The organism is Thermoanaerobacterium thermosulfurigenes (assembly GCF_051201035.1).
In the GTDB taxonomy this organism is placed as follows: Bacteria; Bacillota; Thermoanaerobacteria; order Thermoanaerobacterales; family Thermoanaerobacteraceae; genus Thermoanaerobacterium; species Thermoanaerobacterium thermosulfurigenes.
This window is the reverse complement of the sequence record NZ_JBPODR010000006.1, coordinates 57672-114199: the sequence shown is the minus strand read 5'-3', so window position 1 is coordinate 114199 and position 56528 is coordinate 57672. Positions and strand designations below refer to the sequence as shown.

The 56528-nt window shown below is 33.0% G+C and carries 63 protein-coding genes (1 of these 63 only partly in view); 57 read left to right on the top strand and 6 right to left on the bottom strand.

The genetic code is table 11. The features are described from left to right. The first annotated feature begins 161 nt into the window (after positions 1-161). Both HNR52_RS03715 and thpR read left to right on the top strand, forming a co-directional pair. Positions 162-725 carry a GNAT family N-acetyltransferase gene (locus tag HNR52_RS03715; protein ID WP_013788176.1) on the top strand — a complete coding sequence of 188 codons (564 nt, stop codon included), beginning with the start codon at positions 162-164 and terminating at the stop codon, positions 723-725. A gap of 10 nt (positions 726-735) precedes the next feature. After that, entirely contained in the window at positions 736-1290 is a 555-nt protein-coding gene (gene thpR, locus HNR52_RS03710; RefSeq protein WP_435619722.1) for an RNA 2',3'-cyclic phosphodiesterase, read from the top strand. 8 nt (positions 1291-1298) lie between these two features. Here the strand turns inward: thpR and HNR52_RS03705 are convergent, their stop codons facing one another. Next, a complete protein-coding gene (locus tag HNR52_RS03705) occupies positions 1299-3017 on the bottom strand; it encodes an Rqc2 family fibronectin-binding protein (RefSeq protein WP_435619725.1) in 1719 nt (572 codons plus the stop codon). A gap of 165 nt (positions 3018-3182) precedes the next feature. Between HNR52_RS03705 and dapF the strand changes: the two genes are divergently transcribed. From dapF to HNR52_RS03615, 18 genes are all read left to right on the top strand, one after another. Continuing rightward, positions 3183-4016 carry a diaminopimelate epimerase gene (gene dapF / locus HNR52_RS03700; protein ID WP_435619721.1) on the top strand — a complete coding sequence of 278 codons (834 nt, stop codon included), beginning with the start codon at positions 3183-3185 and terminating at the stop codon, positions 4014-4016. Between the two features lie 9 nt (positions 4017-4025). Next, positions 4026-4931, top strand: coding sequence for a YicC/YloC family endoribonuclease (locus tag HNR52_RS03695; protein ID WP_435619720.1), 906 nt, complete (start codon positions 4026-4028; stop codon positions 4929-4931). Positions 4932-4944: 13 nt separating this feature from the next. Beyond that, complete coding sequence (gene remA, locus HNR52_RS03690; protein ID WP_013788171.1) at positions 4945-5229, top strand: extracellular matrix/biofilm regulator RemA; 285 nt, start codon at positions 4945-4947, stop codon at positions 5227-5229. An 8-nt stretch (positions 5230-5237) separates the two neighbouring features. After that, complete coding sequence (gene gmk, locus HNR52_RS03685; protein ID WP_013788170.1) at positions 5238-5855, top strand: guanylate kinase; 618 nt, start codon at positions 5238-5240, stop codon at positions 5853-5855. After that, positions 5856-6065, top strand: coding sequence for a DNA-directed RNA polymerase subunit omega (gene rpoZ / locus HNR52_RS03680; protein ID WP_013788169.1), 210 nt, complete (start codon positions 5856-5858; stop codon positions 6063-6065). It begins immediately after the preceding gene. Positions 6066-6076: 11 nt separating this feature from the next. Next, the gene (gene coaBC / locus HNR52_RS03675; protein WP_435619719.1) at positions 6077-7276 is read left to right on the top strand and encodes a bifunctional phosphopantothenoylcysteine decarboxylase/phosphopantothenate--cysteine ligase CoaBC; all 1200 of its coding nucleotides are present in this window, start codon (positions 6077-6079) and stop codon (positions 7274-7276) included. Positions 7277-7308: 32 nt separating this feature from the next. Next, complete coding sequence (gene priA, locus HNR52_RS03670; RefSeq protein WP_435619718.1) at positions 7309-9504, top strand: primosomal protein N'; 2196 nt, start codon at positions 7309-7311, stop codon at positions 9502-9504. Between the two features lie 16 nt (positions 9505-9520). After that, positions 9521-9997 carry a peptide deformylase gene (gene def, locus HNR52_RS03665; RefSeq protein WP_013788166.1) on the top strand — a complete coding sequence of 159 codons (477 nt, stop codon included), beginning with the start codon at positions 9521-9523 and terminating at the stop codon, positions 9995-9997. Position 9998: 1 nt separating this feature from the next. Continuing rightward, entirely contained in the window at positions 9999-10940 is a 942-nt protein-coding gene (gene fmt, locus HNR52_RS03660) for a methionyl-tRNA formyltransferase (protein ID WP_435619717.1), read from the top strand. Between the two features lie 83 nt (positions 10941-11023). Beyond that, on the top strand, positions 11024-11689 hold the full coding sequence (locus HNR52_RS03655) for a DUF116 domain-containing protein (RefSeq protein WP_435619716.1): 666 nt from the start codon (positions 11024-11026) through the stop codon (positions 11687-11689). A 5-nt stretch (positions 11690-11694) separates the two neighbouring features. Then, on the top strand, positions 11695-12378 hold the full coding sequence (locus tag HNR52_RS03650) for a zinc metallopeptidase (protein WP_013788163.1): 684 nt from the start codon (positions 11695-11697) through the stop codon (positions 12376-12378). 39 nt (positions 12379-12417) lie between these two features. After that, a complete protein-coding gene (gene rsmB / locus HNR52_RS03645) occupies positions 12418-13761 on the top strand; it encodes a 16S rRNA (cytosine(967)-C(5))-methyltransferase RsmB (RefSeq protein WP_435619715.1) in 1344 nt (447 codons plus the stop codon). 43 nt (positions 13762-13804) lie between these two features. Further along, positions 13805-14836, top strand: a complete 1032-nt coding sequence (gene rlmN, locus HNR52_RS03640) for a dual-specificity RNA methyltransferase RlmN (RefSeq protein WP_435619714.1) — start codon at positions 13805-13807, stop codon at positions 14834-14836. A 5-nt stretch (positions 14837-14841) separates the two neighbouring features. After that, the gene (locus HNR52_RS03635) at positions 14842-15576 is read left to right on the top strand and encodes a Stp1/IreP family PP2C-type Ser/Thr phosphatase (protein ID WP_013788160.1); all 735 of its coding nucleotides are present in this window, start codon (positions 14842-14844) and stop codon (positions 15574-15576) included. 4 nt (positions 15577-15580) lie between these two features. Then, positions 15581-17488, top strand: a complete 1908-nt coding sequence (gene pknB / locus HNR52_RS03630) for a Stk1 family PASTA domain-containing Ser/Thr kinase (RefSeq protein WP_013788159.1) — start codon at positions 15581-15583, stop codon at positions 17486-17488. Beyond that, positions 17488-18363 (top strand): ribosome small subunit-dependent GTPase A, encoded by an 876-nt coding sequence (rsgA, locus tag HNR52_RS03625; RefSeq protein WP_435619713.1) that lies wholly within the window; start codon positions 17488-17490, stop codon positions 18361-18363. The genes pknB and rsgA overlap by 1 nt, the downstream gene beginning before the upstream one ends. 2 nt (positions 18364-18365) lie before the next feature. Continuing rightward, positions 18366-19019, top strand: coding sequence for a ribulose-phosphate 3-epimerase (gene rpe, locus HNR52_RS03620; protein ID WP_013788157.1), 654 nt, complete (start codon positions 18366-18368; stop codon positions 19017-19019). Further along, on the top strand, positions 19016-19651 hold the full coding sequence (locus HNR52_RS03615; protein ID WP_013788156.1) for a thiamine diphosphokinase: 636 nt from the start codon (positions 19016-19018) through the stop codon (positions 19649-19651). Before rpe ends, HNR52_RS03615 begins: the two co-directional genes overlap by 4 nt. A 400-nt stretch (positions 19652-20051) precedes the next feature. Here HNR52_RS03615 and rpmB read toward each other — a convergent pair whose 3' ends face one another. Then, positions 20052-20240 carry a 50S ribosomal protein L28 gene (rpmB, locus tag HNR52_RS03610; protein ID WP_083815331.1) on the bottom strand — a complete coding sequence of 63 codons (189 nt, stop codon included), beginning with the start codon at positions 20238-20240 and terminating at the stop codon, positions 20052-20054. A gap of 240 nt (positions 20241-20480) precedes the next feature. On the opposite strand from rpmB, the gene HNR52_RS03605 reads away from it, so the two are divergent. From HNR52_RS03605 to HNR52_RS03565, 9 genes are all read left to right on the top strand, one after another. Further along, the gene (locus HNR52_RS03605) at positions 20481-20831 is read left to right on the top strand and encodes an Asp23/Gls24 family envelope stress response protein (RefSeq protein ID WP_013788152.1); all 351 of its coding nucleotides are present in this window, start codon (positions 20481-20483) and stop codon (positions 20829-20831) included. Between the two features lie 46 nt (positions 20832-20877). Then, positions 20878-22428, top strand: a complete 1551-nt coding sequence (locus HNR52_RS03600; RefSeq protein WP_435619724.1) for a DAK2 domain-containing protein — start codon at positions 20878-20880, stop codon at positions 22426-22428. An 8-nt stretch (positions 22429-22436) separates the two neighbouring features. Then, positions 22437-24485, top strand: coding sequence for an ATP-dependent DNA helicase RecG (gene recG / locus HNR52_RS03595; RefSeq protein WP_435619712.1), 2049 nt, complete (start codon positions 22437-22439; stop codon positions 24483-24485). A gap of 19 nt (positions 24486-24504) precedes the next feature. Further along, the gene (locus HNR52_RS03590; protein ID WP_435619711.1) at positions 24505-25347 is read left to right on the top strand and encodes a DegV family protein; all 843 of its coding nucleotides are present in this window, start codon (positions 24505-24507) and stop codon (positions 25345-25347) included. Positions 25348-25474: 127 nt separating this feature from the next. After that, positions 25475-25702, top strand: coding sequence for an alpha/beta-type small acid-soluble spore protein (locus tag HNR52_RS03585; RefSeq protein WP_274892838.1), 228 nt, complete (start codon positions 25475-25477; stop codon positions 25700-25702). A 139-nt stretch (positions 25703-25841) separates the two neighbouring features. After that, entirely contained in the window at positions 25842-26069 is a 228-nt protein-coding gene (locus tag HNR52_RS03580) for an alpha/beta-type small acid-soluble spore protein (protein WP_013788148.1), read from the top strand. A 209-nt stretch (positions 26070-26278) separates the two neighbouring features. Then, positions 26279-26863 (top strand): 16S rRNA (guanine(966)-N(2))-methyltransferase RsmD, encoded by a 585-nt coding sequence (gene rsmD / locus HNR52_RS03575; protein ID WP_230197562.1) that lies wholly within the window; start codon positions 26279-26281, stop codon positions 26861-26863. Then, positions 26838-27317, top strand: a complete 480-nt coding sequence (gene coaD, locus HNR52_RS03570; RefSeq protein WP_435619710.1) for a pantetheine-phosphate adenylyltransferase — start codon at positions 26838-26840, stop codon at positions 27315-27317. The genes rsmD and coaD overlap by 26 nt, the downstream gene beginning before the upstream one ends. Positions 27318-27329: 12 nt before the next feature. Beyond that, positions 27330-27794 carry a hypothetical protein gene (locus HNR52_RS03565; protein ID WP_013788145.1) on the top strand — a complete coding sequence of 155 codons (465 nt, stop codon included), beginning with the start codon at positions 27330-27332 and terminating at the stop codon, positions 27792-27794. Here HNR52_RS03565 and ylbJ read toward each other — a convergent pair whose 3' ends face one another. Together ylbJ and HNR52_RS03555 are read right to left on the bottom strand one after the other, a co-directional pair. Continuing rightward, a complete protein-coding gene (ylbJ, locus tag HNR52_RS03560) occupies positions 27795-28985 on the bottom strand; it encodes a sporulation integral membrane protein YlbJ (RefSeq protein ID WP_049781453.1) in 1191 nt (396 codons plus the stop codon). A 35-nt stretch (positions 28986-29020) separates the two neighbouring features. Beyond that, positions 29021-30223 carry a nucleotidyltransferase gene (locus HNR52_RS03555; protein WP_013788143.1) on the bottom strand — a complete coding sequence of 401 codons (1203 nt, stop codon included), beginning with the start codon at positions 30221-30223 and terminating at the stop codon, positions 29021-29023. A 144-nt stretch (positions 30224-30367) separates the two neighbouring features. On the opposite strand from HNR52_RS03555, the gene pta reads away from it, so the two are divergent. From pta to trpS, 27 genes are all read left to right on the top strand, one after another. After that, on the top strand, positions 30368-31354 hold the full coding sequence (gene pta / locus HNR52_RS03550; protein ID WP_013788142.1) for a phosphate acetyltransferase: 987 nt from the start codon (positions 30368-30370) through the stop codon (positions 31352-31354). A gap of 26 nt (positions 31355-31380) precedes the next feature. Then, a complete protein-coding gene (locus HNR52_RS03545; protein WP_013788141.1) occupies positions 31381-32583 on the top strand; it encodes an acetate/propionate family kinase in 1203 nt (400 codons plus the stop codon). Positions 32584-32647: 64 nt separating this feature from the next. Beyond that, positions 32648-33139, top strand: a complete 492-nt coding sequence (locus HNR52_RS03540; protein ID WP_013788140.1) for a YceD family protein — start codon at positions 32648-32650, stop codon at positions 33137-33139. Between the two features lie 12 nt (positions 33140-33151). Further along, positions 33152-33334 (top strand): 50S ribosomal protein L32, encoded by a 183-nt coding sequence (gene rpmF, locus HNR52_RS03535; RefSeq protein ID WP_013788139.1) that lies wholly within the window; start codon positions 33152-33154, stop codon positions 33332-33334. 108 nt (positions 33335-33442) lie between these two features. After that, positions 33443-34033 carry a transcription factor FapR gene (gene fapR, locus HNR52_RS03530; RefSeq protein WP_013788138.1) on the top strand — a complete coding sequence of 197 codons (591 nt, stop codon included), beginning with the start codon at positions 33443-33445 and terminating at the stop codon, positions 34031-34033. Next, complete coding sequence (gene plsX / locus HNR52_RS03525) at positions 34030-35031, top strand: phosphate acyltransferase PlsX (RefSeq protein ID WP_435619709.1); 1002 nt, start codon at positions 34030-34032, stop codon at positions 35029-35031. The genes fapR and plsX overlap by 4 nt, the downstream gene beginning before the upstream one ends. Continuing rightward, positions 35018-36019, top strand: coding sequence for a beta-ketoacyl-ACP synthase III (locus HNR52_RS03520; protein WP_435619708.1), 1002 nt, complete (start codon positions 35018-35020; stop codon positions 36017-36019). Before plsX ends, HNR52_RS03520 begins: the two co-directional genes overlap by 14 nt. A 10-nt stretch (positions 36020-36029) precedes the next feature. After that, on the top strand, positions 36030-36977 hold the full coding sequence (fabK, locus tag HNR52_RS03515) for an enoyl-[acyl-carrier-protein] reductase FabK (protein ID WP_085112011.1): 948 nt from the start codon (positions 36030-36032) through the stop codon (positions 36975-36977). Continuing rightward, positions 36974-37906, top strand: a complete 933-nt coding sequence (fabD, locus tag HNR52_RS03510) for an ACP S-malonyltransferase (RefSeq protein WP_013788134.1) — start codon at positions 36974-36976, stop codon at positions 37904-37906. Before fabK ends, fabD begins: the two co-directional genes overlap by 4 nt. Then, positions 37907-38650, top strand: a complete 744-nt coding sequence (gene fabG / locus HNR52_RS03505) for a 3-oxoacyl-[acyl-carrier-protein] reductase (protein WP_435619707.1) — start codon at positions 37907-37909, stop codon at positions 38648-38650. 40 nt (positions 38651-38690) lie between these two features. Next, entirely contained in the window at positions 38691-38921 is a 231-nt protein-coding gene (acpP, locus tag HNR52_RS03500; RefSeq protein WP_013297969.1) for an acyl carrier protein, read from the top strand. 57 nt (positions 38922-38978) lie between these two features. Further along, positions 38979-40208: a beta-ketoacyl-ACP synthase II gene (gene fabF / locus HNR52_RS03495; protein WP_435619706.1), complete on the top strand. Its 1230-nt coding sequence runs from the start codon at positions 38979-38981 to the stop codon at positions 40206-40208. Between the two features lie 13 nt (positions 40209-40221). Continuing rightward, on the top strand, positions 40222-40920 hold the full coding sequence (rnc, locus tag HNR52_RS03490; protein ID WP_013788131.1) for a ribonuclease III: 699 nt from the start codon (positions 40222-40224) through the stop codon (positions 40918-40920). Beyond that, positions 40917-41981, top strand: coding sequence for an elongator complex protein 3 (locus HNR52_RS03485; protein ID WP_013788130.1), 1065 nt, complete (start codon positions 40917-40919; stop codon positions 41979-41981). The genes rnc and HNR52_RS03485 overlap by 4 nt, the downstream gene beginning before the upstream one ends. 95 nt (positions 41982-42076) lie before the next feature. Beyond that, a complete protein-coding gene (locus HNR52_RS03480) occupies positions 42077-42337 on the top strand; it encodes a stage V sporulation protein S (protein ID WP_013788129.1) in 261 nt (86 codons plus the stop codon). A gap of 70 nt (positions 42338-42407) precedes the next feature. Further along, a complete protein-coding gene (gene smc / locus HNR52_RS03475) occupies positions 42408-45956 on the top strand; it encodes a chromosome segregation protein SMC (RefSeq protein WP_435619705.1) in 3549 nt (1182 codons plus the stop codon). Between the two features lie 15 nt (positions 45957-45971). After that, positions 45972-46937, top strand: a complete 966-nt coding sequence (gene ftsY / locus HNR52_RS03470; protein WP_013788127.1) for a signal recognition particle-docking protein FtsY — start codon at positions 45972-45974, stop codon at positions 46935-46937. Between the two features lie 72 nt (positions 46938-47009). After that, positions 47010-47363, top strand: a complete 354-nt coding sequence (gene ylxM, locus HNR52_RS03465; RefSeq protein WP_013788126.1) for a YlxM family DNA-binding protein — start codon at positions 47010-47012, stop codon at positions 47361-47363. A gap of 25 nt (positions 47364-47388) precedes the next feature. Beyond that, positions 47389-48729: a signal recognition particle protein gene (ffh, locus tag HNR52_RS03460; protein ID WP_013788125.1), complete on the top strand. Its 1341-nt coding sequence runs from the start codon at positions 47389-47391 to the stop codon at positions 48727-48729. 28 nt (positions 48730-48757) lie between these two features. Beyond that, positions 48758-49015, top strand: coding sequence for a 30S ribosomal protein S16 (rpsP, locus tag HNR52_RS03455; RefSeq protein ID WP_013788124.1), 258 nt, complete (start codon positions 48758-48760; stop codon positions 49013-49015). 25 nt (positions 49016-49040) lie between these two features. After that, positions 49041-49268 (top strand): KH domain-containing protein, encoded by a 228-nt coding sequence (locus tag HNR52_RS03450; protein ID WP_013788123.1) that lies wholly within the window; start codon positions 49041-49043, stop codon positions 49266-49268. Between the two features lie 8 nt (positions 49269-49276). Then, complete coding sequence (rimM, locus tag HNR52_RS03445; RefSeq protein WP_435619704.1) at positions 49277-49777, top strand: ribosome maturation factor RimM; 501 nt, start codon at positions 49277-49279, stop codon at positions 49775-49777. Next, positions 49777-50505: a tRNA (guanosine(37)-N1)-methyltransferase TrmD gene (trmD, locus tag HNR52_RS03440; protein WP_435619703.1), complete on the top strand. Its 729-nt coding sequence runs from the start codon at positions 49777-49779 to the stop codon at positions 50503-50505. Before rimM ends, trmD begins: the two co-directional genes overlap by 1 nt. A 14-nt stretch (positions 50506-50519) precedes the next feature. Then, positions 50520-50858 carry a 50S ribosomal protein L19 gene (gene rplS, locus HNR52_RS03435; RefSeq protein ID WP_013788120.1) on the top strand — a complete coding sequence of 113 codons (339 nt, stop codon included), beginning with the start codon at positions 50520-50522 and terminating at the stop codon, positions 50856-50858. Between the two features lie 42 nt (positions 50859-50900). Then, positions 50901-51737 carry a ribosome biogenesis GTPase YlqF gene (ylqF, locus tag HNR52_RS03430; RefSeq protein ID WP_435619702.1) on the top strand — a complete coding sequence of 279 codons (837 nt, stop codon included), beginning with the start codon at positions 50901-50903 and terminating at the stop codon, positions 51735-51737. 11 nt (positions 51738-51748) lie between these two features. Next, positions 51749-53281, top strand: coding sequence for a YifB family Mg chelatase-like AAA ATPase (locus HNR52_RS03425; protein ID WP_435619701.1), 1533 nt, complete (start codon positions 51749-51751; stop codon positions 53279-53281). 14 nt (positions 53282-53295) lie between these two features. Then, positions 53296-54279 carry a tryptophan--tRNA ligase gene (trpS, locus tag HNR52_RS03420; protein WP_435619700.1) on the top strand — a complete coding sequence of 328 codons (984 nt, stop codon included), beginning with the start codon at positions 53296-53298 and terminating at the stop codon, positions 54277-54279. Here trpS and HNR52_RS03415 read toward each other — a convergent pair. Together HNR52_RS03415 and rnhB are read right to left on the bottom strand one after the other, a co-directional pair. Further along, on the bottom strand, positions 54269-54637 hold the full coding sequence (locus tag HNR52_RS03415; protein WP_435619699.1) for a YraN family protein: 369 nt from the start codon (positions 54635-54637) through the stop codon (positions 54269-54271). The two genes, trpS and HNR52_RS03415, sit on opposite strands and share 11 nt — an antisense overlap. Before the next feature lie 4 nt (positions 54638-54641). Further along, entirely contained in the window at positions 54642-55370 is a 729-nt protein-coding gene (gene rnhB, locus HNR52_RS03410) for a ribonuclease HII (protein WP_435619723.1), read from the bottom strand. Between the two features lie 111 nt (positions 55371-55481). On the opposite strand from rnhB, the gene dprA reads away from it, so the two are divergent. Further along, on the top strand, positions 55482-56528 hold the 5' portion of the coding sequence (gene dprA / locus HNR52_RS03405; RefSeq protein ID WP_435619698.1) for a DNA-processing protein DprA. 42 nt of this gene lie beyond the right edge of the window; only the first 1047 of its 1089 coding nucleotides appear in the window; the start codon lies at positions 55482-55484; the stop codon falls past the right edge of the window.

Below are 56528 nucleotides of genomic sequence, written 5' to 3'. Positions count from 1 at the left end.
CGGAAGTGAAGCCCTCCAGCGCCGATGGTACTGATTACTCGGGAGAGTAGGTCGCTGCCGGTAAAAATTTATAAAAGAGGTAGTCTGTTTTAAATAGACTATCTCTTTTTTGTTTTTTATGGTATAATAAGCGTTAAAATTATAAGAAAGGAAGTGAAAGAATGTTAAAAAGTAAAAATGTTGAACTTGTACCATTTGAGCCTAAATATATTAAGAAATTTGTAGAATTTCGCAATAGTGAAGACAGTAGAAATTTTTTGATGCCTGGTATACCATATCCTGTGACAGAAGGTTCAGTTTCAGAATGGCTTAGTAAAAAGGCTAATCATCATGAATCGGGTGAATTTGCAATTATTTATAATGAAACTAAAGAATATATAGGTAATATTTCATATGGCAATGTGGATTGGAAAAATAGGCATTGTGAAATTGCGATAATGATAGGTGAGGAGAAGTATAGAAACAGAGGTCTAGGTACAGAGGCATTAGTGACATTATTAGATTTTATATTTAATGAATTAAATTTGCATAGAGTGGAATTAAAAGTGTATGATTTTAATGAGAGAGCAATAAAATGTTATGAAAAATGTGGTTTTAAAAAAGAAGGATTGCTGCGAGAAGTTGTATATAAACATGGTCGATATATAAACGAATGGATAATGGGGATTATAAAAAGCGAATTTTTAGAGCATAATTTCCAGGGAAATAATAGAAATAATACATAATGGAGGAAATATGAGAGCGTTTTTAGCTATAAAATTAAGTGAGAATATTATAAATGAAATTAATAATTTACAAGAGGAGTTAAAGAAATATACAATAAAAGGAAGATGTACAAATAAAGATAACTTACATATAACTCTTAAGTTTTTTGGCGAAATAAATGAAGAGCAAGTTAGTAAAATCAGAGAGACAATAAATAATATTTCGTCGAATTTTAAGCCCTTTTACATTAGATTAAATAAAATTGGTTGTTTCGAAGGAAAAGATAATATAAGAGTACTATGGGTGGATGTTAAAAATGATAATAACCTTATATTATTACATGATGCCATCGAAACAGAATTATCTAAGGCAGGATTTAAAAAAGATGATAGAAAATTTAAAACGCATATCACTGTTGCAAGAGATATTATTTTGAAAAAGAGCATAGAAGAAATAAACAATCTATATAAATTAGATTCTAATTACTTTGCAGTGTCTAATATACATCTTATGGAAAGCAAGTTAGAGAATAATAGAAGAGTTTACAAATCTATTTTAGATGTACCATTAAAATCGAATAAGTAGGGGAAAGCCTACTTATTGTCAGGTGTCACATACAATGTTTTTTGATTAGTGTAGATTACGAAACCCGGTTTTGACCCGGCCGGTTTTTTGACGTACTTTCTTAATGTGTAATCAACTGGTACATTTGATGAATTTTTTGCTTTGCTATGCGTTGCCGCCAATTTTGCAGCTTCTAGAATAGTGCTATCAGGTATCTTAGTGCCTTTGCTTTTGATTATGACATGTGAGCCAGGAATATTCTTTGTGTGTAGCCACATGTCGTTTATATCTGCAAATTTCATTGTAAGGTAATCATTTTGTACATTATTTTTTCCAACATAGATATCAAAATTATCTGAAGATATATAGTGTAGAGGTTTTGATATACTTTTCTTTTGTTTTTTGTCTTTATTTTTCTTTTTTATGTATCCTGTATCTGCTAATTCTTCTCTTATTTCGTCGATTTCTGATGGCAATGTACACTGCTCAACATTTAAAAGTTGTCCTTCTAGATATTCTATTTCTTTTTTTGTTTCTTCTATTTGCTTTGTAAGAAATTCTACTGCATTTTTTAATTTAGCATATTTTTTAAAATACATTTGGGCATTTTCATTTGGTGTATATTTTATATCTAGTGGTATTGTTATTTCTTCACCAGTATAATAATTTATTGTTTTAAATGCATCTGTTTTTTTGTTAAGTTTATACAAATTACTTGTTATGAGCTCGCCATATAGTTTGTATATATCTGCATTTTCAGCATTTTTCAATTCATCTAATTGTTTTTCAAGCTTATTATATAATCTCTCTAGATGTGTTTGAATAAGCTTTTTCAAATCATGAGAACGAGATTTTAAACTTTCTGCATTCGCTTTTTCTCTATAAAACTTTAATGCGGCTTCATTAACACTTTTATAGAAAACTAAATTTTCATACTGTGTAAGCTCAATGATGGAAAATTCATAAGGATTATCGTCAACATAAGCGATACATGGTTTAAAATTTGAATTTTCTAAATGGCTTTTCAATAAATTTAAATTATAATTCAAATTCTCTATATCGTCTTCTGAAAGCTCATTTATGTATCTATCATCGACTTGACTTCTATATGCAATTTCGCTTGATAAAACAGGGCTAAATCCTTCAAAAAGCTCTAAAAGGGCTTTATCAACTTTTTTCCCGTTTTTTAATTTTAATTTTCTTGACAAATCATCTTTTGTAAAATCTTGAATTGTAAATTTATCTTGTAGTGGGGGCATCTCATATTTGACATCGGGAACTATTTCACGTATTTTGCTCATATCCTTATACACTCTTTTAATGCTATCGATTATTATTCTACTCTCTTTATCTATTAATATAATATTGCTGTATCGCCCCATTATTTCTATCACTAATGTTTTTATGACCTCTTTTTCTAATTCATCACGACTTAAAACATCAATGAATAAAATTCTATCGAATCCCCTTTGGTATATATCTATAATTTTTCCACCTTGCAAATACTTTCGAAGTAACATGCAAAACATAGGAGGAGTAATTGGATTTTCTTTATTTTCATCTGTTAAATATACTCTTGGGAAGTTTGCATTTGCTGATAAAAGCAATTTATAATTTTTGCCGTTATTTCTGATAAAGATTATGATTTCGTCTTTTTCAGGTTGATATATCTTATCTATTTTTCCATCAAGCAATGTGCTTTTTAGTTCATTGACTATTCCATATAGTGTTATGCCATCCAAAGCCATGTTGAACATTCCTTTCTAAATGCAATTCTACTTAATAGTATACCACGGCATAAATTTATTACAAATAAAGCAGTGATGATATGATTGAGCAAATTATATAACCAGTTTTTTATAAATTTATGTTATAATATATATGCGTTATTTGTTGTAAGGAGTGAAAAAGTTATGAAGTTTACAAAGATGACTGGATTAGGTAATGATTTTATAGTCTTAGAAAATTTAGAAAACAAAGAGTTAGAGTATGACGTGTTAGCGAGAAAATTATGTGATAGACATTTTGGCATAGGCGGCGATGGTCTTTTGATAGTGGAGCCATCTGGAATAGCAGATATTAAGATGAGAATAATCAATTCGGATGGCAGTGAAGCAGAAATGTGTGGGAATGGAGCGCGCTGTTTTGCAAAATATGTCTATGAAAATGGTATAGTTTCAAAAGGAAAAATGTCAGTTGAGACATTGTCTGGCATTGTAATGCCAGAATTAATATTTGAAAATGATAATGTGGATAAAGTAAGAGTTCACATGGGCAATCCTATTTTTAGGCCTGATTTAATTCCAGTAAAAACAGATAAAAATCAATTTATAGAAGAAACGATAAAAATAGATGGAAGAGCTTATACTGTGACATCGTTACTAATTGGCGTACCGCATACTGTTATTTTTGTTGATTCTATTGACGAAAATATGATTGTGAATGTAGGACCGTTAATCGAAAAATTACATATATTTCCACGTGGAACAAATGTTGATTTTGTCAAAGTTGAAGATAAAAATAATATTACGGTGAGAACTTGGGAAAGAGGTGCAGGCTTGACTCTTGCTTGCGGTACGGGTGCTTGCGCTTCAGCTGTGGCTTCTGCATTAACAGATAGGACAAAGAGGGATGTTTATGTTCATTTTAAAAGAGGAGATTTGTATATTGAATGGACATCTGATAACAATATTTATTTAACAGGTAAAGCCGAAAAAGTTTTTACTGGTGATATAGATATTGTTTAGAAGGAAATAATGTTGATTATAATATTGATGGGTGATAAGATGATAAAAAGCATGACTGGTTTTGGCAGAGGTGAAGCAAACGAAAATGGCTTTCACGTTTTAACTGAAATAAAAAGTTTAAACCACCGGTTTTTAGATTTGTCGGTAAAACTTCCGAAAGTTTTAAGTGGGTTAGAGGATAGGATAAGGCTAAAAATTGGAGAAAGCATTAAAAGAGGTAGAGTAGAGATAAATATTTCTCTTGAGGCTTACGAAAAAAGTCTTGATTCTCTTGAGTTAAATTACGATCTTTTAAACCAATACATAAATATAATTCATGACTTAAAAAAAAGTGTTAATCTTACGGATGACATAAAATTGAGCGATATTCTATCAATACCGGGAATAATAGATGTGAAAAGCGTTAATGTAGACATAGACAACGTTTGGACTATCGTAGAAAAAGCATTAGATATGAGCATTAAAAATTTAATTGACATGAGGGTTTTAGAAGGTATAAAATTAAAAGACGATATAATAAATAGATTGGACATGCTAAATGGTATAATTGATAAGATAGAGGAAAGAGGACCTGCCGTTATAAATGAGTATAAGAAAAAACTTGAAACCCGTATAAATGAGCTTATTGGTGGTGAACTTGATCAGAACAGGTTTTTAACTGAAGTGGCAGTAATGGCTGATAAGACTAGTATTTCAGAAGAGATAACAAGGCTTAGAAGTCATATAAGCCAATTTAGGTTTTCGCTGGATAGTTCTATGCCTGTAGGAAAGAAATTAGATTTCTTGACGCAGGAAATGAACAGAGAAGCAAATACAATTGGTTCAAAGTCAATAGATCTTATCATAATAAATGGAGTCATAGAATTAAAAGATCAGATTGAAAAGATAAGGGAGCAAGTACAAAATATAGAGTAGGAGGATAATTATTATGGCCATCAAACTAATAAACATAGGATTTGGCAATATTATTTCGGCAAACAGATTAGTAGCCATTGTTAGTCCTGAGTCTGCTCCTATAAAAAGAATTATACAAGAGGCGCGGGACAGAGGTATGCTTATTGATGCTACATATGGTAGAAGAACTAGAGCTGTTATAATAACAGACAGTGACCACATAATATTATCAGCAGTTCAACCAGAGACGGTTGCAAATAGACTTAATTCAAAAGACATAATTGATGAGGAAATTATTGAAGAAGAATCTGAAGATTAAGGGGAATGATGTTATTGTACAATAAGGGTTTATTGATTGTAATATCTGGTCCGTCAGGTGCTGGAAAAGGAACGGTTTGCAAAGCACTTTTAAAGAAAGATGAAAATCTTAAATTAAGCATATCAATGACTACGAGAAAACCTCGCAATGGAGAAGTTGACGGCGAAAATTATTTTTTCACTACAGTTGAAAAGTTTAAAACTCTTATAGAAAGTAACATGCTTTTGGAATGGGCAAAGGTGTATGATAATTATTATGGTACACCGAAAGAATTTGTACAAAAAAATATCGATGAAGGTCATGATGTAATTTTAGAAATTGACATTCAAGGTGCTTTAAAAGTTAAGGACAAATATCCAGAGGGTGTATTTGTGTTTATTTTGCCACCGTCTATGGAAGAGCTTAAGAATAGAATAAAAAAGAGAGGAACAGAAACTGAAGAGGAGATTTTAAAGAGGTTTAAAAGTGCTTATGAAGAAATAAATTTCGTCTCCAGATATAATTATGTGGTGATAAATGATGATGTTGATTTAGCTGTTGATAAAATCCTTGCGATTATAAAAGCTGAAAAATGTAGAGTTGATAGAAATAAGGGATTATATCTTGAAATAAAGGAGAGATGCTAAATGATTTTATATCCATCGATAGTAGACTTAATGAATAAAATTGACAGTAAATACACTTTGTGTGCTTTGGTTTCAAAGCGTGCAAGACAGATAATAAGCGGTGAACCGAGTCTTGTAGAGACTGATTCAAAAAAACCTGTGACAATTGCTACTGAAGAAATAAATGAAGGACTTATAACATTTGAAAGGCAAAAATTTGGTTTGAAGTAGAAGGTGTTTTAATGGCTTATAAGAAAAATGTGGTCATTGGTGTTACTGGAGGTATCGCTGCATATAAATCAGCAGATTTGGTTTCAAGGCTTGTTAAAAATAATATAAATGTTGATGTGATAATGACAGAGTCTGCCACAAAATTTATTTCACCATTGACGTTTGAATCACTAACACACAATAAAGTGATCGTTGATATGTTTGAAAGCCCCAAGTTTTGGGAAATAGAACATATAGCATTGGCAGAAAAGGCAGACGTGTTTGCTATCGTTCCTGCTACGGCAAATATCATAGGTAAAATAGCCAATGGTATAGCGGATGATATGCTTACAACCACTATAATGGCTACTAATGCGAAAGTTGTTATTGCCCCTGCAATGAATACAAATATGTATCAAAACATGTTATTCCAAGAAAATTTAAATAAGCTTAAGTCTATTGGATATTTTATAATAGAGCCTGAAGATGGAAGATTAGCCTGTGGTACATTTGGTAAAGGCAAACTAGCAAAAATTGATGATATCGAGAAAAAAATATTGGAATTATTAAGGATGGAAAAAAATGATTATGATGGTATTACCATTTTAGTTACTGCAGGACCTACAGTTGAACCAGTTGATCCAGTAAGGTATATTACAAATCGTTCTTCTGGGAAAATGGGTTTTGAAATTGCAAAGGCTGCAAAATCTAGAGGAGCTAATGTTATATTGATTTCAGGTCCTACAAATATAGATGATCCAATCGATATTGAAATTATACACGTAAATACTGCTCTTGAGATGTACAATGAAGTTATGAAATTTAAAGGTAAAGTTGATATTTTTATTGGAGCTGCCGCTGTTGCTGATTATCGGCCGGAGATATATGAAACTAACAAAATAAAGAAAAATGACGATGATCTTGTATTGAAGTTAGTCAGAAATCCAGATATTTTATATGAGTTTGGAAAAGAAAAAGGCAATACTTTTTTAGTCGGTTTTGCCGCAGAAACTGAAAATCTGATAGAAAGTGCCAAAGATAAGATTATAAAGAAAAATTTGGATTTGATTGTAGCTAATGATGTTTTAAGAGAAGGGGCTGGATTTTCAGGTGATACAAACATAGTTAGCATAATAGACAAGAATATGAGCGTAAAAGAGTATCCTTTAATGAGCAAAACCGATGTAGCCCACGTAATACTTGATGAGATAAAAAATCTTTTTATTAGATAGCCTAAAAGCGGCTTTTTTTTATGGGGGTATTTATGTTTGCTGATGTTGTTTTAAGTGAGTATTCACGAAATATCGATAGGATTTTAACTTATATTGTGCCAGATGGTATAAACGACATAAAGATAGGTACTAAAGTTTTAGTGCCTGTAAATAGAAGTAAAGTAGAAGGTTACGTTATAAATTTATCAGAAAAAACAGATGTACCAATAGATAAGGTAAAGCCGATAGTTGATGTTGTGAATGATATTACATTGTTTGATGACAAATTGTTAGACTTAGCCCTTTGGATGAAAGACTACTATAAATGCAATATTTCTGAAAGCTTGCAGTGCATTATTCCATCAGGGACAAAAAGCGGCATAAAAAAGGTAAAGACAGTTAGGCTTAATAATGGCTTTGTTGATGATTGTAAAATTACTCCAAAACAACTTGAGATTATAAATTATTTAAAGAAAAACGATTTGGTTGCATTATCAGATCTAGTAAAAGACTTAAATGTAAGTTATTCAACTGTAAACAGTTTGTTTAAAAAAGGGATTGTATCAGTAGATTATAAGGAGATAAATAGGTTTAAAGCGACAGATTGTAATAGAACCAAAAAGCATATTCCCACTAAAGAACAGGAGCAAGTTATAAGCGAAGTAAAAAAAATCATTGGAAAAAATATTTTTGAGAAGTATCTTTTGTTTGGCGTTACTGGAAGTGGAAAGACAGAAGTTTATCTTCAGCTTATTGAGAAATGCATCGAATTAGGGAAAGAAGCTATTGTCCTGGTGCCAGAGATATCTTTAACGCCTCAGACTATCGAAAGATTTGTTTCAAGGTTTGGCAATTTAGTTGCTGTTTTGCATAGTGGATTATCAGATGGAGAAAGATTTGACGAATGGAGAAAAATTGTAAATGGCGATGTAAAAATTGTCGTTGGTGTTAGAAACGCAGTATTTGCACCATTTTCTAATTTAGGGTTAATAATAATAGATGAAGAACATGAAACCACTTATAAACAATCTGATTTTAAACCAAAGTACAATGTAAAAGAAGTTGCGGAAAAAAGATGCGAGATAGAGAAAGCTATTTTGCTGCTGGGGTCTGCAACACCTCAGGTAGAAACGTACTATAAAGCTCTCAATAAAGAGTATAGACTTTTAAGATTAAACAATAGAATAGGGGTTAATTTACCTGAAGTCGAAATTGTCAATATGAGTCGGGAATTGGCAGACGGCAATAATTCGATATTTAGTAGAAAACTTTATTATGAAATTAAAAAAAATTTGATTAAAGGTGAACAGACTATTTTGTTTTTAAACAGAAGGGGATTTTCTTCATTTGTAGTGTGCAGGGATTGCGGGTATGTTCCTGAGTGCCCGAATTGTGATATATCACTTACATATCATGCAGATGATGGAAAGCTAAAGTGCCATTATTGCGGATACAACATCAATACAGTTCGTACGTGTCCTAAATGCGGAAGTAAGCGAATTAGATATTTAGGCATTGGAACGGAGCGCGTAGAAAAGGAAGTTAAGCGATTATTTCCTAAAAGTAGAGTTTTAAGAATGGATATTGATACTACTAAAACAAAAGGAGCTCATGAAAAAATTTTTAATGAATTTAGAAGCGGAAATGCAGACATATTGATAGGTACGCAAATGATATCAAAGGGTTTTGACATACCAAATGTAACGTTGGTAGGAGTTATTTTGGCAGATATAACGCTGAATATACCTGATTTTAGGTCGGGTGAAAGGACTTTTCAGCTTTTAACACAGGTAGCTGGAAGGGCTGGCAGAGGAGAAAAGCCGGGAAGAGTAATAATTCAGACATATGAAGATGATAACTATAGCATAATAGCTGCAAAAAATCAAGATTATGAGGCTTTTTTCAATGAAGAAATACATTATAGAGAAACATACATGTATCCTCCTTTTACACATTTATTAAATATATTGATATCAGGGCCAGAGAAAAATAATGTGATATCTAGTGCCGCATTGGTACATAATTTGATTATTAAAACTATTAACAAAAATGAAATAAAGAGTTATAATAAAGTATTAGGTCCGTCATCTGCTCCTATCGAAAGGATAAAAAACAATTATAGGTGGCAGATTATTGTAAAATCAGTTAAAAGAAGTGTTTTGGAAGATATATGTGATGCTTTAAATAACCATAATTTTATGAAAGGCATCAAACTATCGTATGATTTGGACCCGCTTAATTTAATCTAATTTAAGGAGGATTTATATGGCATTAAGGTATATTAGGAAAATTGGAGATCCTATACTGTATAAAAAGGCAAAATACGTTGATAAAATAGATGATCATGTTATTATGATTTTGGATGACATGGCTGAAACTATGTATAATGCTGATGGCGTCGGACTTGCTGCAAACCAGATTGGTATCTTAAGAAGACTGGTGGTAGTGGATGTTGGAGATGGTTTGATAGAATTGATAAATCCAGAAATAATATTAGAAGAAGGCGAACAAATAGGAAAAGAAGGATGTCTAAGCGTTCCTAACGTGACAGGAGAAGTCAAACGGCCTAAAAAGGTGAGAGTAAGGTATCAAGACAGAACTGGAGAATATAAAGAACTTGAAGGAGAAGACTTTTTAGCCAGAGCGTTGTCACATGAAATTGATCATTTGAATGGAATATTGTTTGTAAATAAAGCGATTAGAATAATAAATGACGAGGAAGAAAAAATGGAGGCGGAGTGATTTGAACATTGTGTTTATGGGTACACCTGAATTTGCTGTACCTTCACTAAAAAAATTGGTTGAATTTGGCCACAACGTGATGTTAGCTATAACACAACCAGATAAACCTAAAGGCAGAGGCAAAAAGTTATCTTTTCCACCCGTAAAAGAATTTGCTATAAAACATGGCATAGAAGTCTATCAGCCTCTTAAATTAAAGAATAATGAAGAAGTATTTGAAAAAATAAGGAGATTAAAGCCTGAATTAATAGTTGTAGCTGCATATGGTAAAATTCTTCCAGAAGAAATTTTAAAAATCCCAAAATTTGGGTGTATAAATGTTCATGCATCTTTGCTTCCAAAATACAGAGGAGCTGCACCCATAAATTGGGCTGTGATAAACGGTGAAAAAGAGACAGGCATTACTATAATGTATATGGAAAAAGGATTAGACACTGGTGACATTTTATTGCAAAAGTCAATACCAATATTAGAAGAAGATAATGCTGAGACGATACATGATAAATTAGCGATATTAGGCGGAGATGTTTTAATAGATGCTATAAACATGATGTGCAATGGTACTTTAATGAGTTTAAAACAAGATGATAGCAAAGCGACGTATGCTCCAATGCTTGAAAAATCGATGGGGCTTATAAATTGGGAAAAAGATGCCATAGAAATAAGAAATCTCATTAGAGGATTAAGGCCATGGCCTGGTGCGTATACGTACTATAATGGCAGCATGTTAAAAATTTGGTCTGCCGATGTATACCATTATTCTGGTGATGAAAAACCTGGTACAATTATCAAATCAGATGATACTTTGATAATAAAATGTGGTAAAGAAGCGTTGAAAGTAATAGAAATTCAAGGTGAAGGCACGAGAAAGATGAATGTTGAAGACTATTTAAGGGGACACTTAATAAAAAAGGGTGAGCAATTAGAGGGGATAACAATTTGAATGGGGAAAAGCGTGTTTTTTTAGGATTATTGAGCATATTAATAGTGTTAATGTCATCAGGTATCTTTTTTCTTTTTTATATTGTGAGAAGCAAGAGTTCGGTTTTGTACAATTTTTTAATAGGATTTGTAATATTGCTTTTTTCTATAATTACTATTATTTTGATTTTTACAGTTATTGGATTTTTATACTTGGTTTATAGAAGGAAAAACAATAAAGCCTTAAATAAAGCGTTATTATTGTTGATAGATATGGCATATCCGTTTTTGGAGATATTAGGTGATATACTTGGTTTAAAGAAGGAAAAGATTCAACAGTCATTTACAAATGTGAATAATTTTTTAGTAAGGTTAAGAAAAAACAAGTATTTGCCTGAAGAGCTATTGATATTGATGCCACATTGTATACAATTTAATGAGTGCAAATTTAAAGTTACCAATGACATTGACAATTGCCGGAGATGTGGCAAATGCCAAGTCGGCGAGTTAGTTAAATTAAAAGAAAAGTATGGTGTGAAAATTGCAATTGCAACTGGAGGTACTTTAGCGAGAAAAGCTGTCATGGACACTAAGCCAAAAGCCATCATTGCTATTGCATGTGAAAGAGACTTAACAAGTGGAATACTAGATGTGAAAAAAATACCCGTTTATGGTATAATAAATATAAGACCGTATGGCCCTTGCTTCAACACAAAAGTAGATTTAGATGAAGTCGAAAAAGCGATTATCAATTTTACGAATGGAGGATAGGATTTATGTTTTGGTTTTATGATCCTACTTATATATTGCTGTTACCTGCAATTTTACTTGCAATGTATGCTCAATTTAAAGTACAAAGCACGTTTAACAGGTATTCAAATGTAAGAAACAGGTACGGATACAGAGCTTATGAAGTGGCGAGGAAATTGCTAAATGATGCGGGGCTATATGATGTTAGCATTGAGATGATACCAGGAAACCTTACAGATCATTATGATCCAAGAAGCAGAGTGCTAAGGCTTTCTCAAGCCGTTTATAGCAGTGATTCTATAGCAGCTATAGGCGTTGCGGCACATGAAACAGGGCATGCTATACAGCATGCTAATGGATACATTCCTCTTAAATTGAGAAATGCAATCGTACCTGTGGCAAATATCGGTACGACAATTTCATGGCCGCTTTTGTTGATGGGTTTTTTGTTTGGATATACACAATTGATAGATATAGGTATAATACTCTTTTCAGCGGTTGTTTTGTTTCAAATAATAACATTGCCAGTAGAACTTAATGCAAGCAATAGAGCAATAAGACTTCTCGAATCTGGTGGGCTTTTCATGAGAGATGAACTTTATCCAGCAAGGCAGGTTCTTAATGCAGCTGCTTTAACGTATGTTGCCGCTGCGTTTGCTTCTATTATGAATCTTATTAGATTGATAATTTTAAGGGATAGGAGAGATTAATTTCTATCCCTTATTTATTAAAATTTTAGAGGTGTTTTAATGAATCAAAGAAATACTGCTTTTAAAATTTTGTACGATATAATTGTAAAAAAAGGATATTCAAATATTGTATTAAACAAGTATCTTAATAACAATGAGTTGAGAGATATAGACAAAAGTTTCATTAAAGAAATAGTTTTTGGTACAATAGAGAGAAAACAGACTTTAGATCAAATAATCGACCATTGTTCGTCGAAAGGCAGCAAGAAGATAGACAACAAAATATTGATAATACTCGAGATGGGGTTGTATCAAATAATTTATATGGATAAGGTGCCTCAATATGCGGCTATTAGTGAAGCTGTAAATCTTGCTAAGGAGTATGCGGGAATACATGCTTCTAAATTTGTTAATGCTGTGCTTCGCAATTATGCGCGCAATTCTGCAAAAATTGATATCTTAAGATCTGACAAAAATGTTGTTGAATATCTTGCATTTAAATATTCATATCCTGAATGGATTGTAAAAAGACTTTTAAATAATTATGATAAAGCTGCGACTGAGGATATATTAAAGTCATTAAATGAAAAGCCGCAGATATCCATAAGGCTTAACACTTTAAAAATAGGAAGTAAGGATTTTGAAAAAATATTGATTGACAAAGGATTGAATTTTAAAAAGGGATCGTATGTAGATGATGCTTATTATATTGATTTAAAAAATATTGCAGGTGATGAAATTTACAAAAATGGCTTTGTGCAGATCCAAGATGAAGGTGCTATGATCATATCTAAAGTTTTATCGCCTAATCCAGACGATCTTATAATAGACGTATGTAGCGCACCAGGTGGGAAAACTACACATATATCTCAATTAATGAACAATAAAGGGAAAGTTATTGCATTTGATATTCATGAGCATAAAATTGATTTAATAAGGATGAATTGCAAAAGATTAGGCGTAAACAATGTGGATGCGTATGTATTTGATTCAACCAAGATAAATGAAAAATATATAGAAAAGGCAGACAAGGTATTGGCTGACGTTCCATGCACTGGAATAGGAATTATAAGGAAAAAGCCGGATATAAAATTAAAGAACTATACGGATGAAGATATTAAAAAGCTTAATAACATTCAATACAACATACTTAGCTCCAGCTCCAAATACGTCAAAAAGGGCGGATATATATTGTACAGCACGTGTACTATTGGAAGAGAAGAAAATATGAATATTATTGATAGATTTTTGGGTGAAAATAAGAATTTCGAGATTTCTGACATAAGACCTCTTCTTCCTGATAAATTAGCATCACAAGTAGACAATAAAGGCTACCTGCAATTGCTGCCAAACATTAATAATACAGACGGCTTTTTTATATGTAAATTGCAGAGAAATAATTAAATTTGTGATATAATATCTGTATGAAATTTTGGAGGCGTTTTAATTGATAGATTTAAAAAACATGACTATTGATGAACTTGAAAAGTTTTTTCTTAACATTGGTGAAACAAAGTACAGAGCAAAACAGGTTTTTCGCTGGATTTATAGAGGAATTACCAATTTTGATGACATGACTGATTTAAAGAAAGATTTAAGGCAAAAGTTGAAAAATATGGCCTTCATTTCTAATTTGCAAATTGCAAAAAAAGTCGTATCAAGTGAAGATGGAACAGCTAAGTATCTCTTTTTGTTGGATGATGAAAATATTGTTGAAGGCGTAGCGATAGAGTATAGCTTTGGCAATACATCATGTATATCTACTCAAGTGGGATGTAATATGAGATGTTCATTTTGTGCATCAGGGATTGGCGGTAAAGTCAGAAATTTAAAAGCATCTGAAATGGTAGACGAAGTCCTTATAATGAATAAAGATTATGGTAAGATCTCCAATATAGTATTGATGGGCAGCGGTGAACCGTTTGATAATTATGATGAAGTTATGAAATTTATAAAAATTGTCAATAATCCATTTGGCATGGGCATAGGTGTTAGACATATTACTATCTCCACATGCGGAATTGTACCTAAAATTTACAAATTTGCAGATGAAGGCTTAGGAGTTAACTTGTCTATCTCATTACATGCACCTACTGATGATTTGCGTTCACAGTTAATGCCCATAAATAAGGTTTATCCTATAAAAGATTTAATTGATGCATGTAGGTACTATATAGACAAAACTCATAGAAGGATAACTTTTGAATACTCGCTTATAAAAAGTGTAAATGACAGCTATGATATGAGCTTAAAACTGTCCAATCTCTTAAAAGGGCTTTTATGTCATGTAAATTTAATACCCGTGAATTACGTCAGTGAGATTGGCTATGAAAAGGCTGATAACGAGAAGATAATGGCTTTTAAGAATGTGCTTGAGAGAAGTGGCATTACATGTACAGTGAGGCGCGAACTTGGCAGTGACATCGATGCAGCTTGCGGTCAATTAAGGAGGAAATATTTAGCTGGAAGGGTGAAATGATTTAGATGTTAGTATATGCACTTACTGATAAAGGTAATGTAAGAGAAAACAATGAAGATTCATATTTTATTTCTACAGATGAAAAAATAAAACTTTTTATTGTAGCTGATGGCATGGGTGGATGTAATGGCGGTGAAGTTGCAAGCAGATACGCAATAGAGGTCATTACAAAGTATTTTTTTAGCAATTATAGTAGTTGTAATAAAAATGATGATTCAATAAAGAAATTCATTGAGGATGCGGTTAGAAGTGCAAACTCTCACGTTTTTAATAAATCTTTTTCGAATATAGACCTTACAGGAATGGGAACAACGCTAACTCTTCTTTTGATAGAAAATAGGAAATTTTTTATTGGGCACATAGGTGATAGCAGAGCATATTTAATAAGAGGCGATAAACTTATTCAAATTACTGAAGATCATTCTTATGTGGAAGAATTAGTTAAATTAGGCAGAATAACGCACGAAGAAGCAAGAAATCATCCACAGAAAAATATTATAACAAGGGCACTTGGCATCGATGATGAAATAGAGGTAGATATATTTACTGGCGAAGTTTTCGAAAATGACGTATTTTTGCTGTGCACAGACGGATTGACAAATATGCTTACAGACGATTTAATTTTAAAGGAATTTAATAGTTCTGAAAGCATAGATAAGGCTTGCGATAATCTGATTAAAATGGCAAAACAAAATGGTGGCTTTGACAATATTACTATTGTGGCGGTAAAGGAGGTGTGACTATATGGTTGGTAAAATGCTTGGAAATCGATATGAGATACTGGAAAAGATAGGCGAAGGTGGTATGGCAAAGGTATATAAGGCAAAATGCCATCTTTTGAATAGAATTGTTGCTATAAAAATATTGCGATCGGAGTTTGTATCGGACGAAGAATTTGTAAGAAGGTTTAAAAGAGAATCACAAGCGGCAGCAAGCCTTTCTCATCCTAATATCGTCAGCATATACGATGTTGGACAAGAAGGAGATATATACTATATTGTAATGGAATATGTCAATGGGAAAACTTTAAAACAATTAATTAAGGAAACGAATGGACCTTTGCCCATATCGAAATCCTTGGATATAGCAAGGCAAGTATGTAGAGCGTTGGAACACGCTCATAAAAATCATATTGTTCACAGAGATATTAAGCCGCAAAATATATTGGTTACAGATGACAACATTGTAAAAGTGACAGATTTTGGCATTGCAAGAGCATCTAATGGTTCTACAATAACGTATGGTGGAGGAGATGTCCTTGGCACAGCTTACTATTTTTCGCCAGAACAGGCGAAAGGCGCTATAATAGACGAAAAGACTGACATATACTCGCTTGGAATTGTCATGTATGAGATGCTGACTGGTAAAGTTCCTTTTGAAGGTGAAAGTCCCATATCAGTTGCTTTAAAGCATATACAGGAAAACATAGTGCCACCATCAAAGTTGAATCCTAGAGTACCTTATAAACTTGACAAGATAGTGTTAAAGGCCACTGAGAAAGATATAAACTACAGATATAAAAGTGCAGCCGAACTTTTAAAAGATATTGATACGTTTATAAGCGATCCAGATAAATTGATCATAGGCGATTTAACTGACAACAATGTTACGAGGGTCATGAAGGCGGAAGAAATTAACGAGAAGATCAAGGATTCAAAATTACCGAGCCAAAGAAAAGGTAGAAAAATTTTAAGAAATATAGGGATTGCAATATTGATTTTAGCACTTATGGCTTCACTGTCTTACGGTACTATGTATTTTTTAAACAATATGGCTACTGCATCAGAAGTGAAAGTACCTGATATAAAAGGCCAAACATTGGACAAAGCAACTACAGTATTGGAAAATAACAATTTGAAGTTAAATATTTCAGACAGTCAATACAGCGATGCTCCGACCAACACTATTTTGTCACAAGATCCACCGGCAGGAGAGACTGTAAAGAAAGGTTCTACTGTTAACGTAGTAGTCAGCAAAGGGAAACAGAATTCCGTTGTTCCTAATGTCATAGGCAGTGAGTACAGAGATGCTCAGTTGAAATTAAAAAATAGTGGGCTAAATGCAAATTTAATTTGGGACTACAATGATAGTTATCCAAATGGTTACGTGTATGATCAAAATCCAAGGCAAGGTGTGCAAGTTGAATACAATACTGTTGTTGATGTTTATGTAAGCAAAGGACCACAAATGGTTACAGTTCCCAATGTCCAGAACATGTCGCTTGATGATGCGACAAAAGCTTTGGAAGATGTAGGACTTAAGGTTGGAAATGTAACTACACAACCAAGCGACAGCGTGCCTGATAATTTTGTGATCTCTCAAAGCATACCTCAGGGTACCAGCATTCAAAAGGGTAAATCTATTGATTTGATTGTGAGCCAATCAACACAGACACAGCAGCAACAACAGACGCAAACTCAACTGCCGCAAGGATATAAGACAAAAGAAATTACAATTAACTTGCCTAATCAAGAAGGTCCTATGAAAGTTGATGTTTATGTTATACAAGATGGCAATAAGACATTGCAGTATTCAAATACGTATACCTATGCAGACAGTCCAATAACAGTACCAGTTGCTGGTAAAGGCAATGTTATTATTGAAGTTGATATAAACGGCAATGTTTACGAAACAATGGGGGCGAAATTTTAGTGGTATTAGTAGGACGAATTATTAAAGGCATTGGAGGTTTTTACTATGTTTCCACCGAGCATGGCACCATAGAATGCCGTGCTCGTGGCAAATTTAGAATTTCCAATATTATACCTATTGTTGGAGACTATGTTGATGTCGAATCACAAAATTTAAAAGATGGCTTTATAGTGAATATACATGACAGGAAAAACCAATTAGTAAGGCCACCTGTGTCAAATGTAGATCAAGCAATAATTACTTTTTCGATAGTTAGTCCTGATTTAAACAGATTGCAGCTTGATAAAATGATAATATTAACTGAAGTAAACGAGATAAATCCCATCATCTGCATAAATAAGGTTGATCTAGTTAATGAAGATGAATACATGCCAATATACAATACATATAAAAAATTAGGGTATGAAGTGATTACTACTTCCAAATACGATAACATTGGAATTGATAAGTTGAAAACAATTCTAAAAGGTAAAACTTCTTTTTTTACAGGTCCATCTGGCGTAGGAAAATCTTCTTTGATAAATTGTATTCATGGACATGAAAGGCAAGAGATTGGAGATTTAAGTGAAAAGCTTAATAGAGGAAAGCATACGACAAGAAATGTAGAGCTAATACCTATTGATGGTGGATATGTTTTAGATACACCTGGCTTTACTTCGCTAAATCTGGATATTGATGAAAAAAATCTCAAAAGATTTTATAAAGATTTTCAAGTCTTTGAATCAGAATGTAGATTTAATTCGTGCTTACATATTAATGAACCTGATTGTGGAGTTAAAAGTGCTGTCGCGAATGGGCTGATTGATAGAACACGATACGCAAATTATATAAGTTTATATAATGAACTAAAAGCGAACAGAAGGAGGAGATATTAGTAATGGAAATTTCTCCGTCGATTTTATCAGCTGACTTTGGAAATTTGTTATCAGATATACAAAAAGTTGAAACAGAGAAACCCGAGTATTTGCATATAGATATTATGGATGGGCATTTTGTTCCTAATATAACGATTGGACCATTGGTATTAAATGCCTTAAAAGGCAAAACCGAGATTCCATTTGACGTTCATTTAATGATAGAAGAGCCTGACAAATACATAAAAGAATTTGTCGATGCTGGAGCCAAAAATATAACGGTACATCAGGAAGCATGTGTACATTTAGATAGAACTCTCCAATTGATAAAGTCAATGGGCATAAATGCAAGTGTGGCACTAAACCCTGCTACATCTTTAGATACATTAAGATATGTATTGTCATCAGTTGATATGGTGTTGATTATGACTGTAAACCCCGGTTTTGGAGGGCAAGTATTCATAAATGGCATGTATGAAAAGATTCGCGAATTAGCATCAATTAGAAATGAAAGGGGATTGAATTTTAAGATAGAAGTTGATGGAGGTATTAATATTGATAATATAAAGGATGTAGTTTTAGCTGGAGCTGATGTGATTGTGGCTGGTTCGTTCATATTTGCCAATGGGGATCCTGGTGAAAATTTAAAAAAGCTTAGAGAGGCAGCGCTAAAATGAAGGTTTGTATTATTTCAAATGGAGAATTTAAAGATTCCAACTATTTTAAAAAAGCAATCGATGAATGTGACGTGGTAATCTGTGCGGATGGTGGTGCTAATATAGCTTACAAATTAGGTATAATGCCAAATTACATTGTCGGTGATTTGGATTCAGCAGATGATAAAATTATAGATTATTATTTGCAACAAGGTGTAATCATTGAAAAACATCCTACTATGAAAGACGAGACGGATAGTCAACTTGCAACGATAAAGGCTATAGAGATAGGCGCTAATGAGATTGTGTATTTAGCGACGATAGGAAGTAGATTTGATCATTCATTAGCAAATTTGTCGCTTTTATTGTACCTTCTTAATAGAAAAATAAAGGGGAAAATTTTGAACGAAAAAAATGAAGTCTATCTCATTGATGACTTTATCGAATTGGAAGGTAAATCAGGTGATGTAGTTTCATTGATTCCGTATAGTGCAGACGTTAGAGGGATTTACACCGAAGGGTTATTTTATCCTTTATCTGGTCAGGATATGTCTTTAGAAATGCCTTATGGGATTAGCAATGTATTTACAGATAGGAAGATTAAGATAAAGATAAATAGTGGTTATTTGCTTGTGATAAAATCTAAAGATTAGCACAAAATCCGCTCCTTTCGAATAAAATATTGAAAGAAAGGAGCAGATTTTTATGTGGAATAAAATTTATAAAAAAGTTAGAATATTAAATAAAAAACTGAATTATTCAATTGGATATATTATAATTTCGCTTGGAATATTTATAATTGTATTGTACATACCAAGTTGGCTGTGGATGATACTTTTAGGATTTGCTGTGATAATGATTGGTTATTTTATTAATGCATATTTCAAATAGCAGATAAATAGTTTAGAAGTAAAAGGATAAAGGGGGATGTATATGAGTAAAAAAAAGGAACCTAAAATATACTACATTAGAATTCCTGATTTTATAAAAAAATTTTTGTCTTCATTTACTAAGAGCAAAAAATAAAAAGCGTGCATATATGCACGTCTTTCTTTATATGGCTCTCTTAACTCTTCCTGATTTTAAGCATTTTGTGCAAACATTCAACCTTACAGGTGTACCGTCCACTATGGCTTTGACACGCTTTAAGTTTGGTTGCCATTTTTTGATTGATTTTCTGTGGGAATGGCTGTATTGATATCCTGCCATCGGTGTTTTTCCGCATACTTCACATTTTCTCATCATGTGCACCTCCTCTTTGTCAACACTAACATTTTAGCAAAAAAATTAATAGACTTCAAGAAAAATAACTACACACTCTTTTATTGTATCCACACAACAATGATATTTTAACATTATATTTTAAAGCTGTAAATACTTTTTAGTTAAAATTTGCATTAGCTTAAAATATAACAATTTTTTTCTTTATTGATGATTTAATTTGGATAAGGTAAAATATAATTATAATAGGAGGTTGTAAAAATGGAGCAAACAAAAAATAATTTAGGAAAAATAGATATTTCTGCAGACGTAATTGCATCTATGGCTAGTTATGCCACATCTGAATGTTATGGCATAGTGGGTTTAGGGAAACGTGGACCTGACGGACTTATAGAGCTTTTCAAAAATGAGCAGTCAGGTAAAGGAATAAAGATTGCATATGATGAAGATGGGATTGTTATAGATTTGTACATTGTTGTTGAATACGGAGTCAACATTAAAACTGTTGCTGCAAATATCATTGAAAAAGTCAAATACACTATAGAGACATATACAGGTGTTAATGTTAAAAATATTGTTGTAAATGTACAAAGCATAAAAGTTGATTTTTGAGGAGGAAAAATGGTTGGATCGCTTAGATGTTAATACTTTAAAACGCATGTTTAAGGCTGGATCTCAATACTTAACAAATAAATCAGATGAAGTAAATAAATTAAATGTCTTTCCTGTTCCAGATGGTGATACGGGTTCTAACATGGCCCATACATTAGATTTTGCTGTTAAAGAAATGGAAAAAGCCTCTGATAATATGAATGAAGTTCTAAATAATCTTTCCAGAGGTGCTCTCTTAGGTGCCAAAGGAAATTCAGGGGTGATTTTATCTCAAATAATTAGGGGATTCGCCAAAAATCTTTTGAACCATGACGAAATCACGACAAAAGATTTTGCTGAAGCTTTAAATGCAGGTTCAGCGATTGCACATAAGGCAGTTATGAAACCTATGGAAGGTACTATTCTAACTGTAGTAAGAGATTGTGCCAATGAGGCTTTGAAACTAACTTCTATTAATGACTTTGAAACTTTCATGGAGAAGATTGTAAAAGCTGCTTCAGAATCAGTGAAAAGAACGCCTGATCTATTGCCGGTGTTAAAGCAAGCTAATGTAGTTGATTCTGGTGGACAAGGCTTTTTATTTATGCTAATAGGAATGTTACAAGCTATAAAAGGGCATGAGATAGCTGTTCAGCATGTTGTTGAAGACATCCATAAAAAAGAAAGTAATATTACAGACATAAATTTTACTTATTGTACGGAAATGCTTATTGATGCAAAATCTGAAAATTCCTCTAAGCTTAAAGCTGAAATTGAATCTTTTGGTGATAGTATAATCGTTGTTGGAGATGAAAATTTAATAAAAGTCCATATACATACTAATTCTCCTGGACTGGTATTGCAGAAAGGCTTAGAGTATGGGGAATTGGTAAAAGTGAAGATTGACAATATGAAATTACAGCATGAAAATGTAATTTTTGAATCAAACAAAGACAGAAATACTCGTGCCAAAAAATATGGCTTTATGGCTGTTTCTCCTGGTGAAGGAATAAGCAGTTTGTTTAAAGATTTGGGGTGTGATATCGTAATAGATGGTGGACAAACTATGAATCCTAGCGCTTTGGATATATTAAATGGCTTAAAAGAAATAAATGCAGAAAATATAATTGTCTTTCCGAATAATAAAAATGTAGTTATGACATGTGAACAAGCTAAAAGTTTATCAGACAAAAATGTGCACGTCATAAATACTTACAGCTTTAATCAGGCTATAAGTGCCATGATAAACTTTGATGTCAATGCAAGCGTAGATGATGCGATCAAAAATATAAATGATACTATTGATAAGGTTACAACGGTAGAAATAACTTATTCTATAAGAGATACTGTATTAGATGGAGTGGAAATCAAGACTGGAGAAATTTTAGGATTTGTAAATGGACAATTTGTAGATAAAGGTACTGACTACAATGAAGTAGCAAGACAAATAGTGTCAAATGCTATTTCTGATGATACTTCAATAATAACCATTTATTATGGGAAAGAAGTCAAAGAAGAAGATGCAAAAAAATTGTTAAATACCATAGTATTTGATGGGGATGTTGATCTCCAATATGGTGGACAGCCTCTATACTATTATGTAATTTCGATTGAATAGGTGATTTTATGGATCTTTCAAAACCAATACAATATGTAAAAGGTGTTGGTCCAAAGAGGGCATTGCTGCTTAAAAGAATTGGTATTGAGACTGTGAAGGATGCATTAGAGTATTATCCCAGAGAATATGAAGACAGAGAGAAAATAATTCCTATAGATATGTTGAAGATTGGTGAAAAGCAAACTTTTAAGGCTTACATCGCAGGGAAAGCGAGAGAGTATAGGATTAAGGGGCTAATAATCACGAAAATACCTGTTAAAGATGGAAGTGGGGCTTTGGAACTTGTTTGGTACAACCAGCCGTATGTTAAAAATAATTTCAAATTAGGTGAAGAGTATATAATAAATGGCAGGATTTCCTATAAATATGGACAAGTGTACGTGGAAAACCCAACTATGGATAAAAGTGATGTTTTAAATCTAAATGCAGGACGAATTGTGCCGATATATAAGTTGACAGACGGATTAAGTCAAAAGATTTTAAGAAATATAATTTATAGCCTTCTAAAAGAGTATATAAATGAAATAGAAGAAATTTTTGACGAAGATTTTTTGACAGAATATAATTTGTTGGGAATAAGAAAAGCCATAAAAAACATCCATTTTCCAGAGTCACCAGAAATGTTAGAGAGAGCTAAATATAGACTTATATTTCAAGAATTTTTTATTTTGCAATTGGGGTTAAATTTGATTAAAAATAGGTATGATATTGATAAATCAGGTATAAAGTTTAAATATGTAGATTTAAGCGAATTTTTAAACAATTTAAAATTTAAGTTTACTAAAGCACAGGATAAAGCTTTAAACGAAATCTTAAATGACATGTATTCAGGAAAAGTGATGAATAGACTTTTACAAGGTGATGTTGGCTCTGGCAAGACAATCATAGCGGCAGCAGCAATGTACGTTGCGGTAAAGAATGGATATCAGGCATCCATATTGACACCAACAGAAATACTTGCGAAGCAGCACTATTTATCATTAAAGGAGTTGTATGATAAGTTAGGTGTTAAAACGGAATTGTTGACAGGAAGCATCAGCAACAAAAGAAAAAATTTAATAATAGAGAAAGTCAAAAATGGTGAGATTGACGTATTAGTTGGTACACATTCTTTAATAGAAGATAATGTTCAGTTTAAAAATTTAGGTTTGGCAATAACAGATGAACAGCATAGATTTGGAGTTAGACAAAGGGCCATGTTTAAAAATAAGGGCAATCAAACGAATGTTCTTGTAATGACGGCAACACCTATTCCAAGAACTTTGGCATTAATGCTGTATGGAGATTTGGATATATCTATAATAGACGAATTGCCTCCAGGAAGAAAGAAAGTTGAAACGTATGCTATAAGTGGAGCTTTAAGAGAGAGGGCGTATAAATTCGTCGTAAATGAAATAAAAAAAGGACACCAAGCTTACATAGTCTGCCCACTTATAGAAGATTCACAAACTATATATGCAAAATCGGCAGAGGTGGTCTATGAAGAAATTTATAAGGGCGTTTTTAAGGATTTTAGAGTTGGCTTAGTTCATGGTGGAATGAATTCAAACGATAAGGACAAAGTGATGAGTGAATTTGTTGATGGGGAAATAGATATATTAGTTTCTACAACAGTTATTGAAGTTGGTGTAAATGTTCCAAACGCAACAGTAATTGTTATTGAAAACGCAGAGAGATTTGGATTGGCTCAGTTGCATCAATTAAGGGGGCGTGTTGGAAGATCATCACATCAATCGTATTGTATTTTGATAGCTTACTCATATTCTGATGTTGTCAAAAAAAGATTGAAGGTTATGACTGAAACAAATGATGGTTTTAAAATTGCAGAAAAAGATTTGGAGATAAGGGGACCAGGAGAATTTTTTGGAGTAAAGCAACATGGATTGCCTGAACTTAAATTGGCCAATTTATTTGATGATATAGAAATATTAAAACTGGCTCAAAAAGCTGTAGAAAGATTTATAAGTTATGATGGTAATTTTGAAAGACATAGTAAAATGAAAGCAGAATTGATAGAGAGATTTAGGGATAAATTAGAAGGAATTATACTAAATTAATTGCTGGGAGGAAAAGATAATGGGAAAGATAGCCATAGTGACAGATAGTGTATCTGATATTCCAGATGATATTGTAAAACTATATGATATATATGTTGTGCCGCTGACAGTTGATATTGATGGTATATCTTATAAAGACGGAGTAGATATAAAAAAAGATGAATTTTACGATTTGATAAATTCTGGGAAAATGCCTAACACTTCACAAGTATCACCTATTGAATTTATGGATGTTTTTAGTGATTTGTTGAAAAGTTATGATGAAATAATCTGTATTTTAATGTCATCAAAATTAAGTGGTACATATCAGTCAGCATTGTTGGCTAAAGACAATTTAAAAAATCAAAACATAACAGTGATTGATTCTAAAAATTTTTCTTTAGGCGAGGGATTTATTGTCATCGAAGCTGGAAAAATGGCGTGCAATGGCAACACCAGTGATGAGATAATTGCCAGAGTGACAAACATGATACCAAAAATTAGCTATACAATGATCTTTGATTCGTTGGATTATCTTTACAAAGGAGGACGATTAAAAAAGACGCAGGCGATTTTAGGAAGTATTTTAAATATTAAGCCAATACTGGTTAATAATGATGGCGAATTAGAAATAAAGGACAAGGTTAGAGGTCGAAAAAATGCTATAAAATGGATTATAAATTATATGAGAGAGACTAAAGTCGATTTTACTAAAAAAGAGATTGGGCTTTTACATACTGATAGGGAAGAGTTTATGTTAGAAATTGAGAATGCAATTCGCAACGAATTTGGTGCAACTAATTTTATAAGAAATAGGGCCGGTTGCACAGTCGGAGTTCATGCTGGACCGTCTGCTGTTGGAATATTTTTTGAATCTAATTAATTTTTATTTTAAATAAGTTTTAACGCCATTTTTGTCACCTCGAAACAAAATTGCTAAATAAATTATAGTTTATTGATGTCTTTATTGGGCAAATTAATATTGAAATCATTAAATGGAGGTGATAAAAATGGCAGCAGGTTCAGAGACAAAAAATCCTCTTGTAGTAAGAGAAGCTAAGCAAGCTATGAGCAAATGGAAATACGAAATAGCAAGCGAACTTGGAATAAATCCTCCAGCCGATGGTTATTGGGGCACACTTACATCCCGTGATTGCGGCGCTGTAGGTGGTCACATGGTGAAAAAAATGATCCAAATGGCTGAAAGCCAAATCGCTAATAAAGGTACACTTAGATAACAAAAGATACCCTCACGGGTATCTTTTTAAATAAGATTTTGGAAATATATCTCAACAATATATAAGAAAATATTAACATGAATATATAAAATAATATGTGGCAAATTAATATTGAAATCATTAAATGGAGGTGATAAAAATGGCAGCAGGTTCAGAGACAAAAAATCCTCTTGTAGTAAGAGAAGCTAAGCAAGCTATGAGCAAATGGAAATACGAAATAGCAAGCGAACTTGGAATAAATCCTCCAGCCGATGGTTATTGGGGCACACTTACATCCCGTGATTGCGGCGCTGTAGGTGGTCACATGGTAAAAAAGATGATCCAAATGGCTGAAAGCCAAATCGCTAATAATGGAACATTGAAGTAATTAAATTAAAAGGGTAGCCAATTGCGGTTACCCTTTTTAATTAAAATTTAATCCAGGTAGTAATCTACCTGGATTGGGAGAGGAGAAATTGAAGGAAGAATTTTGGGGAAATTGGTTTCCCAAGTATATTATTTGCCATATCTTAAAAGTTTTATACATAATTTTGTATCTAATCATAAAATGTGCTAAAATATTTTAGAATTGGAGGTGTGATTTTGAGGGTTATATCTGGTATGGCTAAAGGCAGAAAATTAAAATGCCCACCTGGAAGGGCAATTAGGCCTACGTCTGACATGGTTAAAGAATCGCTTTTCAATATAATAAGTGCTGACATATACGATTCTATATTTTTAGATTTATTTTCTGGAACAGGTAGTATAGGTATTGAAGCATTAAGTAGAGGAGCTAATATTTGCTACTTTGTAGAAAAAGTATATAATAATATTAAATACATAAATGATAATGTTAAATTGCTTGGCTCTATTGATAGTGCAGTGATTTTGCATATGGATGCATTGCATGCTTTAGATTATTTTAATAAGAATAATATTAAGTTTGATTTTATATACATTGATCCGCCGTATTACAATAACTTGTATGTTGAACCGTTAAATAAAATAAGTGAATATGAGTTATTGAATACTGATGGTTACGCAATTGTTGAGCATCATAAAAATGATTTTTTAGAAGAAAGGTACGGCAGCTTGCAAAAATTTAGGATGAAAAAATATGGAGAAACGATATTAACATTTTTTAAGGAGGCAACAGATGAATATAGCAGTATATCCAGGTAGTTTTGATCCTGTTACAAATGGGCATTTAGATGTTATAAAAAGAGCAGCAAAAGTTTTCGATAAATTAATTGTAGCGGTGCTTGTTAATCCATCTAAAACTCCTATGTTTTCATTGGAAGAACGAGTAGAGATGTTAAAAGAAGTAACTGCTGACATTGAAAATGTGGAAATTGATAGTTTTTCTGGTTTGCTTATAGAATATTTAGAAAAAGTCAATTCAAAGATTATTGTAAAAGGACTGCGAATGGTTTCAGACTTTGAATACGAATTTCAGATGGCTTTGATAAACAAAAAGTTAAATCCGGAAGTTGAAACTATATTTTTTATGACAAGCAATAAATATGGATATCTAAGTTCCAGCATAGTTAAAGAAGTAGCAAGGTTTGGGGGGTGCTTATCGGATCTCGTTCCAGATTCAGTAATTGAAAAGATATTACAAAAAATTAAAGATTAAGGGGGCATTTCGTTGGAAGTGGCTGATAATTTAGAAGTATTAGAACTTTTAGATTCATTGGAGGATTATATCGAGAAAAGTTCCACCATACCTCTATCGCAAAAAACCTTGATAAATAAGGATGAAATCTTGGAAATTATAAAGCAAATCAGAATTAAGCTGCCTGATGAATTAAAAAAAGCTGAGTGGATTAAACAAGAAAGGCAAAAAATATTGATAGAAGCCCAGCAAGATGCTGAAACAATTTTGAAAGAAGCTGAGCAGAGAATTAATCAAATGGTAAATGAAAATGAAATTGTTAAAAAAGCCGAAAAAAAAGCAGCAGAAATAATAGCTCAAGCGCAAACTAATGCAAAAGAAATAAGACTTGGAAGCAAAGATTATGCTGACGAACTGTTAGCTAAACTGGAGAAAAATGTTTCAGAATTATTAAATACGATAAAGAATAATAGGAATGAATTAAGAGGCATAAAGTAATCATGCCTCTTTGTTTGTCATGGAAATTAGGATGACAAGAAAAATAACAGATAAAAGTGAAATTATAAACATAAGTGAAGATATCTCAAATATGCTTATCATACTCTTCATATTACCCTGATAGAAAGCTTCTGTAGCTGTTATATTGTCAATGTTTATAAATTTCAAAAAGACAAAGGAAAACAATGCAGCAAAAAGGCTATGAATAGCCTTTGCAATTAAATACGGTAAGTAGTTTATCTTGGTGTTATTAATGACACCTATTACTTGTCCATGCGTTGATAGGCCACCCCATGCTAAAATTGAGCTTATTAGTATGACCTTTTGGTATAATGGTGCTGTTGCTTGGCTAATCATATTGGAACCTATCGTGATCTCCATTAAGCCGCTTAGATATCCAGCAATCAAATTTTTGTTAAAACCAATTGCTTCAAATATCGGTGTAATAACCTTTTCTATAGCGTCTATTAAACCGTATACCTTTAGAAATTCTATTAAAACTGAAAATGTTATAATATAACCACCTATCATGATCATCGTGTTCATGGAGTATTTAACTGCACTTCCTAAGATTTCTCCAAAATTAGCTATTAAATCATCAGGATTGCTTTGACGAATATTATGGTATTCTGAACTTTTTAAATTTTTATTTTCGATATTATAATTTCTAAAAATTATACCAGTAGTAATTGCTGCTAAATAATTTGACAACATTATTATATAACCAATTGTAGAGCTATTAAACATCCCCATGGCGACTACGCCTAACATAAATAGTGGTCCAGAGTTGTTGCAAAATGTCATTAACCTTTCAGCTTCGGCTGTATTTAAAAGTTTTTCTTCCCACAATCTTTTTATTATTTGCGCACCAACAGGATACCCAGATGTGTATCCAACAGCCATTGCAAAACCACCGTTGCCAGAAACATTGAATATTGGACGCATTATAGGCTCTAAAAATTTACCAAGCATTTTGACAAATCCTAATTGTACCAGCATTTCAGATCCGATGAAAAAGGGAAGTAACGCTGGGAATACTGTAAAAAGCCATAGATTGATTCCTGACTTTGCAGCAGCAAGCGAATTTTTTGGGAATATTATAATTGAAATAACGAGAAATAAGACAAACACAATCGATAAAGCTTTTGTTTTATCTCCTTTCAATGTTGTCCCCCCCCTTGAAGTTTCCATAGTATATTTTTATTAAAGAGGGGGAAATAAAATGATTATTTTACTATAAACTTTTTAGTAAAATCCAAACTTGAAACTGGTTCATTTGTATATGCAAGCGTATATATGTCTGTTGCTTTTAAATCTATTTCAAACATTTCTACGTTAGACAGGATTTTGTTATATTCAGAAACTTTAGTAATAATTGGTATGCTTGCTTTGTTTTTAATTTCTCTAAGCAATTTTAAACCTTTCTTAGTGGCGCCTAATATTCTTATATAATTTGGCCCATCAAATTTTAAATAAATGCTTGAATCAATATCCAATAAGACGTGCATCATTATTCGCCTTATTCTGCTTTCGGTATACCTTTTAGTTTTGATGTAGCCGATTATGTCGCTTAAATTATTGTAAAGAGATGAGGCTTTTTTTATACGATTTTCTAAGCCTTCTGTAACGTCAAAAACATCTTTTACTGATGCATCATTTCTCAAACGATAAACTACTATTTTAGCAAAATCGTCTAAATTAACGGGACCATGACCTTCTGCAATGCAATTTTTTAAAATTTCAAGAGAATATTGTGGCATATATTTTTCTAATATAGAATAATTTTTATCGTTTATGGCTTTTCTAAGATATGTAGCACTTGCAAAAGATTCTACTGTTTCCAGAGAATTATAGCCTGGTCCAAATCTTTTTAATGTCAAAGGTTTAATATTGCTGTTTAACTTGATTAAGCTTTTTATGTATTCAATTCCAAGTATGTTATTTGGATTTCCGATAATATTGTCAATGGTCCTTCCAAAATATTTTGATAATGCTACTTCACGTGCCTTTGCATATGTGATGCCGCTTTTTAAATAATTTTTCAAAAGCGATTTATAGTCTTCTGGTTCATCTAACAGAAATTTTGATATTTGGTATAATTCGTCAATAAAGCCATGTTCGCTTCCAAACGATATGTAATCAACGATGTGTAATGAATCAAGTAATTTTATTGCACCGTATGCAAATTTTTCTGCAGTGGAAACAGCGTATATTGTAGGTAACTCAATGACTAAATCTATTCCGGATAATAGTGCTGATTCCGTTCTTGACCACTTATCTATGATAGAAGGAATGCCACGCTGCACAAAATTGCCGCTCATTACTGCTACCACAAAGTCTGCTTTTGTCATTTCGATAGATTTTTTTATGTGATATATATGTCCATTGTGAAGTGGATTGTATTCTACAATTAAACCTAATACGCTCATAATATGCGCCTTTCTAAAAAATTATTAATTGTACTTATTATTTTATAAAAAATATGTTAAAATGTAAAATGTGTATACAATATATTTCTTCTTTTTAAAGGAGAAATATATAAAGATAAATATTTTGGAGGAAGGGACGATTTTATGAGTATTATTCAAAGTATCATTGAAAAAGCCAAAAGTGACAAAAAGAAAATTGTTCTGCCGGAAGGTGCGGAACCAAGGACATTAAAGGCTGCTGAGATAGTCCTAAAAGAGGGAATCGCAGATTTAGTGCTTCTGGGAAATGAGGACGAGATAAAAAGTGCAGCAAAAGATTTGGACATATCCAAAGCAGAAATCATTGACCCTGTAAAGTCTGAAATGTTTGATAGGTATGCTAATTATTTTTATGAATTAAGAAAGAGTAAAGGAATTACTTTAGAAAAAGCCAGAGAAACAATCAAAGATAATATTTATTTTGGATGTATGATGGTTAAAGATGGTTATGCTGATGGATTGGTATCTGGTGCTATTCATGCTACTGCAGATTTATTAAGACCCGCATTTCAGATAATTAAAACGGCTCCAGGTGCAAAGATAGTATCAAGCTTTTTTATAATGGAAGTACCTAATTGCGAATATGGTGAAAATGGTGTATTTTTGTTTGCTGATTGTGCAGTTAATCCATCACCTAATGCAGAAGAACTTGCTTCTATTGCTGTACAATCTGCTAATACTGCGAAGAATTTGTTGGGCTTTGAACCAAAAGTTGCGATGCTTTCATTTTCCACAAAAGGCAGTGCATCACATGAATTAGTAGATAAGGTAAGAAAAGCGACAGAGATAGCAAAGGATTTGATGCCAGATGTTGCTATCGACGGTGAATTGCAATTAGATGCTGCTCTTGTTAAAGAAGTTGCAGAGTTAAAAGCTCCAGGAAGCAAAGTTGCAGGATGTGCAAATGTGCTTATATTCCCTGACTTACAAGCTGGCAACATAGGATATAAGCTTGTGCAGAGGTTAGCTAAGGCAAATGCAATTGGACCGATAACACAAGGAATGGGTGCACCAGTTAACGATTTATCAAGAGGATGCAGTTATAGAGATATTGTCGATGTAATAGCAACAACAGCTGTACAAGCTCAATAAAATGTAAAGTATGGAGGATGAAAACTATGAAAATACTGGTTATTAATTGCGGAAGCTCTTCACTGAAATATCAACTAATTGAATCTACTGATGGAAATGTGCTGGCGAAAGGTCTTGCCGAAAGGATCGGCATAAATGATTCTCTATTGACGCATAACGCTAATGGAGAAAAAATCAAGATAAAAAAAGACATGAAAGATCACAAAGACGCAATAAAATTAGTTTTAGATGCTTTGGTAAACAGTGATTATGGTGTTATAAAGGATATGTCTGAAATAGATGCTGTAGGCCATAGAGTTGTTCACGGAGGAGAATCTTTTACTTCATCAGTCCTAATAAATGATGAAGTGTTAAAAGCAATAACAGATTGCATAGAATTAGCTCCACTGCATAATCCTGCTAACATAGAGGGTATTAAAGCTTGCCAGCAAATCATGCCAGACGTTCCAATGGTGGCAGTATTTGATACAGCTTTTCATCAGACAATGCCTGATTATGCATATCTTTATCCAATACCTTATGAATACTACACAAAGTACAGAATAAGAAGATATGGATTTCATGGTACGTCGCATAAATATGTTTCAAATAGGGCTGCAGAGATTTTAAATAGGCCTATTGAAGATTTGAAAATTATAACATGTCATCTTGGAAATGGTTCCAGCATTGCTGCCGTCAAATATGGTAAATCAATTGACACAAGCATGGGATTTACGCCATTAGAAGGTTTGGCTATGGGTACACGATCTGGAAACATAGATCCATCTATCATTTCTTATCTTATGGAAAAGGAAAAGATAAGCGCTGAAGAAGTGGTAAATATATTAAACAAAAAATCCGGCGTTTATGGCATTTCAGGAATAAGCAGCGATTTTAGAGATTTAGAAGATGCTGCGTTTAAAAATGGTGATGAAAGAGCTCAACTTGCTTTAAATGTATTTACGTATCGAGTAAAGAAGACGATTGGCGCTTATGCAGCAGCTATGGGAGGCGTTGATGCCATTGTATTTACAGCAGGCGTTGGTGAAAATGGACCGGAGATACGAGAATTTATACTTGATGGATTAGAGTTCTTAGGGTTTAGCTTGGATAAGGAAAAAAATAAGGTGAGAGGTAAAGAAACTATTATATCTACGCCAAATTCAAAAGTTAGCGTGATGGTTGTCCCGACTAATGAAGAATACATGATTGCTAAAGACACTGAAAAGATTGTAAAGAGTATAAAATAGCATTCTTGACAAATGTTTACCCCATTAGTATAATTAATTTTGGCAATTATATTGGGGTGAGAAAATGAAAATTGATTTATCAAAAATTAAGGGACATAGGGGTCGCAGCATTGAAGTCAACTACGTAGAAAATCTGAGTGTTCTTGAGGCAAATAGCAACAGATACGTGGTTATAAAGCCAATTACCGTTACTGGAAGCATAACACACGACAGTGAAGGGATAGTTTTAAAGCTTTTAGCACGTGGGGCTATTAAAGTAACATGCGATAGGTGCCTTGATGAATTCGAGTATGAGTTTGTAATACCGATTGATGAAGTAGTGAACGAGTCTGATGATGAATTTTCTGGTGAAGTGGAAGATGAAAAGCTTGATTTGACGAAGATTGTAATTGAAAATGTAGAACTTTCTCTTCCGATGAAATTCATTTGCTCCGATGATTGCAAGGGTCTATGTCCTACTTGTGGTAAAAATCTTAATCATGAAAAATGCGATTGCCAAATAAAAGAAATTGATCCACGCCTTTCAGTTTTGAATAAATTACTGCAGAAGATGTAGGAGGTGTATAGTATGCCAGTTCCAAAGCGTAGAACATCTAAGGCAAGAAGAGATAAGAGAAGGCATAGCCATAGTTTAGCTGTACCTGCTTATGTTTTGTGCCCACAATGTCACGAACCAAAATTGCCTCACAGAGTTTGCTTAAGCTGTGGTTATTACGATGGTAAAGAGGTATTGAAAGTGGAAGAAAAGTAATGGAGTTTTCTCTATTACTTTTCTTTTTTTATTTCTTGACTTTTATACATGGCGTAATTTATAATTATGAGTAAGTCATAAAAACAACTTATATTTGGAGCTGATAATGTGGCCACGAAGCTTAGTAAAAGAGATAGACTAAAAAAATTAAAAATTGAAATCGAAAAATATCCATTTTATACTGATGACGAATTAGCTGATTTGTTTTCGGTTAGCGTTCAGACGATAAGGCTGGATAGAATGGAATTAGGTATTCCAGAGCTTAGAGAAAGAATAAAGAACGTTGCTGAAAAAAATTATAACAAGGTAAAAGCAATAGTAGGCAGCGAAATAGTAGGTGAGCTTATCGATTTAGAGTTAGGAAAAAGCGGAATATCTGTTTTCGAGCCTACGCCTGAAATGGCTTTTTTAAAGACGAAAATTATAAGAGGGCATTACATATATTCACAAGCAGAGTCTTTGGCGATATCTGTTATCGATGCTGAGGCTGCATTGATAGGTGTTGCAAATATAAAGTATAAATATCCAGTCAAGATAGGTGATAGGCTTGTCGCAAAAGCAGAAGTAACCAGAAAAAGAGGAAATAAATATTTTGTATGGGTTATGATTAAAGTGAAAGATAGAGAAGTGTTCAGAGGCAAATTTATATTAGTATCTTTAGAAAGCGATAGCACCGAAAAGGAGGTGCAACAACCTTGAAAATAGCAGTTGATGCTATGGGCGGAGATTATGCTCCATATGAAATAATAAAAGGTGTTGAAAAGGCATTAGATAGTTTTGATATAGAAATAGTTTTGGTTGGAAACAAAGAGCAATTAGATAAATATGTAAAAGAAAAAGATGGCTTGATTATTGTACATGCAAAAGATGTAATTACAAACAATGAACCACCTGTAGCTGCCATAAGGAAAAAGAAAGATTCTTCTATGGCTGTTGGCATTGAAATGCTTAAAAGGGATGAAGTGGATGCTTTTTTATCAGCAGGCAATACGGGTGCTTTAATGGCGGGTTCGCTTTTTAATATTGGAAGGATCAAAGGGATAGATAGGCCAGCGTTGGCACCAATACTGCCAACTTTGAATGGTGCCACGATTTTACTTGATGCAGGTTCAAACACAGATTGCAAACCAATAAATTTGTTCCAGTTTGCTATAATGGGAAGTGTATATGCACAAAAAATGCTTAATGTCGAGAACCCTAAAATTGGATTGTTTAATATTGGCGCTGAAGAAGAAAAAGGAAATGAGCTTACAAAACAAGTTTACGATTTAATAAAAAACTCTCATTTAAATTTCATTGGAAATGTCGAGGGTAGAGACATTGCTTATGGGATTGCAGACGTTGTAACATGTGATGGATTTGTTGGAAACGCCATCTTAAAATCTATGGAAGGGACTGCATCTGTAATATCATCCTTGTTAAAGCAGGAGCTTCAAAGGAATATATTTACTAAATTAGGTGCTATGTTAATTTACGGTGCTTTAAAGAACATAGTTAAGAAAATGGATTACACTGAATATGGTGGTGCTCCGCTTCTTGGTATAAAAAAACCTGTTATTAAGGCTCATGGAAGTTCGAAAGAAAAAGCAATTTTTAATGCTATAAGACAGGCTAAAACAATTGTGGAAATGGATGTTATATCACACATCCAGAGGGAAATAGAATTGATTGGAGATGATATAAGTGCCGCAAAATAGAGATTTCAAAGCTGGAATTTTAGGAACGGGAAGTTTTGTCCCAGAAAACAAGTTGACAAATCAAGATCTAGAAAAGATGGTGGATACTTCAAATGAATGGATCGTATCGAGGACAGGAATAAAGGAAAGACGCATTGCACCACAATCAATGACTACGTCTTACATGGCAACTGAAGCGGCAAAAAAAGCTATTGAAGATGCTGGTATAGAAGCTTCAGAAATAGATTTAATTATCGTTGCAACTGTTGTTCCAGATATGAATTTCCCTTCTACTGCTTGTCTTGTACAGGCGAATATTAAAGCTACAAAAGCAGCGGCTTTTGACATAGAAGTAGGATGTTCTGGATTTATATATGGCCTTTCTATAGCAAAACAGTTTGTGGAGAGTGGTACATATAAGACTGTCCTTGTGATTGCAGCAGACGTGTTATCAAAAATAACCAATTGGGAAGACAGGAATACTTGTGTACTATTTGGTGATGGAGCAGGGGCTGCTATAGTAGGTCCGGTTAAAGATGGATACGGAATTTTAGACAATGTCATTGGGGCTGATGGAACTGGAGGAATGCATTTATACATGCCAGCTGGTGGTTCGCGAATGCCAGCAAGTGAAGATACTGTAAAAAACAAATTACATACAATCCATATGAATGGGCAGGAAGTTTTTAAATTTGCAGTCAATGTCATGAATACAGCAACTGTAGAGGTTTTAAATAGATGCGGATTGAAACCTGAAGATGTAGATCTTTTTATACCACATCAAGCAAATATTAGAATAATAGATGCAGCAATGAAAAAGTTGAAACTATCAAAAGAAAAAGTTTTTATCAACTTGGATAAATACGGAAATATGTCTGCAGCTTCTGTCATTGTCGCTTTAGACGAGGCTTTAAAAGCAGGGAGAATAAAAAATGGAGATATAATTTTGATGGTTGCGTTTGGCGCTGGTTTAACGTGGGGTTCTACTGTGATAAAGTGGTTGAGATAGGAGTGAGAACATGATAAAGACACAGATTACTGATTTATTTGGCTTGGAATATCCTATATTTCAAGGTGGAATGGCTTGGGTTGCAACAGCAGAATTGGCTGCTGCAGTTTCAAATGCTGGTGGACTTGGCATTATTGGTGCAGGAAATGCACCTGCCAGTTTTGTCAAAGAACAAATAAGAAAAGCGAGAGAATTGACTGATAGACCTTTTGGTGTTAATGTAATGTTAATGTCGCCATTTGTCGATGAAGTTATGGATGTTGTAATAGAAGAAAAAGTAAGTGTTATCACTACAGGTGCTGGGAATCCAGGCAAATATATAAACAGGTTAAAAGAAAACAATATAAAAGTTGTTCCAGTTGTCCCATCTGTTGCATTAGCTAAAAGAATGGAATCAATTGGAGTAGATGCAGTTGTAGCAGAAGGAACAGAATCAGGTGGACATATAGGTGAGCTTACTACTATGGCTTTAGTGCCGCAAGTTGTTGATGCGGTGAGTATACCTGTCATAGCGGCAGGTGGCATTGGCGACGGAAGAGGTGTTGCTGCAGCTTTTTGCCTTGGAGCTCAAGGTGTTCAGTTGGGCACACGATTTGTATGTTGTACGGAATGTACAGCAAATGAAAAATATAAGGAGTACATAATAAATGCTAAGGACAGAGATGCAGTTGTGACTGGCAGAACTACAGGACATCCCGTAAGATCTTTAAAAAATCATCTTACAAGAGAGTTTGAAAAAGCAGAACAAAATGGAGCTTCAAAAGAAGAGTTGGAACAGTTAGGTGCAGGAAAGTTAAGAGATGCAGTAGTATATGGAGATGTTTTAAATGGTTCTGTTATGGCTGGTCAAATATCTGGTCTTATAAACGATATTAAGCCTGCTAAAGCAATAATTGAGGATTTGTTTAATGATGCTGAGAAAATTATTGTAAGTTTATATGGAGGCTTTAAAAGATGAAAATTGCATTTATATATCCAGGACAAGGTGCACAATATACAGGAATGGGCAAAGAAATATATGAAAATTATGCTGAGGCGAGAGAAGTTTTTGAAGAGGCAAATGATGCATTAAGATACGATATTACTAGATTATGTTTTGAAGGTCCTGATGAAGAATTAATGAAGACAGAAAATACACAACCTGCCATATTGACAGTAAGTATTGCATTAACTAAGGTGCTATCAAAAAGAGGGTTGAAAGCAGATGTGACGGCTGGCTTAAGCTTAGGTGAATACAGTTCTCTTGTATATTCAGGTGTATTATCTTTTAAAGATGCAGTGAAGCTTGTGAAGAAAAGAGGAGAATACATGCAAAATGCTGTTCCAATAGGTATAGGAGGAATGGCAGCAATAATAGGGCTTGACAACGAAGTGGTAGAGAATATATGCTATAATATAAGAGAATTTGGTGTTGTTGAACCAGCTAACTACAATTGCCCAGGGCAATTATCGATTGCAGGTGAAATTAAAGCTTTAGAAAAAGCTGTAGAACTTGCTAAAGAAAAAGGGGCAAAAAAAGCAGTTATGTTGCCTGTTAGTGCACCATTTCACTGCAGTATGCTTAAGGATGCAGGCATTAAATTAGAAGAAGATTTGAAGCAGGTTCCAATATTTGATATGTTAGTCCCTGTTATTACTAATGTTACTGCGGATTACCTTAAAATTGACGAAGTTAAAAAGACCTTAGTGAAGCAGGTAAGCAGTCCTGTTTTATGGGAACAATCAGTAAGAAAGATGATTGATGATCAAGTTGAAGTTTTCATTGAAATAGGACCAGGAAAAACACTTACTGGATTTATGAAGAGAATAGATAAGACAAAAAAAGCCATCAATTTCGAAGATATGAGTTCGCTTGATAAACTTTTATCCACTTTGGAGGTAAACTGAATGGACAGGGAAATTAAAACGGCATTAGTGACAGGAGGAGGAAAAGGGATAGGGAAAGCTATCGCCTTAAAGTTAGCAGAAGACGGATATAATGTCGTAATTAATTATTCAAAAAGTTCGAAGGATGCTATAGAGACTGTTGAAGAAGCTAAAAAGTTTGGCGTTGAAGCTTGTGCTTTGAAGTGTGATATTTCAAATTATAATGAAGTTGAAAAAATGGTCAATGACATAATCGATATGTTTGGCGATATTGACGTTGTTGTAAATAATGCTGGAATAACAAAAGATAACCTTATACTTAGAATGTCAGAAGACGACTGGGATAATGTTATAGATGTTAATTTAAAGGGAACTTTTAATGTAATAAAATTTGTTTCTAAGTATATGATAAAAAGAAGAAAAGGAAAAATTATAAACATATCTTCAGTAGTAGGCGTGATTGGAAATGCAGGACAATCCAATTATGCGGCATCTAAAGCTGGAATTATAGGTTTGACAAAATCTTTGGCAAAAGAATTGGCGCCCAGAGGAATAACTGTTAATGCTATTGCGCCAGGTTTTATAGAAACGGATATGACAGATGTATTAAGTGAAACAGTAAAATTGTCAATGTTGAATTCCATACCATTAAAAAGAGCAGGAAAACCACAGGATATAGCAAATGTAGTGTCTTTTCTTGCCAGCAATGCTTCTGATTATATTACAGGACAGGTAATCAATGTTGACGGAGGAATGGTAATGTAATATTATTCTAATATGGGTGCTTTGAGAGGAGGTGAACTTTATGGAGTTTGAAAAGATTAGGGACATAATTGTTGAACAATTAGGGGTAGATCCAGAAGAAGTCACTATGGAGTCATCTTTTATAGATGATCTTGGAGCAGATTCACTTGATATAGTTGAATTAATCATGGCGCTTGAGGAAGAATTTGATGTCGAAATTCCTGATGAAGATGCAGAAAAAATTAAGACAGTTGGTGATGTAGTAGAATATTTAAAAAATCTTGAAAAGTAATATTAAGTCCCGCAATTGCGGGACTTAATTAGATGATTATTTGATGGAGGATTATCTATGAATAGGGTTGTAATAACTGGTATAGGAGCCATAACTCCAATAGGCAATAACATTGATGATTTATGGAATTCTCTTATAAATGGGAAGTCTGGAATTGATAGAATTTCCAGATTTGATGTTTCAGCATATCCAACGAAACTGGCGGCAGAAGTAAAAGATTTCGAACCGACAGATTATATTGATAAAAAAGAAGCCAAGAGGATGGATAGATTCACTCAGTTTGCTTTGGCATCTGCAAAAATGGCTTTAGCAGATTCAGGACTTGATCTTGCCTGTGAAGATTTGGATAGAATAGGTGTTGTGTATGGCTCAGGAATAGGTGGAATAGAAACATTAGAAAATCAACAGAATATTTTAAGGGAGAAAGGCCCAGGAAGAGTAAGTCCTTTTTTTGTTCCGATGATGATTGCGAACATGGCAGCGGGGCTCATATCGATTACTTTCGGACTTAAAGGACACAATGAAACGATAGTCAATGCGTGCGCATCAAGTTCCAATGCCATAGGTGATGCATTTAAAGTAATTGAACGTGGTGATGCGGATGTAATTGTTACTGGTGGTAGTGAAGCTGCAATAACACCTTTAGCAATTGCAGGATTTTGCTCAATGAAGGCGATGTCAACAAATGAAGACCCTAAAACGGCATGCAGACCTTTTGACGCTAAGAGAGACGGATTTATAATGGGAGAAGGTTCGGCTACACTTGTCCTCGAGTCATTGGACCATGCCTTAAAAAGAGGTGCTAAAATATACTGTGAGATTGTGGGTTATGGTGCTACTGCTGATGCTTATCATATAACTGCACCTGCACCTTTGGGTGAAGGAGCAGCAAGAGCGATGAAACTTGCACTAAAAGATGCTGGTATTTCGCCAGATGATATTGATTATATAAACGCACACGGGACTTCTACAGAGTACAACGATAAATATGAAACTATGGCTATTAAAAATGTATTTGGAGAACATGCTTATAAATTGAAGATTAGTTCCACCAAGTCTATGACAGGACATATGCTTGGAGCATCAGGGGCTGTGGAAGCTGTAGCTACAATACTTGCTATAAAAAATGGAATTGTTCCCCCTACTATCAATTATGAAACTCCAGATCCTGAATGCGATTTGGATTATGTTCCAAATAAAGCCTTAAAAATGGATGTAAATTATGCTTTGTCAAATTCTTTTGGCTTTGGAGGACACAATGCTTCATTAGTGTTTAAAAAATATTGAAAGAGGCACAATCATGGAGTTAAGCGATAGATATGAAAATTTAGAGAAAAATATGGGTTATACTTTTAATAATAAAAAATTGCTTAAAAATGCTTTAACACATAGTTCATGGGCAAATGAAAGCAAAAACTTTCTAAGCAGCAATGAAAGATTGGAATTTTTAGGAGATTCTGTATTAAGCATTGTAATAAGTGAATACTTATATAAAAATAGGACTGATCTGGAAGAAGGCTATTTGTCAAAGTACAGAGCTGAAATAGTCTGTGAGCCTTCACTTGCTCGATGTGCGAGAGAGATAGATATTGGCAAGTATTTAAATATAGGTAGAGGTGAAGAGATGACAGGTGGACGCAATAGGGATTCTATCCTTGCAGATGCGATGGAAGCTTTAATAGCTGCAGTCTACTTGGATTCGGATCTTAAAACGGTAAGTGAAGTTGTATTAAGGCTCTTTGAGAAAATTATAAACGAAGTGTTAAGTGGACTAATATATCGGGATTATAAGACAAAATTACAAGAAGTAACGCAAAAAATGGGCTCAGAAAGAGTGATTTATAAATTAATAGATGAATATGGTCCTGATCACAATAAGATGTTTGTAATAGAAGTTTTTGTCGGTGAAAATAGACTTGGCAGAGGGAAGGGAAGAAGTAAAAAAGAAGCTGAGCAATATGCAGCCATGGAGGCTTTAAGTAAGATGGGGTTAATATGAAAGATATCTACATTATACCGATTTTTGTCCCTCATTTAGGTTGTCCTCATAAATGTGTTTTTTGTAATCAAGATGAAATAACTGGTTTAAAATCTAAAGTGAATGAGGAATACGTAGAAAGAACTATCGAAGATTATTTGAAGACTATTCCGAAAAATGCTCACATTGAAGTTTCATTTTATGGAGGAAGCTTTACAGGAATACCGTTGGAAACACAAAAAAAATTTTTATCTATTGTGCAAAAATATTTGATATTAGGTAGTATTGATGCAATTAGATTGTCTACTAGACCTGATTATATTGATGAGGTTATTCTTGACAATTTAAAAAGATATGGTGTTTCGATTATAGAACTGGGTGTACAAAGTATGGATAATGAAGTGCTTTTAAAGAGTCATAGAGGTCATAGTGCTGTTGATGTTTTTAGAGCATCTGAATTGATAAAGGAATACGGATTTACATTAGGTTTACAGATTATGATAGGATTGCCAGGTGACAATAGACAGAAATTATTAGAAACGGCTGATAAGATAATCTCTTTAAGGCCTGCGTTTGTCAGAATTTATCCTACTCTTGTTTTGAAAGGTACTTATTTGGAAAAGATGTATAAAAATGGAATGTATATGCCTATTAGTTTGGAAGATGCTGTAGAGATTTCAAAAGAATTGTACATCAAATTTAAGAAAAATCATATAGATGTAATTAGAATAGGACTACAAACTACAGATGATATAAACATAAATAAAGATGTAGTAGCTGGTCCATTTCATCCAGCGTTTGGAGAGTTAGTAAAGTCGTCTATTTATAAAGATATTGTTAAACATCTATTTCAAAATAACGATATTAAAGAATGTACGGTTTTTATTTACATTAATCCTCGCTCGGTTTCAGCTTTAGTTGGAAATAAAAAAAGAAATAAGATTTACTTGGAATCGGAATTTGGTGTAAAAATTAATATAGTTCAGCTTGAAGATGTTGAAGAAGATAGTGTGCTTTTAGAATATAATGGACATGTATTTAAAAAATCAATAGAAGATTACTTAAATGAGTCCACTATATGATCTTAAAAAATTTTTTATAAAAAGAAGGATTTAGTCATTATTTATAGAATATATATTTTGTATTCATTTTCAATTCTACTAAGGAGGTTATTATAGTGGAGGTTCTAAAAGTATCAGCTAAATCTCAACCTAAATCTGTAGCAGGTGCATTGGCGGCTGTATTGAGAGACAAGTCTGTAGCTGAGATACAGGCTGTCGGAGCGGGAGCCGTAAATCAGGCTGTTAAGGCAATAGCAATAGCAAGAGGATTTGTGGCGCCTAACGGTATAGATTTAATTGCTATACCAGCTTTTTCAGAAATAGAAATAGAAGGGGAGACCCGAACAGCAATAAAGTTCATAGTAGAACCAAGATAATTAAAACCTGCTAAAGCAGGTTTTAATTATCTTGTGGAGTGCCTTTTAATTCTAATTTTTGGAGGGTCTTATGTTTTTAAAGAAATTAGAGATAATAGGATTTAAGTCCTTTGCAGATAGAGTTGTATTGAATTTTGAAAAGGGAATTACAGCAATTGTTGGTCCAAACGGAAGTGGGAAAAGCAATATTTCAGATGCTGTAAGGCTTGTTTTGGGAGAACAAAGTATCAAAAGTTTAAGAGGAAATAAATTAGAAGATGTCATTTTTGTAGGCACAGAAAATAGAAAGCCGTTGAGTTTTGCGGAAGTTACGTTGACACTTGATAACAGTGATCACATGCTTCCACTGGATTTTACTGAGGTGGTAATAACCAGAAAAATATTTAGATCTGGTGAAAGCGAATTTTATATAAACAAGACTCAATGCAGATTAAAAGATGTATTTGAGCTGTTTATGGATACAGGAATGGGGCGAGATGGGTACTCTATCATTGGTCAAGGTAAAATCGATGAGATTTTACTATCACGACCAGAAGATAGAAGGCAAATTTTTGAGGAAGCTTCTGGAATTTCAAAATACAAATACAAAAAGGAAGAGGCACAAAAAAAATTAGTTGTTACGAATGAAAATATAAACAGGATAAATGATATATTGCTGGAGCTTCAAAATCAATTGGAACCTCTGCATGAACAAAAAGCAAAAGCAGAAACTTTTCTGAAATTACAGGAAGAAAAAAAACGCATTGATATAACAATTCATTGCCATGATATAGAGGAGCTTTTTAAAAAGTTAAGCAACTTTAAATCAGATTATACTGTGATTGAAAAGAATGTGTTGAAATTAAAAACAGAAATCGAAAGCAAAAAAAATACTTTAAATGAAGCGGAATTAGAGCTTGAAAGTTTTAAAAAACAATTAGACGAAATAAAACAAGATTATTATAATTCTAAAAATGAGATAGAGACATTAAATGGAAAGATAGAACTTTTAAATGAGAAAGTAAAAAATAGTGAAGAAAATATAGATAGATTTAAAAAATCTCTTGAAGATAGTAAGAATAAATCATCTCTTACATCAAAAGAAATAGGTGAAATTAATGACAGCATAAAAGAGATTGAGTCAAAGAAACAATATTTTGAATCAGAATTAAGTAATCTTATTTCAAGGTATGAATCTATAAAAGAAGAGTCTAATTTAAAACAAATGGAAGTTGAATCTGCAAAAGAAGACATGGTTGATATTTTAAATGAGATTGCAGAGAACAATAACATTCTTTCAAAGACGGAAGTAATGAAAAATAATTTATCTGAAAAATTAAATGATTTAGTTAAAACGCAAAATAATCTGCTAAATGATATTGAACTTAAAAATTATGAAGTAAGCAAAATACAAAATAACATTGAAAGCCTTAGTAGTGAATTAGTTACATTTAATGATGATAAAAATTTAACTGAAGAAAAATTGAAGTCATTAGAAAATAATATAAAGATTCAAAATGGGAAATATGAAAAAACATTAAATGAATACAACAGCGCGATAGCTAAGTTAAGGCTTCTAAGGGATATGGATAAAGAATATGAGGGATATAATCACAGCATTAAAAATTTGATGAAATACATTGAGAAGAATGAGTCATTAAAGAAGAATGTATTAGGTGTAGTTGGAGAATTAATTGATGTAAGAAGTGAATATTCTTTGGCTATTGAGATAGCATTAGGTTCAGCAATTCAAGACATTATAACGGAAACTACCGAAAGTGCTAAGGATCTCATATCTGTGCTTAAAAAGAATAATTTTGGTAGAGCGACATTTTTGCCACTTGATAATATAACGTACAAACCATTTGATAAATCTTTTAATAGAGACGATGGAGTAATAGGATTGGCTTCTGATATTATTGATTACGATAAAAAAATTGAAAAAGCGATAAAATTCATTTTGGGAAGGGTAATAGTAACAAAGGATTTAGATACTGCTATTTCGCTAAGTAGAAAATTTAAAAATCAATTTAAAATAGTGACATTAAAAGGTGAAGTCATTAATCCTGGCGGTTCGATTACTGGAGGAAGCGTCTTAAAGTCTCAAAATATATTGAAGCGGAAAGAAGATATTAAACTCGAAGATATAAAATGCAATAAATTGGCAAGAGAATTGAAAGAATTAGAAAAGTATAAAGATACTTTAACCAAAGAAATGGAAAAGACAAGAGAAAAGTTGGATAATATAATAAATAACATTAACATTAAAGCAGGCATTTTAAATGATTTAATGAAAAATAAATCTTCTTTAGAGATGGAGATAGAAAAATTAAGCACGATTATAAAACAAAGTGAATTAGAAGAAAAACAGATAAGAGATGTTATAAAAAGCTATGACGAGGAAATTAATAAATACAAAGATAACATATCGCAACTTAATCAAAAAAAAGCTTGTTTAGACAAATTGATCAGAGATTATAAAGACAACAAAGATTCTAATGCTGATGTTCTCAATAAGCTAGAGGTAGAAATAACTAATTTAAAAATTGAATTAGCAAAATATGAGCAAAAGTTGATGAATGATGTTTCGAAATTAAATGAAAAGAAGTCAGAATATAGTAACATTACTGGATCAATTATTGAGATAGAAAAAAGCATTGACAAGTATGAAAATTTAAAAATAATGTATGAAAAAGATATAAATAGAACTAATGAAAAAAGCGAAATTTTAAACGAAAGGCTTAAAAAGATTAACGAAGAAATACATGAAATGGAAAGAAAGATTGATACAAAATTGAAAAACATAAATACTGATAAAGAAATATTGGATAAATTAGAAAATGAATATTCTAAAGAAATAGAAAATAAACGTTTGAAAGAATTGAATATTCAAAAAGTTGAAATGGAAATTGAAAATATCAAAAATAAACTTTGGGAAGATTATGAGATAACTTTCAACAATGCAAAAGCAAATTTAATAAAGGAAAATATTTTGACATTGAGGCAGCAGTTATCAAAAATTAATGCATCCATTAAAGAGCTAGGAATAGTCAATCTAAATGCGATAGAGGAATACAAAAATTTAAAAGAACGATACGATTTTCTGAAGATGCAATATGATGATTTGGTGGAAGCAAAGAATTCACTTAATTCAATCATTGATGATGCAAATAAAATTATAAAGACTAAATTTAAAGATAATTTCAACTTAATCGAATCACAATTTAAAGAAACATTTAAAAAATTGTTTGGCGGTGGGAGAGCAGAATTAATTTTGACAAATCCTGATGATTTGCTTAATACGGGGATAGAAATAAATGTACAGCCTCCTGGGAAAAAGCTTCAAAACATTTCTCTCCTATCAGGTGGTGAAAAAGCATTAGTTGCAATATCATTGTTATTTGCTATGATATTAATAAGACCGACACCTTTCTGTATACTCGATGAAATAGATGCTGCCTTAGACGATGCAAATGTCGACAGATTTGCATCTTACTTGAAAGACCTTTCACGTGAATCACAGTTTATAGTTGTGACTCACAGAAAAGGTACTATGTCAGTTGCTGACACATTATATGGAGTAACTATGCAGGAAAAAGGTGTTTCAAAGTTATTATCGTTAAAATTAGAAAGTGCTTAGAAAGGAATGTAATGTATGCTAAACTTCTTCAAAAAAAATAAAAAAGATGATGAAATTGTAGAAAAAGAAGATAAAAAAGGACTTTATCAGAGACTAAGAGATGGTCTTGCAAGGACAAGGGATAATTTTACATCTAAAATAGATGGCATATTATCGTTTGGAAGAAAAGTAGACGATGAATTGTTTGAAGAATTGGAGGAAATTTTAATATTAGCAGATGTTGGTGTTTCTACAACAGAAAAGATTATTGATAATTTAAAAGAGAAAGCTAAAGAGCAGAAACTTAAAGATGCAGAAAAGATAAAGGAATTGTTGGCAGAAGAAATATACGATATTATGGAGGCTAAAGAGACGTCGTTTAAAATTACGCAACCAACTTTAATTTTAATTGTTGGTGTCAATGGTGTAGGTAAGACGACGACAATAGGCAAACTTGCCAATAAGTTTAAAAGAGATGGAAAAAGAGTACTGTTAGTGGCAGCAGATACATTTAGGGCAGCAGCCATAGATCAGTTAGAGGTATGGGCAGGAAAAAATAATTGTGAAATAATAAGGCATGAGGAGGGGTCAGATCCGGCATCTGTCCTTTTTGACGGTATAAAAGCTGCAAAATCCAGGAATGTAGATGTGATATTGTGCGATACTGCGGGAAGGCTACACAACAAAAAAAATCTTATGGAGGAATTAAAAAAGATATATAGAGTCGCTCAAAGAGAATTTAATGAAGGCAATATAGAGACGTTTTTGGTTTTAGACGCTACAACTGGCCAAAATGCAATACAACAAGCTAAAATTTTTAAAGAAGCTACAGATGTAACTGGTATAATACTGACAAAGCTTGATGGAACAGCAAAAGGAGGCATTGTAATATCGATAAAATCCGAGCTTGATATACCAGTAAGGTTTATTGGTGTAGGAGAAGGTATTGATGACCTTCAAGAATTTGATTCAGAAAAATTTGTTAGGGCCCTGTTTGAATAAAAACTTGACAAATTAGATTTTCTCGTATAAAATCTTAATGTAAAGGCAAGTACCTTAACAGGTGGTATATATATGAATTCTGATTTTGTTGAAATGAATGTGTTGTATGATTTTTATGGTTTGCTACTTACAGGCAAACAAATGGATATATTTAAAATGTACTATATGGATGACTATTCATTAGGCGAAATATCACAGGAGCTTAATATTTCAAGACAAGGTGTATACGACTCTTTAAAAAGAGCTGAAAGTATTTTAAAATACTATGAAGATAAATTGGGACTTGTAAAAAAATACAATGATAACATGGAAAAACTCTCTAAAATAAAGCAGTCGATAGATGAGGTTAAAAAGTATATTTCCGATAAAAAAGTCTTAGAGGCTTTGGAAGATATAGAAAAAGAAATTGATGGTTTAGAATTGTAAATAAAAAATTCTAGGAGGTTTTTGAATGGCATTTGAAAGTCTTACTGGAAAGCTTCAAGACATTTTTAAGAAACTTAGGGGTAAGGGCAAGCTAAGCGAAAAAGATGTAAAAGAGGCTATGAAAGAAGTCAAGATAGCACTTTTAGAAGCTGACGTTAATTTTAAAGTTGTTAAAGAATTTATAAATACTGTTACTGAAAAGTCTTTAGGGCAAGAAGTAATGGAAAGTCTAACGCCTGCACAGCATGTCATAAAAATTGTCAATGACGAATTGACGGCACTGATGGGTTCTAAAGAAAGCAAGATCAATTTTAGCGATAAACCTCCAACAGTTATAATGATGGTGGGATTGCAAGGTTCCGGTAAGACGACTACAAGTGGCAAACTTGCTAATTATTTAAGGTCTAAAGGAAAAAGTCCTGTACTTGTCGCATGTGATATATACAGACCTGCAGCAATTAAACAGCTTCAAGTAGTTGGTTCATCCATAAATGTGCCTGTTTTTTCAATGGGTGATAAGACTTCACCTGTTGATATTGCAAAGGCTTCTATAGATTTTGCAAGAAATAATAATTACAACGTAGTAATAATTGATACGGCTGGAAGACTTCACGTAGATGAAGAATTGATGGATGAATTGAAAAACATAAAAGATGCCGTGAATCCAGATGAGATACTTTTAGTTGTCGATGCTATGACAGGTCAAGATGTTGTCAATGTAGCTGAATCTTTTAATGAAAAACTTGATATAGATGGAGTTATATTGACAAAACTTGATGGTGATACGAGAGGTGGAGCAGCTTTGTCAGTGAAAGCTGTCACGCGTAAACCAATTAAATTTATAGCATCAGGCGAAAAATTTACTGACATAGAAGTTTTTCATCCAGATAGAATGGCTTCAAGAATATTGGGAATGGGTGATGTTTTAAGCTTAATTGAAAAAGCTCAGGCACAGATAGATGAAAAAAAAGCATTAGAGTTGCAAAAAAAGATTTTAGAGCAACAGTTTTCGTTTGATGACTTTTTAGATCAATTACAGGGATTAAAAAATATGGGGCCAATTGATCAGTTGTTTTCGATGATACCAGGTGTAAATATGTCAAAATTAAAAGGAGTAAACATAAGTGATAAGGACATAAAGAGAATAGAGGCAATAATTCAATCAATGACTAAAGAAGAAAGACAGAATCCTTCTATCATAAATGGCAGTAGAAAAAAACGAATAGCTGCTGGCAGTGGTACGTCGATTCAACAAGTAAATAGCTTACTTAAACAGTTTGAGCAAACCAAGAAGATGATGAAGCAGTTTACTGATATGGGCAAAAATATGAAAATAGGCAAGAGGAAAATGCCATTTTTCAGATAAACATTTAGCTTTAAAAGGAGGTGATAAAGTGGCAGTTAGGATCAGATTAAAAAGAATGGGTGCAAAAAAGTCACCATTTTACAGATTTGTTGTGGCCGATTCGAGATCACCACGTGATGGTAAGTTTATAGAGGAGATTGGATATTATAATCCAGTATCTAATCCAAAGGAAATTAAAATTGATTCTGAAAAGGCCATAAAGTGGCTAAAAGTAGGTGCACAACCATCTGACACGGTTAGAGCTCTATTCAAAAAAGAAGGTATATTTGATAAAATTAACAATTAAAATGCTGTTTTAGGAAGGGATAAACATGGGTGAATTAGTTAAGTTCATTGCGAAATCTCTTGTTGACAACCCTGATGCAGTTCAAATTAATGAAATTGAAGGTGAGCAGTCAATTATAATAGAGCTTAAGGTTGCTCCAGAAGATATGGGAAAAGTTATAGGTAAACAAGGTAGGATAGCAAAAGCCATAAGAACTGTTGTTAAGGCCGCTGCAACCAAAGAGAAGAAACGTGTCATCGTAGAAATAATTTAGGTGATTTTATGGATGATTATTTATCCGTAGGCAAAATTACATCTGCATACGGTGTAAACGGCGAAGTCAAGGTATATCCGCTTACAGATCATTTAGATAGATTTTATGATCTTGATTATGTGTATATTTTTGATTATGACAAAAGGGTTCAATATCAAATTGAATCAGTAAGATTTATTAAGAATCTTGTTTTGATAAAATTTTATGAAGTAAATGACAGAAATGAGGCGGAGAAGCTTAAAGACAAATTTATAAAAATAACGATGGATGATGCTGTAAAGTTGGAAGAAGACGAGTATTTTATTAAAGACTTGATAGATATGAAAGTTTACACTGAGGACAAAAGAGAGTTGGGTGTATTAAAGGAAGTGTTAAAAACTGGTGCTAATGATGTGTATGTAGTAAAAACAGACGAGAGGGACATATTGATACCTGCCATTAAAGATGTGATTAAAGATGTGGATATAAATGGTAAAAAAATGATAGTCCATCTTTTGGAGGGACTATAGTGGTTTTTAATGTTTTAACGATTTTTCCTGATATGTTTGAAGGTATACTTAGAAATAGCATTCTGAAAAGAGCAATCGAGAAAGAATTGATAAAAGTAAATTTGGTAAATATCAGGGATTATTCGAAAGATAAACATAAGAAGACCGATGATTATCCATATGGTGGCGGGTATGGTATGGTAATGATGGTTCAGCCAATATATGATGCAATTAATGCAGTCAAGTCATTTAAAAATACGCCAGTTTTTTATATGGGTCCTAAAGGGAAAAAATTTGATCAAAAGAAAGCTATAGAGCTGTCAAAATACGATGAAATAATCATCTTATGTGGACATTACGAGGGAATCGATGAAAGAGTGTATTCACTAATAGATGAGGAAATATCAATGGGAGATTTCATTTTGACAGGCGGCGAAATCGCTGCGATGGCAGTTATAGATTCTGTGTCAAGGTTGATACATGGTGTTTTGCCGCAAGATGAAAGTTTTATTGATGAATCTTTTTATTGTGGTTTATTAGAATATCCTCAATATACAAGGCCTGAAATATTTAATGGGATGGAAGTCCCGAAAGTGTTACTGTCTGGAAACCATGCGGAAATCGCTAAGTGGAGAAGGCAGAAATCATTAGAGACTACGCTTAAATTACGCCCAGATCTTTTGGATAGAAAATATCTATCAGAACAAGATATTGAATATCTTAAAAAGTTAGGTTATTCAAATATTTGAAAGGAGGGAAAAAAATGAATCTAGTTGATATTGTAGAAAGAGAACAATTGAGAGAAGTACCTGAATTTAATGTTGGTGATACTGTAAGAGTACATTATAAAGTTATCGAAGGTGACAAAGAAAGAATTCAGGTTTTTGAAGGTGTTGTTATAAAAAGAAGTGGTGGATCATTAAGAGAAAACTTTACTGTAAGACGTGTTTCTTATGGTGTTGGAGTAGAAAGGACTTTCCCACTTCACTCACCTAGGATTGAAAAGATAGAAGTAGTAAGAAAAGGTAGAGTTAGAAGAGCCAAACTCTATTATGTTAGAAAAAGAGTTGGCAAAGCTGCTAAAATTCAAGAGAAGAAATAAAGGGGACTTGATTAGTCCCTTTTTCAATATTTGGAGGAAATTATGTATCAATGGTATCCTGGACACATGGCAAAAACTAAACGCCTGATTGAAGAAAATTTAAAAATAGTAGATATTGTCTATGAATTATTAGATGCTCGGATTCCAAGAAGCAGTAGAAATCCATTGATAGATGACTTAGTAAAAAATAAAAAACGGATTATTTTGCTTAATAAATCTGATTTGGCTGATTTAGAAGTCAATAAAATGTGGAACGATTATTTCAATCTTAAAGGTCACGTAAGCCTTAATATAAATTCTTTAGATAGCAAATGCATTCAAAGTATTTACGAATTGACTTTAAAAGAGTGTAGCGATATAATCGATAAAAAAAGACAAAAGGGTATAAAAGCTAAATTAAGGGCAATGATAGTTGGCATACCTAACGTTGGAAAATCAACATTGATAAATTCTTTGACTAAAACAAAAAATGCCAAGACTGGCAATAAACCAGGAGTGACAAAATCAAAGCAGTGGATTAAAACACCTTATTTTGATTTGTTAGATACCCCAGGTATTCTGTGGCCTAAATTTGAAGATGAACATGTTGGAATGATGCTGGCTTTAACATCTGCGATTAAAGATGAGCTGTTAAATCATGAAGAGTTGGCATATTTATTACTTGATATATTGAAAATAAATTATCCAGAGCTTTTAATTAAAAGATACAAGTTAGAAGACATAAGCAAAGATGTGTATAAATTACTTACAGATATAGGTAAAACAAGAGGTTGTTTGTCTTCTGGAGGAATTGTTGATACAGAGCGTGCTGCGAAAATCATTATTGATGATTTTCGCACAGGGAAAATTGGCAAAATATCTCTTGAAAGACCTGATTAGGGGGATTTTTGATGCTTTCTATAACAAAAAGCATGGCAATCTTAGGTATAGACGGATATGTAGTAGATGTAGAAATTGATATATCAAATGGACTTCCTGCTTTTGATATAGTTGGACTAGGCGATACAGAGATAAAAGAATCAAGAGATAGAGTAAGAGCTGCTATAAAAAATAGTGGGTACGAATTTCCGGTAAAAAAAATAACAGTAAATTTAGCGCCTGCTAATACTAAAAAAGAAGGTACATCGTTTGATCTGCCGATAGCTGTAGGAATACTTATATGCACTGGACAAGTTAAACCTGTTGATAATGATACCGTTTTGCTGGGCGAGCTATCACTTGATGGTTCTCTACGGCCAATTAAAGGTGCGCTGCCTATGGCTATGGATGCAAGACTCTACGGAATTAAAAGGATAATACTGCCATATGCAAATGCAAAAGAAGCTGCCATAACAAAAGATGTAGAAGTTATACCTGTCAAATCATTAAAAGACGTTGTTGATTACATAAACGGTATAAAAGTAATCGACAGTATTAAAATCAATATTGATGAGCTTTTCAAAAGAAAAAATTATGATGTAGATTTTTCTGATGTAAAAGGACAGGAAAATGCAAAAAGAGCATTTGAAATTGCTGCTGCCGGTGGCCACAATGTCATGCTTGTAGGTCCTCCTGGTTCAGGCAAAACTATGTTAGCAAGAAGGTTTCCTACCATACTTCCAGAGATGACTTTGGAAGAGGCATTAGAAGTTACCAAAATACATAGTATAGCAGGGACTTTGTCTGAAGATGTTTCACTATTGACAAACAGGGTTTTTCGAGCGCCTCACCACACTATTTCAACAGTTTCTTTGGTTGGTGGTGGCAGGATTCCGAAACCAGGAGAAGTTTCTTTAGCACATTACGGTGTCTTATTTCTCGATGAGTTTCCCGAATTTCGGAGAGATGCTATTGAAGCGCTTAGGCAACCGTTAGAAGATGAATGTGTGACAATATCACGAGTCAATGCTACTTTTACGTATCCAGCTAAAGTAATTCTCATTGTCGCATTAAATCCATGTCCTTGCGGCTATTTAGGCGACGATACTCATGAATGCAGATGCACTCCTAATGAAATAAGGCGTTATCAAAACAAAATTTCCGGTCCTTTATTGGATAGGATTGATTTGCATGTTGAGGTAAATCGTGTCGACAAGCAAAAGTATTTTGATGATGATGCAAATGTCGAAACATCAGAGATGATACGCAATAGAGTAAAAAAGGCAAGAGAGATTCAATTAAAAAGGTATAAAGGCAGTGGTATATTTTTTAATTCTCAGCTAAATAATAATATGATAAAAAAATACATAAAACTTGATGAAAAAACTACAGATATGATAAAAGAATACTTTGACACATTAGGACTTAGTGCCAGAGCTTATAATAAAATAGTGAAATTAGCAAGGACGATTGCTGATCTAGAAGGAAGCCATGATGTTAAATATGAACATGTTGTAGAAGCATTTCAATATAGAAATTTTAACAATAAATACATAAGCAATTAAAAGAGGTGTGAAAGATGCAGAGAGTTTTTTCAGGTGTTCAACCAACAGGGGATATTCATATTGGCAATTACTTAGGAGCAATGAAACAATTTGTAAAACTTCAAGATGACTATAGTTGCTTATTTTGTATTGTAGATTTGCACGCATTGACAGTTCCACAAGATCCAGAAACTTTGCGCAAAAAATCCATTGAATTGGCTGGACTTTATCTTGCCATAGGTCTTGATCCTAAAAAAGTGATTATTTTTGTTCAATCACATGTTAAAGAGCATTCAGAACTTGCTTGGTTGCTACAGTGCATGACATATTTTGGCGAGTTAAATAGAATGACTCAATTTAAAGAAAAAAGCAAAGGCAAAGAGTCTGTGTCTGTAGGTTTGTTCACGTATCCTGACCTGATGGCGGCAGATATCCTGCTATACGATACAAACTTTGTTCCTGTAGGCAATGATCAAAAACAACATTTAGAACTTACAAGAGATATAGCTATGAGATTTAACAATAGATTTGGTGATACTTTTGTGATACCTGAACCGATGATTTTGAAGACTGGTTCGAGAATAATGAGCTTGACTGAACCTGATAAAAAAATGAGCAAAAGCAGCGAAAATCAATACAGCAAAATAAATTTATTAGATGAACCTTCTTTGGTAAAGAAAAAAATCATGAAGGCAGTCACAGATTCAGAAAACGTGATAAGATATGATCCTGAGAATAAACCAGGTTTAAGCAATTTGCTTACGCTATATAGCGCATTTACCGACATAAGCATAGAAGACGTGGAAGCAAGATTTAAGGGGCAAGGGTATGGAACCTTAAAAAAAGAACTAGTTGATGTCATAGTAGAAAGACTTCAAGAAATACAATCTAATTACAGAAACTTAGATTCAAATTTTATAAATGAAGTATTAAAAGATGGTGCTGAAAAAGCCAGTGAAATTGCAAAGGCAACTGTAAATAAAGTTAAGGATAAGATGGGACTTTTACCTAACGCGTAAAAGCGTCTTTTATGTGATTTATATTGTTAAGCTTATATGTTTTTGGATCGACTAATATTTCAATCACATCAAATCTAAAAATATGATTTGTATATTTTTCATTAAATGCCAAAAAAGTTTCCGCGACTTTAATGATTTTGTTTTTTTTATGGTACGTTACCGCTTCCTTTGGATAGCCGAATTTTGTTGAAGTCCTTGTTTTAACTTCAACAAAAATCAGGCTATCTTTATTTAATGCTATTATATCTATTTCTCCGATAGAGCATCTAAAATTTTTGCAGACAATATTATAACCGGATTTTTTTAAATAATTTTCTGCAATTGTTTCTCCTAAATTACCTAATATTTTATTATTCATGTAATCAATCACCTAATATACTTTTTAAAAAGGTTTTTCTATGTATTGGGCATGGCCCGTATTTTTTTATAGCTTCTATGTGTTCTTTTGTGCCGTAACCTTTGTTTTTGCAAAACCCATACTGTGGATACATTTCATCGTATTTTCTCATTATGTTATCCCTTGTAACTTTAGCTACTATAGATGCAGCCGCAATAGAAATGCTTTTTGCGTCACCTTTTATTATGGGTATTTGTGCAATATCAATGTCTGGTATTGTTATTGCGTCTACCAGCAAAAAATCAGCTTTAATATTAAGATTAGAAATCGCCACCTTCATGGCTTCATAAGTGGAGTTTAGTATGTTTATTCTATCAATTTGTTCATTATCTATTATGCCAATACCATATGCAATAGCTTTTTTTTTAATTATTTCAGACAATAGTTCTCTTTTTGACTCACTTAATTTTTTTGAATCATCAATATCTGGAATAAATGATTGTTTTGGAAGTATGACACATCCTGCAACGACAGGACCTGCTAAAGGTCCTCGCCCTACTTCGTCAATTCCTCCAATCAACTTATAATCTAAATTGTAAAGTTCATTTTCGTATTTCATCAAATTATTTAATCTATTTTTTTCTTTCTCAAGCCATCTTAAAGCATTGCTGCTTATCTTGAATCCTTCTATTTCAAATCCATATTTGTATATGTGTTCTTTTAAACTTTTTATCGTTAAAAACTGTTTTACCATTTTATCACCCAACTTATACTTATTCGACAAAAATATATAAAATACCTGCTTTTATTTTTTATTTTTTATTATTATAATGATAATGTTTAAATATATATTTGAGGTGCAATAATGGATAGGAATAAAGTATTTTATGTTTGGCTCAGCTCAATTAATGGCGTAGGTGCAAAGACTTTTAAAAAACTTGTGGATTATTTTGGAAACGCAGAAAATGTATATAAGTCAAGTTTGGAAGACATAAAACAAGTGGTTAATAATAGAAGGGTTTTAAACAGTATAATAGAGGCAAAAAAGATTGAACCGTACAAATACGCAGAAAGGTTACATAAAGAAAAAGTAAAAGTTCTATTGATAGATGATGATGCATACCCAAAACTACTTCGAGAAATATACGATGCGCCTCCAGTTTTATATGTAAAAGGTAATATTACTGAATCTGATGATATGTCGATTGCCATAGTCGGTTCAAGAAATGCTACATCATACGGCAAATTGATGTCTGAAAAATTTTCATATGAATTATCCAAGCATGGGTTTACTATAATAAGTGGAATGGCCAGAGGAATCGACAGTCAAGCTCACAAAGGCGCTATAAAAGCTGGAGGAAGGACAATTGCTGTACTTGGGTGCGGAGTAAATATAGCATATCCTGAAGAAAATAAAAAATTGATGGAAGAAATAATTTCTAAAGGTGCTGTTGTATCTGAATATCCGCTTGATTATCTTCCTGTAGCAGGCAATTTTCCTGCCAGAAACAGGATAATAAGTGGCTTGTCATTAGGCGTATTAGTTGTCGAGGCGGGTGTTAAAAGTGGTTCTTTGATTACTGCTAAATTTGCATTGGAACAGGGAAGAGATGTTTTTGCTGTTCCAGGTATTATTACAAGTGCTTACAGCCAAGGCACAAACGGACTAATAAAGCAAGGTGCAAAGTTAGTCGCAAGTGTCAGCGATATACTTGATGAGTATAATTTTAGAGAAGATATAAAAACAAGAATAAATGAGCGATTCGTAAATACACTAAGCAGTGAAGAGAGAAAACTGTACGCTATAATATCAGAATGCCCAAGAGATATAGAAGAAATTGTGGAGATAACTAAATTTCCTATATCTAAAGTCAATTATCTTTTATCATCACTGACGATTAAAGGGCTTATT

Excerpts from the sequence above, each read along its gene's own strand:
- thpR (WP_435619722.1), top strand. The coding sequence starts at position 736 with ATGAGAGCGTTTTTAGCTATAAAATTAAGTGAGAATATTATAAATGAA.
- acpP (WP_013297969.1), top strand. The coding sequence starts at position 38,691 with ATGGAGTTTGAAAAGATTAGGGACATAATTGTTGAACAATTAGGGGTA.
- fabF (WP_435619706.1), top strand. The coding sequence starts at position 38,979 with ATGAATAGGGTTGTAATAACTGGTATAGGAGCCATAACTCCAATAGGC.
- coaD (WP_435619710.1), top strand. The coding sequence starts at position 26,838 with ATGAATATAGCAGTATATCCAGGTAGTTTTGATCCTGTTACAAATGGG.
- rplS (WP_013788120.1), top strand. The coding sequence starts at position 50,520 with ATGAATCTAGTTGATATTGTAGAAAGAGAACAATTGAGAGAAGTACCT.
- recG (WP_435619712.1), top strand. The coding sequence starts at position 22,437 with ATGGATCTTTCAAAACCAATACAATATGTAAAAGGTGTTGGTCCAAAG.
- HNR52_RS03715 (WP_013788176.1), top strand. The coding sequence starts at position 162 with ATGTTAAAAAGTAAAAATGTTGAACTTGTACCATTTGAGCCTAAATAT.
- HNR52_RS03485 (WP_013788130.1), top strand. The coding sequence starts at position 40,917 with ATGAAAGATATCTACATTATACCGATTTTTGTCCCTCATTTAGGTTGT.
- HNR52_RS03585 (WP_274892838.1), top strand. The coding sequence starts at position 25,475 with ATGGCAGCAGGTTCAGAGACAAAAAATCCTCTTGTAGTAAGAGAAGCT.
- HNR52_RS03540 (WP_013788140.1), top strand. The coding sequence starts at position 32,648 with ATGAAAATTGATTTATCAAAAATTAAGGGACATAGGGGTCGCAGCATT.
- coaBC (WP_435619719.1), top strand. The coding sequence starts at position 6,077 with ATGGCTTATAAGAAAAATGTGGTCATTGGTGTTACTGGAGGTATCGCT.
- ffh (WP_013788125.1), top strand. The coding sequence starts at position 47,389 with ATGGCATTTGAAAGTCTTACTGGAAAGCTTCAAGACATTTTTAAGAAA.
- fabK (WP_085112011.1), top strand. The coding sequence starts at position 36,030 with ATGATAAAGACACAGATTACTGATTTATTTGGCTTGGAATATCCTATA.
- HNR52_RS03600 (WP_435619724.1), top strand. The coding sequence starts at position 20,878 with ATGTTTAAGGCTGGATCTCAATACTTAACAAATAAATCAGATGAAGTA.
- HNR52_RS03615 (WP_013788156.1), top strand. The coding sequence starts at position 19,016 with ATGAAGGTTTGTATTATTTCAAATGGAGAATTTAAAGATTCCAACTAT.
- ylxM (WP_013788126.1), top strand. The coding sequence starts at position 47,010 with ATGAATTCTGATTTTGTTGAAATGAATGTGTTGTATGATTTTTATGGT.
- rpe (WP_013788157.1), top strand. The coding sequence starts at position 18,366 with ATGGAAATTTCTCCGTCGATTTTATCAGCTGACTTTGGAAATTTGTTA.
- rpoZ (WP_013788169.1), top strand. The coding sequence starts at position 5,856 with ATGATTTTATATCCATCGATAGTAGACTTAATGAATAAAATTGACAGT.
- HNR52_RS03705 (WP_435619725.1), bottom strand. The coding sequence starts at position 3,017 with ATGGCTTTGGATGGCATAACACTATATGGAATAGTCAATGAACTAAAA.
- HNR52_RS03590 (WP_435619711.1), top strand. The coding sequence starts at position 24,505 with ATGGGAAAGATAGCCATAGTGACAGATAGTGTATCTGATATTCCAGAT.
- pknB (WP_013788159.1), top strand. The coding sequence starts at position 15,581 with ATGGTTGGTAAAATGCTTGGAAATCGATATGAGATACTGGAAAAGATA.
- rnhB (WP_435619723.1), bottom strand. The coding sequence starts at position 55,370 with ATGGTAAAACAGTTTTTAACGATAAAAAGTTTAAAAGAACACATATAC.
- remA (WP_013788171.1), top strand. The coding sequence starts at position 4,945 with ATGGCCATCAAACTAATAAACATAGGATTTGGCAATATTATTTCGGCA.
- dapF (WP_435619721.1), top strand. The coding sequence starts at position 3,183 with ATGAAGTTTACAAAGATGACTGGATTAGGTAATGATTTTATAGTCTTA.
- HNR52_RS03545 (WP_013788141.1), top strand. The coding sequence starts at position 31,381 with ATGAAAATACTGGTTATTAATTGCGGAAGCTCTTCACTGAAATATCAA.
- HNR52_RS03415 (WP_435619699.1), bottom strand. The coding sequence starts at position 54,637 with ATGAATAATAAAATATTAGGTAATTTAGGAGAAACAATTGCAGAAAAT.
- HNR52_RS03425 (WP_435619701.1), top strand. The coding sequence starts at position 51,749 with ATGCTTTCTATAACAAAAAGCATGGCAATCTTAGGTATAGACGGATAT.
- rnc (WP_013788131.1), top strand. The coding sequence starts at position 40,222 with ATGGAGTTAAGCGATAGATATGAAAATTTAGAGAAAAATATGGGTTAT.
- rsmB (WP_435619715.1), top strand. The coding sequence starts at position 12,418 with ATGAATCAAAGAAATACTGCTTTTAAAATTTTGTACGATATAATTGTA.
- rpmF (WP_013788139.1), top strand. The coding sequence starts at position 33,152 with ATGCCAGTTCCAAAGCGTAGAACATCTAAGGCAAGAAGAGATAAGAGA.
- gmk (WP_013788170.1), top strand. The coding sequence starts at position 5,238 with ATGTTATTGTACAATAAGGGTTTATTGATTGTAATATCTGGTCCGTCA.
- HNR52_RS03605 (WP_013788152.1), top strand. The coding sequence starts at position 20,481 with ATGGAGCAAACAAAAAATAATTTAGGAAAAATAGATATTTCTGCAGAC.
- HNR52_RS03635 (WP_013788160.1), top strand. The coding sequence starts at position 14,842 with ATGTTAGTATATGCACTTACTGATAAAGGTAATGTAAGAGAAAACAAT.
- rimM (WP_435619704.1), top strand. The coding sequence starts at position 49,277 with ATGGATGATTATTTATCCGTAGGCAAAATTACATCTGCATACGGTGTA.
- smc (WP_435619705.1), top strand. The coding sequence starts at position 42,408 with ATGTTTTTAAAGAAATTAGAGATAATAGGATTTAAGTCCTTTGCAGAT.
- priA (WP_435619718.1), top strand. The coding sequence starts at position 7,309 with ATGTTTGCTGATGTTGTTTTAAGTGAGTATTCACGAAATATCGATAGG.
- fabG (WP_435619707.1), top strand. The coding sequence starts at position 37,907 with ATGGACAGGGAAATTAAAACGGCATTAGTGACAGGAGGAGGAAAAGGG.
- HNR52_RS03650 (WP_013788163.1), top strand. The coding sequence starts at position 11,695 with ATGTTTTGGTTTTATGATCCTACTTATATATTGCTGTTACCTGCAATT.
- def (WP_013788166.1), top strand. The coding sequence starts at position 9,521 with ATGGCATTAAGGTATATTAGGAAAATTGGAGATCCTATACTGTATAAA.
- ylbJ (WP_049781453.1), bottom strand. The coding sequence starts at position 28,985 with ATGGAAACTTCAAGGGGGGGGACAACATTGAAAGGAGATAAAACAAAA.
- fabD (WP_013788134.1), top strand. The coding sequence starts at position 36,974 with ATGAAAATTGCATTTATATATCCAGGACAAGGTGCACAATATACAGGA.
- HNR52_RS03695 (WP_435619720.1), top strand. The coding sequence starts at position 4,026 with ATGTTGATTATAATATTGATGGGTGATAAGATGATAAAAAGCATGACT.
- HNR52_RS03580 (WP_013788148.1), top strand. The coding sequence starts at position 25,842 with ATGGCAGCAGGTTCAGAGACAAAAAATCCTCTTGTAGTAAGAGAAGCT.
- ftsY (WP_013788127.1), top strand. The coding sequence starts at position 45,972 with ATGCTAAACTTCTTCAAAAAAAATAAAAAAGATGATGAAATTGTAGAA.
- rpmB (WP_083815331.1), bottom strand. The coding sequence starts at position 20,240 with ATGAGAAAATGTGAAGTATGCGGAAAAACACCGATGGCAGGATATCAA.
- HNR52_RS03450 (WP_013788123.1), top strand. The coding sequence starts at position 49,041 with ATGGGTGAATTAGTTAAGTTCATTGCGAAATCTCTTGTTGACAACCCT.
- ylqF (WP_435619702.1), top strand. The coding sequence starts at position 50,901 with ATGTATCAATGGTATCCTGGACACATGGCAAAAACTAAACGCCTGATT.
- pta (WP_013788142.1), top strand. The coding sequence starts at position 30,368 with ATGAGTATTATTCAAAGTATCATTGAAAAAGCCAAAAGTGACAAAAAG.
- trpS (WP_435619700.1), top strand. The coding sequence starts at position 53,296 with ATGCAGAGAGTTTTTTCAGGTGTTCAACCAACAGGGGATATTCATATT.
- HNR52_RS03555 (WP_013788143.1), bottom strand. The coding sequence starts at position 30,223 with ATGAGCGTATTAGGTTTAATTGTAGAATACAATCCACTTCACAATGGA.